The organism is Nocardia sp. NPDC023852, assembly GCF_040639505.1.
Lineage (GTDB): Bacteria > Actinomycetota > Actinomycetes > Mycobacteriales > Mycobacteriaceae > Nocardia.
This window is the reverse complement of the sequence record NZ_JBFAAB010000005.1, coordinates 1-56,961: the sequence shown is the minus strand read 5'-3', so window position 1 is coordinate 56,961 and position 56,961 is coordinate 1. Positions and strand designations below refer to the sequence as shown.

General features: G+C 65.1%; 55 protein-coding genes and 6 pseudogenes. 42 read left to right on the top strand and 19 right to left on the bottom strand.

Features of this window, described 5'->3' with window-relative positions:
• Positions 1-453 precede the first annotated feature (453 nt).
• The gene (rox, locus tag AB0H00_RS11425; RefSeq protein WP_357264549.1) at positions 454-1,887 is read right to left on the bottom strand and encodes a rifampin monooxygenase; all 1,434 of its coding nucleotides are present in this window, start codon (positions 1,885-1,887) and stop codon (positions 454-456) included.
• A 708-nt stretch (positions 1,888-2,595) separates the two neighbouring features.
• On the opposite strand from rox, the gene AB0H00_RS11420 reads away from it, so the two are divergent.
• Entirely contained in the window at positions 2,596-3,024 is a 429-nt protein-coding gene (locus tag AB0H00_RS11420; protein ID WP_357264546.1) for a hypothetical protein, read from the top strand.
• Between the two features lie 36 nt (positions 3,025-3,060).
• On the opposite strand, the gene AB0H00_RS11415 is transcribed toward AB0H00_RS11420, so the two are convergent.
• From AB0H00_RS11415 to AB0H00_RS11405, 3 genes and pseudogenes are all read right to left on the bottom strand, one after another.
• A complete protein-coding gene (locus AB0H00_RS11415; RefSeq protein ID WP_357265083.1) occupies positions 3,061-3,765 on the bottom strand; it encodes a squalene/phytoene synthase family protein in 705 nt (234 codons plus the stop codon).
• Positions 3,744-3,809: pseudogene (locus AB0H00_RS11410) on the bottom strand (hypothetical protein); the annotation flags it as partial. The gene AB0H00_RS11415 and the pseudogene AB0H00_RS11410, both read right to left, overlap by 22 nt.
• A gap of 19 nt (positions 3,810-3,828) precedes the next feature.
• A pseudogene (locus AB0H00_RS11405) lies at positions 3,829-4,008 on the bottom strand (restriction endonuclease); the annotation flags it as partial.
• Between the two features lie 474 nt (positions 4,009-4,482).
• On the opposite strand from AB0H00_RS11405, the pseudogene AB0H00_RS11400 reads away from it, so the two are divergent.
• The 3 genes and pseudogenes from AB0H00_RS11400 to AB0H00_RS11390 all read left to right on the top strand — a co-directional run.
• Positions 4,483-4,986: pseudogene (locus AB0H00_RS11400) on the top strand (carboxyl transferase domain-containing protein); the annotation flags it as partial.
• Positions 4,896-5,159 (top strand): thioesterase domain-containing protein, encoded by a 264-nt coding sequence (locus AB0H00_RS11395; protein ID WP_357265081.1) that lies wholly within the window; start codon positions 4,896-4,898, stop codon positions 5,157-5,159. The pseudogene AB0H00_RS11400 and the gene AB0H00_RS11395, both read left to right, overlap by 91 nt.
• A gap of 267 nt (positions 5,160-5,426) precedes the next feature.
• Positions 5,427-5,885, top strand: coding sequence for a pyridoxamine 5'-phosphate oxidase family protein (locus AB0H00_RS11390; RefSeq protein ID WP_357264543.1), 459 nt, complete (start codon positions 5,427-5,429; stop codon positions 5,883-5,885).
• 74 nt (positions 5,886-5,959) lie between these two features.
• Here the strand turns inward: AB0H00_RS11390 and AB0H00_RS11385 are convergent, their stop codons facing one another.
• A complete protein-coding gene (locus AB0H00_RS11385; RefSeq protein ID WP_357264540.1) occupies positions 5,960-6,232 on the bottom strand; it encodes a ubiquitin-like small modifier protein 1 in 273 nt (90 codons plus the stop codon).
• A gap of 5 nt (positions 6,233-6,237) precedes the next feature.
• Entirely contained in the window at positions 6,238-7,335 is a 1,098-nt protein-coding gene (locus AB0H00_RS11380; protein WP_357264537.1) for an exo-alpha-sialidase, read from the bottom strand.
• Between the two features lie 241 nt (positions 7,336-7,576).
• On the opposite strand from AB0H00_RS11380, the gene AB0H00_RS11375 reads away from it, so the two are divergent.
• The 6 genes from AB0H00_RS11375 to AB0H00_RS11350 all read left to right on the top strand — a co-directional run bounded on the left by AB0H00_RS11375 (position 7,577) and on the right by AB0H00_RS11350 (position 12,079).
• Positions 7,577-8,185 carry a hypothetical protein gene (locus AB0H00_RS11375; RefSeq protein WP_357264535.1) on the top strand — a complete coding sequence of 203 codons (609 nt, stop codon included), beginning with the start codon at positions 7,577-7,579 and terminating at the stop codon, positions 8,183-8,185.
• A 249-nt stretch (positions 8,186-8,434) separates the two neighbouring features.
• Positions 8,435-9,625 (top strand): FAD-dependent monooxygenase, encoded by a 1,191-nt coding sequence (locus AB0H00_RS11370; protein WP_357264532.1) that lies wholly within the window; start codon positions 8,435-8,437, stop codon positions 9,623-9,625.
• Between the two features lie 52 nt (positions 9,626-9,677).
• Positions 9,678-9,944: a hypothetical protein gene (locus AB0H00_RS11365; RefSeq protein ID WP_357264529.1), complete on the top strand. Its 267-nt coding sequence runs from the start codon at positions 9,678-9,680 to the stop codon at positions 9,942-9,944.
• Positions 9,941-10,606, top strand: a complete 666-nt coding sequence (locus tag AB0H00_RS11360) for a TetR/AcrR family transcriptional regulator (protein WP_357264526.1) — start codon at positions 9,941-9,943, stop codon at positions 10,604-10,606. The genes AB0H00_RS11365 and AB0H00_RS11360 overlap by 4 nt, the downstream gene beginning before the upstream one ends.
• Positions 10,607-11,132: 526 nt before the next feature.
• The gene (locus AB0H00_RS11355; RefSeq protein WP_357264523.1) at positions 11,133-11,498 is read left to right on the top strand and encodes a hypothetical protein; all 366 of its coding nucleotides are present in this window, start codon (positions 11,133-11,135) and stop codon (positions 11,496-11,498) included.
• Positions 11,498-12,079 carry a carboxymuconolactone decarboxylase family protein gene (locus AB0H00_RS11350; protein WP_357264520.1) on the top strand — a complete coding sequence of 194 codons (582 nt, stop codon included), beginning with the start codon at positions 11,498-11,500 and terminating at the stop codon, positions 12,077-12,079. The genes AB0H00_RS11355 and AB0H00_RS11350 overlap by 1 nt, the downstream gene beginning before the upstream one ends.
• 566 nt (positions 12,080-12,645) lie before the next feature.
• On the opposite strand, the gene AB0H00_RS11345 is transcribed toward AB0H00_RS11350, so the two are convergent.
• A complete protein-coding gene (locus AB0H00_RS11345; RefSeq protein WP_357264517.1) occupies positions 12,646-13,050 on the bottom strand; it encodes a spore-associated protein A in 405 nt (134 codons plus the stop codon).
• Between the two features lie 798 nt (positions 13,051-13,848).
• Between AB0H00_RS11345 and AB0H00_RS11340 the strand changes: the two genes are divergently transcribed.
• The 5 genes from AB0H00_RS11340 to AB0H00_RS11320 all read left to right on the top strand — a co-directional run bounded on the left by AB0H00_RS11340 (position 13,849) and on the right by AB0H00_RS11320 (position 18,020).
• Entirely contained in the window at positions 13,849-14,079 is a 231-nt protein-coding gene (locus AB0H00_RS11340; protein ID WP_357264514.1) for a hypothetical protein, read from the top strand.
• On the top strand, positions 14,072-15,124 hold the full coding sequence (locus AB0H00_RS11335; protein WP_357264512.1) for a polyprenyl synthetase family protein: 1,053 nt from the start codon (positions 14,072-14,074) through the stop codon (positions 15,122-15,124). The genes AB0H00_RS11340 and AB0H00_RS11335 overlap by 8 nt, the downstream gene beginning before the upstream one ends.
• Positions 15,125-15,175: 51 nt before the next feature.
• Positions 15,176-16,330, top strand: a complete 1,155-nt coding sequence (locus tag AB0H00_RS11330) for an oxygenase MpaB family protein (protein WP_357264509.1) — start codon at positions 15,176-15,178, stop codon at positions 16,328-16,330.
• A gap of 78 nt (positions 16,331-16,408) precedes the next feature.
• A complete protein-coding gene (locus tag AB0H00_RS11325; protein WP_357264506.1) occupies positions 16,409-17,161 on the top strand; it encodes a hypothetical protein in 753 nt (250 codons plus the stop codon).
• Positions 17,162-17,174: 13 nt separating this feature from the next.
• The gene (locus AB0H00_RS11320) at positions 17,175-18,020 is read left to right on the top strand and encodes a hypothetical protein (RefSeq protein ID WP_357264503.1); all 846 of its coding nucleotides are present in this window, start codon (positions 17,175-17,177) and stop codon (positions 18,018-18,020) included.
• Positions 18,021-18,431: 411 nt separating this feature from the next.
• On the opposite strand, the gene AB0H00_RS11315 is transcribed toward AB0H00_RS11320, so the two are convergent.
• The gene (locus AB0H00_RS11315; RefSeq protein WP_357264500.1) at positions 18,432-18,728 is read right to left on the bottom strand and encodes a hypothetical protein; all 297 of its coding nucleotides are present in this window, start codon (positions 18,726-18,728) and stop codon (positions 18,432-18,434) included.
• Positions 18,729-18,912: 184 nt separating this feature from the next.
• On the opposite strand from AB0H00_RS11315, the gene AB0H00_RS11310 reads away from it, so the two are divergent.
• Both AB0H00_RS11310 and AB0H00_RS11305 read left to right on the top strand, forming a co-directional pair.
• The gene (locus AB0H00_RS11310) at positions 18,913-20,208 is read left to right on the top strand and encodes a hypothetical protein (RefSeq protein ID WP_357264497.1); all 1,296 of its coding nucleotides are present in this window, start codon (positions 18,913-18,915) and stop codon (positions 20,206-20,208) included.
• Positions 20,209-20,335: 127 nt separating this feature from the next.
• Positions 20,336-21,682, top strand: a complete 1,347-nt coding sequence (locus tag AB0H00_RS11305; protein WP_357265079.1) for a lipase family protein — start codon at positions 20,336-20,338, stop codon at positions 21,680-21,682.
• Positions 21,683-22,035: 353 nt separating this feature from the next.
• Here AB0H00_RS11305 and AB0H00_RS11300 read toward each other — a convergent pair whose 3' ends face one another.
• From AB0H00_RS11300 to AB0H00_RS11285, 4 genes are all read right to left on the bottom strand, one after another.
• Positions 22,036-23,004 carry a sigma-70 family RNA polymerase sigma factor gene (locus AB0H00_RS11300; RefSeq protein ID WP_357264494.1) on the bottom strand — a complete coding sequence of 323 codons (969 nt, stop codon included), beginning with the start codon at positions 23,002-23,004 and terminating at the stop codon, positions 22,036-22,038.
• Between the two features lie 399 nt (positions 23,005-23,403).
• Positions 23,404-24,048: a hypothetical protein gene (locus AB0H00_RS11295; RefSeq protein ID WP_357264491.1), complete on the bottom strand. Its 645-nt coding sequence runs from the start codon at positions 24,046-24,048 to the stop codon at positions 23,404-23,406.
• 75 nt (positions 24,049-24,123) lie between these two features.
• The gene (locus AB0H00_RS11290; protein WP_357264488.1) at positions 24,124-24,312 is read right to left on the bottom strand and encodes a hypothetical protein; all 189 of its coding nucleotides are present in this window, start codon (positions 24,310-24,312) and stop codon (positions 24,124-24,126) included.
• A 124-nt stretch (positions 24,313-24,436) separates the two neighbouring features.
• Positions 24,437-25,087, bottom strand: a complete 651-nt coding sequence (locus tag AB0H00_RS11285) for a 2-oxoglutarate/malate transporter (RefSeq protein ID WP_357264485.1) — start codon at positions 25,085-25,087, stop codon at positions 24,437-24,439.
• Between the two features lie 45 nt (positions 25,088-25,132).
• Between AB0H00_RS11285 and AB0H00_RS11280 the strand changes: the two genes are divergently transcribed.
• From AB0H00_RS11280 to AB0H00_RS11270, 3 genes are all read left to right on the top strand, one after another.
• Complete coding sequence (locus AB0H00_RS11280) at positions 25,133-25,780, top strand: helix-turn-helix domain-containing protein (RefSeq protein WP_357264482.1); 648 nt, start codon at positions 25,133-25,135, stop codon at positions 25,778-25,780.
• Positions 25,781-26,105: 325 nt separating this feature from the next.
• Positions 26,106-27,047, top strand: coding sequence for a non-homologous end-joining DNA ligase (ligD, locus tag AB0H00_RS11275; RefSeq protein ID WP_357265077.1), 942 nt, complete (start codon positions 26,106-26,108; stop codon positions 27,045-27,047).
• Between the two features lie 256 nt (positions 27,048-27,303).
• Positions 27,304-27,501, top strand: coding sequence for a hypothetical protein (locus AB0H00_RS11270; RefSeq protein ID WP_357264479.1), 198 nt, complete (start codon positions 27,304-27,306; stop codon positions 27,499-27,501).
• A 179-nt stretch (positions 27,502-27,680) separates the two neighbouring features.
• Here AB0H00_RS11270 and AB0H00_RS11265 read toward each other — a convergent pair whose 3' ends face one another.
• Complete coding sequence (locus AB0H00_RS11265) at positions 27,681-28,577, bottom strand: formylglycine-generating enzyme family protein (RefSeq protein WP_357264476.1); 897 nt, start codon at positions 28,575-28,577, stop codon at positions 27,681-27,683.
• A 579-nt stretch (positions 28,578-29,156) separates the two neighbouring features.
• Between AB0H00_RS11265 and AB0H00_RS11260 the strand changes: the two genes are divergently transcribed.
• Positions 29,157-31,514 carry an arylsulfatase gene (locus AB0H00_RS11260; RefSeq protein WP_357264473.1) on the top strand — a complete coding sequence of 786 codons (2,358 nt, stop codon included), beginning with the start codon at positions 29,157-29,159 and terminating at the stop codon, positions 31,512-31,514.
• A gap of 399 nt (positions 31,515-31,913) precedes the next feature.
• Positions 31,914-32,153, top strand: a pseudogene (locus tag AB0H00_RS11255) (haloacid dehalogenase-like hydrolase); the annotation flags it as partial.
• 58 nt (positions 32,154-32,211) lie between these two features.
• Here the strand turns inward: AB0H00_RS11255 and AB0H00_RS11250 are convergent.
• Positions 32,212-32,868, bottom strand: a complete 657-nt coding sequence (locus AB0H00_RS11250) for a maleylpyruvate isomerase family mycothiol-dependent enzyme (protein WP_357264470.1) — start codon at positions 32,866-32,868, stop codon at positions 32,212-32,214.
• A 496-nt stretch (positions 32,869-33,364) separates the two neighbouring features.
• Between AB0H00_RS11250 and AB0H00_RS11245 the strand changes: the two genes are divergently transcribed.
• From AB0H00_RS11245 to AB0H00_RS11230, 4 genes are all read left to right on the top strand, one after another.
• On the top strand, positions 33,365-33,829 hold the full coding sequence (locus AB0H00_RS11245; RefSeq protein ID WP_357264467.1) for a hypothetical protein: 465 nt from the start codon (positions 33,365-33,367) through the stop codon (positions 33,827-33,829).
• Positions 33,830-33,973: 144 nt separating this feature from the next.
• Positions 33,974-34,813, top strand: coding sequence for a hypothetical protein (locus AB0H00_RS11240; RefSeq protein WP_357264465.1), 840 nt, complete (start codon positions 33,974-33,976; stop codon positions 34,811-34,813).
• Between the two features lie 4 nt (positions 34,814-34,817).
• Positions 34,818-35,483: a TniB family NTP-binding protein gene (locus AB0H00_RS11235; RefSeq protein ID WP_357264462.1), complete on the top strand. Its 666-nt coding sequence runs from the start codon at positions 34,818-34,820 to the stop codon at positions 35,481-35,483.
• A gap of 11 nt (positions 35,484-35,494) precedes the next feature.
• Positions 35,495-35,959, top strand: a complete 465-nt coding sequence (locus AB0H00_RS11230) for a hypothetical protein (protein ID WP_357264459.1) — start codon at positions 35,495-35,497, stop codon at positions 35,957-35,959.
• A 545-nt stretch (positions 35,960-36,504) separates the two neighbouring features.
• On the opposite strand, the gene AB0H00_RS11225 is transcribed toward AB0H00_RS11230, so the two are convergent.
• Positions 36,505-38,034 carry a serine hydrolase domain-containing protein gene (locus tag AB0H00_RS11225; protein ID WP_357264457.1) on the bottom strand — a complete coding sequence of 510 codons (1,530 nt, stop codon included), beginning with the start codon at positions 38,032-38,034 and terminating at the stop codon, positions 36,505-36,507.
• A gap of 307 nt (positions 38,035-38,341) precedes the next feature.
• Between AB0H00_RS11225 and AB0H00_RS11220 the strand changes: the two genes are divergently transcribed.
• Together AB0H00_RS11220 and AB0H00_RS11215 are read left to right on the top strand one after the other, a co-directional pair.
• On the top strand, positions 38,342-39,286 hold the full coding sequence (locus AB0H00_RS11220; RefSeq protein WP_357264454.1) for a TniQ family protein: 945 nt from the start codon (positions 38,342-38,344) through the stop codon (positions 39,284-39,286).
• 280 nt (positions 39,287-39,566) lie between these two features.
• Positions 39,567-40,379, top strand: a complete 813-nt coding sequence (locus tag AB0H00_RS11215; protein ID WP_357264451.1) for a terpene synthase family protein — start codon at positions 39,567-39,569, stop codon at positions 40,377-40,379.
• Between the two features lie 281 nt (positions 40,380-40,660).
• Here the strand turns inward: AB0H00_RS11215 and AB0H00_RS11210 are convergent, their stop codons facing one another.
• Positions 40,661-41,020 (bottom strand): Rv2640c family ArsR-like transcriptional regulator, encoded by a 360-nt coding sequence (locus AB0H00_RS11210; protein WP_357264448.1) that lies wholly within the window; start codon positions 41,018-41,020, stop codon positions 40,661-40,663.
• Between the two features lie 96 nt (positions 41,021-41,116).
• On the opposite strand from AB0H00_RS11210, the gene AB0H00_RS11205 reads away from it, so the two are divergent.
• The 10 genes from AB0H00_RS11205 (at position 41,117) to AB0H00_RS11160 (ending at position 50,660) form a co-directional block, all read left to right on the top strand.
• Positions 41,117-41,620, top strand: a complete 504-nt coding sequence (locus AB0H00_RS11205; protein ID WP_357265075.1) for an ArsI/CadI family heavy metal resistance metalloenzyme — start codon at positions 41,117-41,119, stop codon at positions 41,618-41,620.
• A 59-nt stretch (positions 41,621-41,679) separates the two neighbouring features.
• The gene (locus AB0H00_RS11200; RefSeq protein WP_357264445.1) at positions 41,680-42,045 is read left to right on the top strand and encodes an MFS transporter; all 366 of its coding nucleotides are present in this window, start codon (positions 41,680-41,682) and stop codon (positions 42,043-42,045) included.
• 772 nt (positions 42,046-42,817) lie between these two features.
• A complete protein-coding gene (locus tag AB0H00_RS11195) occupies positions 42,818-43,072 on the top strand; it encodes a MerR family transcriptional regulator (RefSeq protein WP_357264442.1) in 255 nt (84 codons plus the stop codon).
• Between the two features lie 129 nt (positions 43,073-43,201).
• Entirely contained in the window at positions 43,202-43,405 is a 204-nt protein-coding gene (locus AB0H00_RS11190) for a cold-shock protein (protein WP_357264439.1), read from the top strand.
• A gap of 370 nt (positions 43,406-43,775) precedes the next feature.
• Positions 43,776-43,985, top strand: coding sequence for a hypothetical protein (locus tag AB0H00_RS11185; protein WP_357264436.1), 210 nt, complete (start codon positions 43,776-43,778; stop codon positions 43,983-43,985).
• Between the two features lie 648 nt (positions 43,986-44,633).
• Complete coding sequence (locus AB0H00_RS11180) at positions 44,634-44,789, top strand: hypothetical protein (RefSeq protein ID WP_357264433.1); 156 nt, start codon at positions 44,634-44,636, stop codon at positions 44,787-44,789.
• Positions 44,790-44,986: 197 nt separating this feature from the next.
• Positions 44,987-45,892 (top strand): aromatic prenyltransferase, encoded by a 906-nt coding sequence (locus AB0H00_RS11175; protein ID WP_357264430.1) that lies wholly within the window; start codon positions 44,987-44,989, stop codon positions 45,890-45,892.
• A 587-nt stretch (positions 45,893-46,479) separates the two neighbouring features.
• A complete protein-coding gene (locus tag AB0H00_RS11170) occupies positions 46,480-48,312 on the top strand; it encodes an acyl-CoA dehydrogenase (RefSeq protein WP_357265073.1) in 1,833 nt (610 codons plus the stop codon).
• A gap of 546 nt (positions 48,313-48,858) precedes the next feature.
• Positions 48,859-49,668 (top strand): site-specific integrase, encoded by an 810-nt coding sequence (locus AB0H00_RS11165; protein ID WP_357264427.1) that lies wholly within the window; start codon positions 48,859-48,861, stop codon positions 49,666-49,668.
• Between the two features lie 260 nt (positions 49,669-49,928).
• Positions 49,929-50,660: an alpha/beta hydrolase gene (locus tag AB0H00_RS11160; RefSeq protein WP_357264425.1), complete on the top strand. Its 732-nt coding sequence runs from the start codon at positions 49,929-49,931 to the stop codon at positions 50,658-50,660.
• A gap of 219 nt (positions 50,661-50,879) precedes the next feature.
• Here AB0H00_RS11160 and AB0H00_RS11155 read toward each other — a convergent pair.
• Positions 50,880-53,266 (bottom strand): annotated as a pseudogene (locus tag AB0H00_RS11155) (Tn3 family transposase).
• A 74-nt stretch (positions 53,267-53,340) separates the two neighbouring features.
• Here AB0H00_RS11155 and AB0H00_RS11150 point away from each other — a divergent pair.
• A complete protein-coding gene (locus AB0H00_RS11150) occupies positions 53,341-53,550 on the top strand; it encodes a hypothetical protein (RefSeq protein ID WP_357265106.1) in 210 nt (69 codons plus the stop codon).
• Here AB0H00_RS11150 and AB0H00_RS11145 read toward each other — a convergent pair.
• Together AB0H00_RS11145 and AB0H00_RS11140 are read right to left on the bottom strand one after the other, a co-directional pair.
• Positions 53,493-53,921, bottom strand: a pseudogene (locus AB0H00_RS11145) (DUF4158 domain-containing protein); the annotation flags it as partial. The gene AB0H00_RS11150 and the pseudogene AB0H00_RS11145 sit on opposite strands and share 58 nt — an antisense overlap.
• A 240-nt stretch (positions 53,922-54,161) precedes the next feature.
• Positions 54,162-54,980 carry a helix-turn-helix transcriptional regulator gene (locus AB0H00_RS11140; RefSeq protein WP_357264422.1) on the bottom strand — a complete coding sequence of 273 codons (819 nt, stop codon included), beginning with the start codon at positions 54,978-54,980 and terminating at the stop codon, positions 54,162-54,164.
• 87 nt (positions 54,981-55,067) lie between these two features.
• On the opposite strand from AB0H00_RS11140, the gene AB0H00_RS11135 reads away from it, so the two are divergent.
• From AB0H00_RS11135 to AB0H00_RS11125, 3 genes are all read left to right on the top strand, one after another.
• Positions 55,068-55,478 (top strand): hypothetical protein, encoded by a 411-nt coding sequence (locus tag AB0H00_RS11135; protein ID WP_357264419.1) that lies wholly within the window; start codon positions 55,068-55,070, stop codon positions 55,476-55,478.
• The gene (locus AB0H00_RS11130; RefSeq protein WP_357264416.1) at positions 55,475-55,876 is read left to right on the top strand and encodes an SgcJ/EcaC family oxidoreductase; all 402 of its coding nucleotides are present in this window, start codon (positions 55,475-55,477) and stop codon (positions 55,874-55,876) included. The genes AB0H00_RS11135 and AB0H00_RS11130 overlap by 4 nt, the downstream gene beginning before the upstream one ends.
• Before the next feature lie 894 nt (positions 55,877-56,770).
• On the top strand, positions 56,771-56,961 hold a 191-nt coding region (locus AB0H00_RS11125), incomplete at its 3' end, for a hypothetical protein (protein WP_357264413.1).

Below are 56,961 nucleotides of genomic sequence, written 5' to 3'. Positions count from 1 at the left end.
TGCGCGTCAGGGGCGTTGTTACGCGCTCGGACTGCTCGAAGCGCGTGTTCGGGCTGACGTGAGGGTCGCCGGAGTCTACCGTGCGGTGGAATGGTGAAGCCCCTGAAACTGGCCGTCTACCTGCCGATTCGCTTCTCAGATTACAGCGAACCCCCGGAGGGGCTTTCAGCGCAACGCCTTCCTGATCCCCACCTGACGCCTCCAACGGACGCCTTTTCCCTCATTGCTCACCACGACAGTCTTCAGCTAACGCAGCAGAGGGTGGTTTAGTGCCTCTCCCGTGCAGGGCGACACTGAAGGGCCGAGAATCTCCATCTCTCACCCAGCACCGCTTCAAGGAGCCTCTCCTACATCTCCAACTCCTCTCGCGTTCGTGACGTACTATCCGTTGATTATCGGCGAAAACCACCGGAAGCCCAGCAGAGCGGACCTCGATGGCCTCACCTACGAGCGCTAGCCGATGGCAGCGCCGAACCACTTGGGCAGCTGGCTGAGCAGATCCTGCTGATCTTCACCGACCCACGCCACGTGTCCGTCCGGCCGCAGCAACACCGCCGACACGTCCAATTCCTCGCTGACGTCGACGACGTGGTCGACCCGATCCGCCCAGCCCGCCACCGAAAGCCGGCTGGTCTGGTCGAGCAGCAGCCCTCGGCCCCCGCGCATCAGCTCGTAGAGGCGACCCTGTTTCAGCACCACGTCGCGCATCCGCCGGCCGAGCAGTTCATGGCCCTCACCGAAGTCGTAGCGGACCCCGACCGCGGTGATGATCTCGGTGACGTACCGGTTCACCTCCTCGAAGTCCATCAGCTTCGAGAACAGCTCCCGCAGCGCGGTCGCACCTGGATCGTTTCCGATCAGCGTGATCTGCGCGCGGGTGTTCTCCAACACGCGGGCGCCCACCGGGTGCCGTTCGGCGTGGTAGCTGTCCAGCAGTCCCTCTGGTGCCCAGCCGTTGACCTCGGCGGCCAGTTTCCAACCGAGATTGAACGCGTCCTGGATGCCGAGGTTGAGCCCCTGACCGCCGGTCGGCGGGTGGATGTGGGCCGCGTCGCCGGCCAGCAGCACCCGGCCGACCCGGTAGCGCTCGGCCTGCCGGGTGGCGTCGCCGAACCGGGACAGCCAGCGCGGCGAGTGCGCGCCGAAGTCGGTGCCGGCGAACGCCTGAAGCTGCTGTTTGAACTCTTCGAGGGTCGGTGCGGTCGCACGGTCCTCGGCCACCCCGTCGGCGGGCACGACGATGCGATACACCCCGTCGTCGTCCCCGCTGCGAATGGCGCCGAACCGCTTGTGGGTTTTGTGGACTTCCTCGACAATGGCGGCAATCGTCGCAGGGTCCTCGGTCACCTCCATCTCACCCAGCAGCGTCTCTACCCTGGCGGGCTCGCCGGGGAAACCGACGCCGAGCCGCTTGCGCACCGTACTGCGGGCACCGTCGCACCCGACGAGGTAGCGCGAGCGCAGGTGCGTGCCGTCCGCCAACGCGACGGTTACCACGTCTTCGTCCTGACTCAACCCGACCACTTCGCAGCCGCGCCGGATCTCGGTACCGAGTTCGACGGCATGCTCGTTGAGCAGCCGTTCGGTGACCGGCTGTGGAGTGGCGAGGCCGTAGGGGTGCGCTGTGTCCAACCGATCCGGCCACGGCTTGACGATGCCGCCGAAGAGACCGCCGACTTGGAACTTCGCACTGACCGCGAGGAACCGGTCCAGCAGGCCGCGCTGGTCCATTATCTCGACGCTGCGCGCGTGCAGGCCTTGTCCGCGGGACTGCGCGGTCGGCTCGGTCAACTTCTCCAGCACGAGCGTTTGCACGCCGTGCAGCCGCAGCTCGCTGGCCAGCATCAAGCCGGTCGGTCCTCCGCCGGCAACGATCACGTCAATCATGAAAACCCCTCATTGGACAATGTTGCATTTCGGCCAGCTGATCCGCACAGTCCGGCGGCGCGCGCACTCGCATGTCCGGGCTCGAGTGCCTGCCACCGCACAGCGCGTCCCACCGGCGGTTTGCGTCCCGCGAGACCCGTACGGCGACAAGCACTCATACTTCGCGAATCCCTGATTCCGCAGGTTCTGGCTTCGGCTGGAGATTCTGCGGCACGACCCGGGTCTTGCGGCAAGGCCCCCGGTGGGCTATATGTTGAGAGTGGCAGGGAGTGGGTAGCTCCTTGCCTCTACCTTTTTCTCGTCCACTGTGAATGGACAAGCTCCCGCCGAAGCGGTCATCTTCGGCGGCGGCCGGGTCGCGCAGAGCCGCAGGCCGCCGCCAGCCGGGATGGACGCACGGAAGCCGTAGCGGCCCAGCACGTTGAGAGCAGCGCCACGATGGCTGCGTGTCCGTCGACGACATCGGTCTAGGGCAGAACCGATACCGGCCAAAAGGTCTCGGCAAGATGATTGCCGTGCTGCCGGAGGGGCGGCGAGAACGTCTGAACGTCCCCCGCGGCCGAGCTGGTTCGATACGCTAACTGACGGAACGACTCCCACTACACGCTGCTGCGATGTCGGGGATCTGTAGGGCGTACTGCTGGATGGGGTAGTACGGCTGCGAGTGACGTTACGCGGGAAGGACATTGATTGATAACAGTGCGGCGAATGGCGGCGGGTGTCGTGGTGTCGGCAGGGATCGGTGCGTCGGTGTGCGGAATTCAGGCGCCGCTCGCGCAGGCGGATCCACTACCGCAATGGGCGCCGTTGGGCACCACGCTCTACACCTTCGGCGATGCGAATTTCTGTGCTGGGGCGATCAGCGTGGTGCTGGAGGCCGCGCCGCATATGCCCGGCCACGTGCTGGCACACGTGACACCACTGGGTTATCAGCGCGGGCCTTGCGGCAATCACGTAATGCTGGGATGGGTAGGTTCAGCGGGTGGGCGAGCCCAAGACGTGTATGTGCACACCGATGCGGCGCCAGGCGACACCGTGACCGTGGATTTGTGGGTGGGGATGGGTCCGGCCAAGATCATGGCGGATACCTGGCCGATTCAAGGCACGTTCGCGGAATGGTATCTGCTGGTGCCCTAGCCGCCTGCCGCAGACTGCCGGCCACGCTGAGCTGGTTCAGGCTCGGGGCAGGGCGGTCGCGGTTGCCGACCACTCAGGAAGGCCGCACTGCCGGGGTGCCAGGTCCGCGTGATCAGGCAGGGCTTTGGTTGATGCACCCATATGACGGGAACGGATCATCAGATACAGGCACACAACCGGGTGGGCTGTCCTGATAGGGAGACGGATGATGGCAGCCCCACGAGTTCCGACGTCGCCCAGCCGCATGTGGAACACGCCGATCAGAAAACGAAGCACCGGGCGGTAGTCGGAGGCGATTTCACCCAGGATCCGTCCACTTTCCACGAGTGAGGCACGCGCGGAACTCGCTGTGGCCGAGATCAACGCCCGCACTCCAGGGGTTTCCAGTCCCTGCTCCAGATCCGCACCTGCCACGCCGTGTCGGTCGAGGTCGGCGACCGGCAGGCACAGCCGCCCGTCCCGCAGGTCCTCGAATGTCGCCACGACTACACGGGCACTCGTGCTGAAATCGACCGGCATGCAATGCATTTCGACTGTCCCGGCCATCGCATGTCGGGGCAATCGTGTCCTGGAGGTGCGGTCGACGCATAGCGTCGCGCGATGTTCGGTTCGGCCCCGGGATCGGGTCAGTTCCAGGGGGCGGGGCCGGTGCCGGAGTTCCACGCTGCGAGTGTCTTGTTGTCGACGAGTCTGATGCCGTTGCGGGCGGCGGTTTCGCGGGCGGCTTTGGTGAACGTGGATGTCGCGACGAGGACCGCGAGGTCGAACTGGTGCCAGGTGAGCAACCCTCGGTTGCATCTCCCGGTCGCCGACAGGGCGCCTGATGTTGTATCGCTTGGCCTGCACGATGAGTCTTCGCCCGTCCGGTGTCACCGCGGTGACGTCGGCACCGCGGTCACCGGCGCCTCCGCAGACCTGTACCTCGCGGCAGCCCCCGGCCCGGCACAGTGCGGCCAGCGCATGCTCGAACTGTTTGTCGTTCATGTCATGGAACGCCAGAACGGCACGCAGACGGTCTTGTTCGTGCTCGGCGCGCCGACGTCGATGTCGCGCGCGTAGTACCAGCGCCAGCAGCACCGCGATGATGACACTGATCACGATGGCGGCGACTGTCGTGGCGTTGTCGCGGACGAATCGCACCAGCGGCGCCAGGATGATGACACCGGCGAGAGCGGCCATCAGCGCCAGACCCGCGCGGTCCGAGCGGTGACGTCGCCGTCTGGCCACGTTTGCATCCCCCTAGCCGGTCCCGAAAGTTTACTACCGCAGGTACATTCATTACACGCGCCGACACATCGTGCCGTCAACGACACCACGTCACCATCAACTATGAGACTGAGCCGACGACCTGGACAGACCGGTCGTTCCCATGGACGGTGAACACGCTCGTAGACACAGGCTCGAGCGGATCGTTACCTTCGCGAGCATGAGTCCTGTCAGTGTGCGAGGTCATCTGCGATGAGCGACGATCCGGTCGCGGACAGGAGCGTCACGGGGCGGGCCGAGCGTAGTCGTGCAATGGCGGCGAAGCTCGCAGAGCTTGATGACCTCATGGTCAGGTCGCAATGTCCTGGGACTCCGCGGGCGATTGCCCGGCAACGCTCGCGCGGCAAGAAGACCGCCCGGGAACGCATCGCACTGCTTCTAGATCCGGGTTCTTTCGTCGAACTCGACGCGTTCGCGCGGAACCATTCGACTGATTTGAATGTGGGTGACGACGCGCACGGTGACGGTGTCGTCACCGGCCACGGCACGGTGAACGGCAGGTTGACGGCGGTGTTCGCCCAGGACTTCACCGTCTTGGGTGGCACGCTCGGGAAGGTGCACGGCGAGAAGATCTGCAAGATTCTGGATCTGGCCGCCAAGGCGGGCTGTCCGGTGGTGGGCATCAACGACGGAGCCGGCGGGCGCATCCAGGAAGGGGTCGTTGCGCAGGCGCTTTACGGCGGGATCTTCTTCCGGAACGTTCGTTCACCGGGGACGACGACCCGCTGTGCAAGCCCGAGCACCTGGAGGCATGGGGCAAACAGGCGACCGGTTCCGTGGCAACACATGTCTACCCCGGAGATCATTTCTACCTCCGAAACCACCTCGCGGAACTCATCGAGCAGCTCGCGAAAACGTTTGAGCAGTAAGAGATCGCGCCCGGTGTGACTGGTACGGCTGAGGCAATCGCACCGCTCGCCGCGGCTGAATCAGGCAGACGCACCGACCGCGGTTGATGACAGCGAGCCCAGCACGGTGACCACTCGTTGTGGGACCACATCTCAGTGGCTCGCGCAGTGCCCCCGGTCCAGGGACTTTCGCCTCTCGCGGCAAGGGTGGTTCGGTTCGCATAGTGAGGACATACACCGGACCGTGCTCGTGCGGCTGCACGGTCAGACGAGGAATGGGGTACGACGATGTCACAGCTGAGGACATTGACCGAATTGAACGAGGCCGATTGCCGAACGCGGTTGCGCTCAGTTCCGGTGGGTCGGCTCGGCTATGTCGAGAACGGGGTGCCAGTGATCCGGCCCGTCAATTTCTACATGCTGGACGAGAGCATATGGATCTGGACCGTACCCGGCAGCCGCGGCGCGGCCGTCGCGGGTCAGACCGTAGCGTTCCAGATCGACCAGATCGAGCTCGAGACCCGCAGCGGGTGGACAGTACTGGTCAGCGGACCAGCGACCGCGGTCACCGACGTGGACGAACTGGTCGCGGCAGCGGATTTTCCGCGCCGACCGTGGGCGCCGGAGCGCAACGACCAGGTGATCAAAATCCGCATCGACCACATCTCCGGGCTTCGGCTACCACCGAGCCCAGCTGAGCAATGTGCGACGTCCGTGATCGGCCGAGCACAGCAATATCGGCGATAAAGACTCGGTGAGGTGCACTCATACAGTCCGCGCGTGGGTTCAACGCCCATGGCCTGCGCCAGCGGTGAGCGTGGTCACCCGCCGGCGACCGACGGGATGATCATGACCTCAGTGCCGGTGCCGAGGGGTGTGTCCAGGCCGTCGAGTGTGCGGCACTCGTCGCCATCGACGTAGAAGTTCACGTAGCGACGCAGTTTGCCGCTCTCGTCGCGAAGCCGGCGTTCCAACGCGGGAGACCGCTCGCGAAGGGCGTCCAACACGTTCCGGAGGGTCGCCCCTTCGACGTCGAATTCCTTTTCACCGCTGACGTACGTACGCAGCATGGACGGCAAATGCACGCGTGCCATGGCCGTTATCCGATGACTGCTGCGCGCACGCACAACACGTCCGGCAGTTTGTCGACCACGAGCTGCCAGTGTTCGCCTTCGTCGGCGCTGCAATAGACCTCGCCGTTGCGGGTGCCGAAGTAGATGCCAGCCGGGTCGGCGTCATCCGCGCACATGGAATCGCGCATGACCGCCGCCCAGAACGGCACCTGTGGGAGGCCGTCGGTCTTCGCGGACCATGTCTCGCCGCCGTCCTCGCTGCGGTACACGGCGCACGTGGCATCCGGCGGAAATCGGAACCGCTCCATATCCGCGACCAGCGGGAACGTGTAGATCACGCCGGAACGCCGAGGGTGCGCGACGATCGGAAAGCCGAAGTTGGACGCCGGCAACCCGCCGTCGATCGACTGCCAGCTCGCGCCGTCATCGGTGGTGCGGAATACGCCACCATGGTTCTGCAGATACATGGTGCTCGGCGTCTCGGCGTCCAACGCGACCTTGTGTACGCACTGCCCCCACTCCGGCAACTCGCCCGGCATGAAATCGGCCGTGATGCCCTTGTTCGTCGGCTTCCACGACGCCCCACCATCGGACGTCTGATACACGCCGCCGGTGGACATGGCGACCGCGATCCGTTGTGTGTCTGTCGGATGCGGGAGGACCGTGTGCAACGCCAACCCGCCGCCTCCCGGCATCCACTCCGGCCGGTGCGGGTGTTCCCAGAGTCCTCTGACCAGCTCGAACGTCCTCCCGCCGTCGGTGGAGCGGAACAACGCCGATGGTTCGACGCCCGCGTACACCACCTCCGGCTCAGCGTCTGTCGCGGGCGCGATCTGCCACACGCCCTGCACCGCCGCCTCGGTGTCCTCCGGGAACGCCAAAGGTGCACCGTCCGGCTCACTCCACGTCTCGCCGACGTCGTCGCTGACCACCATTGTCGGCCCGAAATGGCTGTCCAGCACTCCTGCGAGCACGCGTGGCGTCTCCCGCCGAGCGTCGATCGCCAACGCCTTCACGTCGGCTACTGCGAACCGCGGCGCACTGACGTTCCAGCTCGACCGACCGTCCTTGCTACGTGCCAGGAACAACCCTTTGCGTGTCCCGATTCCGAGCAATACGTCCATCGCCGACCTCCATGTCGTCACCGCCACGCCGACGCGTGCGAGCGTACTCCGCAGGAACGACAGGACCCGCCAGAACATGCGAGGCGAGGGGAGATGTCAAAGGGTGCCCCCTGGCCGCACTGGCGTGACATTTTCGCGACCTTTTCGTAATGTAACGGTGACCCGCCCTCGACAGTAACCGGTATCCGACATCATGCCTGGTCAACATCGCAAACGGACCACAGCCTGGAAGCTCACTCCCATGGCCGTGTCTGGCATCGTCGCGACTGTCGCCGTCGTGCTGTGGGTGGTGATCCGACCGAGCCCGGCTGCTCAGCATGCCGCGGCGGCCGATTCGCCGTCGTCGTCTTCCGTCGAAGCCGACCTGGCCCCGACTACCGTGCCGTCGACGACTCAGCCGCCTCCGGCGCCGGCGCCGGCGGCGGCCGCAGCCGATCGACCACCACCGTCGGCCAAGAAGGCCGAACAACACCTGCCCCCACCTCCCTCCGTCCCATGTTCGACGGAACTCGCCGGCGCGCAGCCGCACGTGGCACAGGTGGGCAACCTGCTCAAGAAGACGTTCGGCGTCACCGATATCGGCGGCGCAGTCGGCCGTGGCGACGGCGATCATGGTGCGGGCCTAGCACTCGATTTCATGACATCCGATTCCGCGCGCGGCGACGCGATCGCCGAATTCGTGCTGGCCAATCAGCGGCGTTTCGGTGTGACCTACGTGATCTGGCAGCAGCGGTACAACGACGGCCGCGGTTGGTCGTACATGAAAGACCGCGGAAGTCCAACCGCCAATCACCGCGACCATGTGCATGTGTCCTTCGACCCGGCTGCCGATGTGAACGTAACCTGCTGACTGCGCCGAGCCCCGTCCCGACAATCCGGTCTGGTTGGTGAATCTGCGCGAAATGGATGCCGGTAATTGAGCAGCCTTCGTGCTGCCGCCAGACCCGAGGCCCCTGAACATCCGCTGAGGCCGAAGCCTGTTCGGCGAAAATTCGTCTGGGTCGATCACTCAACCTGCACTGAAGCCGATTGACCGGTCAGCGCGCATGTGACAGTATTGGCATACGCAAACGTAGGCGTATACTAATAAGGAATGGTGATGGACCGCGTAGACGTGTTAGTGGTGGGGGCGGGCCCGTCCGGCCTGGTGTCGGCGTGCGGGTTGGCCGCACATGGAGTCGCGGTTCGTGTCGTCGACCGGGCGAGCGGCCCGGCATCGACTTCCCGAGCGAACATCCTCCACGCGCGAGGCGTCGAGGTCCTGCAGCGCTTGGGGGCGATGGGTGATCTACGTGAACGGTCGCTCGCGCCGGTCGGCATGCGCATGTACGTGCGGTCACGTCCGATTGCGACGATGCGGTTCGCGCCGGACGACCGCGAGTCGGTGCAGGCGCTGTTCGTGTCGCAGGCCCGGATCGAGGAGCAGCTGCGGCGGCGACTCACCGAGCTGGGCACCGATATCGAGTGGGACACGATGGTCACGGCGGCGACGCAAGATGCCGCTGGTGTGACCGTGGAATTCGCGGACGGGACACGGCTGCGGGCGAAATGGCTGGTCGGTTGCGACGGGGCGCACAGCGTGGTGCGCGGCGCCGCTGGGATCGAGTTCCCCGGAGTTTCGGTGATGGAACAGTTTCTTCTGGCCGATGCGCATGTAGCCTGGGACCGTGACCGCTCCGCATCGGCGGGCTTCTATCATCGCGATGGTTTGCTGTTGGCGATTCCCATGCGCGACGCCGACGATGGTGGCGACCTGTGGCGGCTGATGGCCGACGTCCCGGCCGTCGATGGGCAGCTGTCGACTGCGGATATCGTCGCTCGCTTCGAGGAGCTGCTGCCGATACGGGCCGGTGCGACCGGGGTGCGAATCCGTGAAGCGATATGGACCTCGGCATTCCGCATTCACCGACGACTCGCATCCGACTACCGAGCCGGCCGCGTCTTGCTGGCGGGCGACGCCGCGCACATCCACAGCCCGATCGGTGGGCAGGGCATGAACACCGGAATCGGGGACGCCGAGAACCTGGCGTGGAAGCTGTCGCTGGTCGTCAGCGGTCGCGCGGACGAGAGGTTGCTGGACACCTACGCCGCCGAGCGGCGCCCACTAGCCACCGAAGTGCTTCGCACCACCAGCGCGAATACGAAGATCCTCGTCGGCAATGGTGCTGTGGCGCGTTTCGTCCGTGACCGGGTTTTCATTCCGCTGCTCAACTCCCCGAAAGTCCAGCAGAAAGCAACACGCACCGCGTCGCAGCTGTGGGTCGACTACCGGCAAGGCCCCCCTGGGTAGCCGACGCGGCCCTGAACCCCGGCCTGGGGATCGCATACCCGACCGGGAATGTGTGCGCCTCGACGGTAGCGCGACACGGTTGTACACCGAACTGCACCCGGCATGGGTCGTCCTGGCACGCCCAGGCGCCTCTTTCGAGGCCTTGACGAATGTGGCCTCGAAACATCTCGGCCCGAATGTCACCATGGTGACCGACACAGCAGCTCCGCACTCCGCCTTGCTGATTCGCCCCGACGGGCACCTCGCCTGGCGCGGCGATGATCCCGCCGCGCTGCGCAGGTGGTTCGCGGACACGTTCTACTCCAGGATTGGGGCATGAGCACCGAGACGCCGAGGCGCGAAGGGCCAGGACGCCCCCGCGACCCGCATGCCGACGCCGCCATCCTGCGCGCCGCCGTCGACCTTCTCATCGAGCGCGGCGTCGAGAACACGAGCATAGAAAGCATCGCGAAACGAGCGGGCGTCGCCAAAGTCACCGTCTACAAACGCTGGAAATCAAAAGAGGACCTGCTTGCCCAGGCGATCGAGCATGCTCGCGAAGACATCCCCGGCGTCCCGCCGACTGCATCCGCCACCACCTTGCCCGACACAATCGAGGCGCTGCTACCGGAATGGGGAGCGGCGCTTGCCGACCCCCGGTATCGGCTCCTCTCCGCCCGCCTACTCGGAGCCGGCCCTAGCCACCCCGCGCTGCTCAACGCCTACTGGCACCACCATGTGTTGCCGCGGCGCCAACGTTCCCGCGCTCTCCTTCACCAAGCCCAGGCCTCGGGCGTCCTCTCCGCAACGGCCGACTTGGACATTCTGCTCGACATGCTCAACGGCGCAATCATTCACCACCTCCTGCTGGAACCCGCCCGATCCCAAGCGGCCGAAGGCCTGCAACCATCCGATATATCCGCCTACCTACGCAGGCTCCTGCGACAAGCTGGCTTCATATTCCCCGACGCACCACCACACCCCACCGACTCGGCAGAATAGGCCCTTCCCCGACACCGTCAACGGCCCACATCAGACCATCTATACCCCGTAAACGCTGAGCAGGCCCAGGGCGCGGTGGCGGCTCCGTGATCTGCGATACGCGGCGTAGACCCGCAGGAGCTGGTCGGGCTGCGCACTGTTCGCGTCGAAAGCTTGACTGGCCCAGGCCGGTTCGATGAGCAGGATCCCGGACGTCGACAGACCCTCGCAAGTCCGCGGGACGGTCCGCAGCAGCCGGACGCTGCCACACACCGTCACCACCCCAACACCGAGCAGATTCCAGCTCGGCCAGCTGGTCCAGATAGCGCAGCGACCAGGCTTAGAGATCGGCGGCGGAGCGTGCCCGGCGTCCTGTCCCCAGCGGTTCAGCGTTGTCGGCGATCGTGGGCACGTCGGGCAAAGGGCTGGTAGTCGGCGTATGAGACAACTGCCGAGAAGATGTCCGCCCGGTTGCTGCTAGTTTGCTGAAGGTGCATTTGTGTTCCGATGGCGTGTCCTGTTCTGCCGTGCACTGATCGTTATGCACATGAGGCGTAGCCGAGCTGGAGAGGAGGCGGAGAGCGCGGTGCCGGATGAGGGCAAGAAGCTTGCAGCGCACCGAGCTCTGGTGGATCGTGTCCTGAACGGAGAGGGCCGGGCATCTCCAGAACTGCGAGCGCGGGCCTTCGACAACGTCGCCATCCCACCGTCCTTGCACGCGCTGATCGACAAGGTTGCTACAAGGCAGGGGCAGGTCACCGACGCGGACTTCGCTGTGGCGAAGGCGTCGGGCTTCAGCGAGGACCAGCTCTTCGAGTTGGTGATAGCGGCTGCGGTCGGCCAGTCCGCCCGGCTGTATGAAGCGGGACTGGCAGCCCTGGCCGAAGCAACCGTCAACGGCGAGGCCGAATAATGCGACTTGACATCCTCAACCGCGGTTACGGCCCCGGGACCAAGTTGCTGTTCGCGCTCATCCGGGTGTTCTCCAGACACCCAGTACCCGACGCCGCCAAGCTGGTCTTCTACCGGCCCGGCTTCTACGGTGCATGGGCGAAGAAGTTCACTCACGAGGTGATGCGGGGGCCTTCTGCATGGTCGGTAGCTGACCGAGAGCTGATGGCGGCCTTCGTGTCGAAGGTAAACGAGTGCGCGTTCTGCGTCGGCGCACACACCGCGACCGCGGGACAGGCGTACCAGGACCGCGCGAAGGTTCAAGCGGTGCTTGCCGACCTGGAATCGGCCCCTGTCGAGGACGGGCTCCGGGCAACGCTGTGGATGCTCGGCAAGCTGACCCGGGAGGGAAAGGTGGCCGCCGACGACATGCGGGAAGTTCTGTCCGCAGGTGTCTCACGCCAGCAAGTCGAGGACGCGCTGGCGGTCTGCGCCGCGTTCAACATGACCGACCGGCTCGCCGATGCCTTCGGCTTCGAACTGCTCAGTCCCGAGAGCTTCGAGGCAGGAGCCAAGTACCTGCTCGAGCGGGGCTACCGATAGCACTGCAGCCCCGCCGTCAGGCTCAGCGGCCAACTGCGGGCGATGCGGTTAGTCTTGCCGTGTCGTCCCGCTTGACACGCAGACACGCCAATGCTCGGTCGAGGTCGTCGCGACAACGGGTCGGCCCTGCCGCATGACGGTCCGCACCGACCCGGATCTACACGAACGCGCGAAACAGCTGTCGCCGATATCGAATCGAATCTCAACGCGCACGGTCGCGTTCCTGCGCTGGCTCGTGTGTGACACCGACGAATTACCAGTGCGGCCCATAAAACCAACCTAATGAGATGGCACACAAAAGTTTTGAAGCAGCACCCTTGTTCAGCCTGTGATCAATAGCGAGGACGCCTCCTGACCACCCTGATGCTTGGGCAGAGCTGCGACATACACATGGAATACTCACCGTTGCGCTTTTGCCGGGCGCAGGGGTGAGTATTCCACAGGGCGAATGAGTGAGCACCGGAATCCGCTCGCGCGGCGTTGGGCGTCAGGCCACGGTCTGGCGAAAAAGCGAGATCAGCTGTCCACGTCGAGACCAGTCCCACTCCAGCGGGTCGGTACGCCTTTCAGCCGCAGTGCACTCCGAATACCTGCCACTTGTCGTCGCCGATGAGACCGCCCCAGTCGATGCATTCGCCCTTTGCGTCGACCTTCACCGGGCCCGCGAACTCGGTGTATTTGGCGTCGTCGATGATTACGTCGCTATGATCCCGTGACGGCCGCAGCCCGGCACCCATCCGCACAGGCTTCCCTCGCTGGTCACGAACGGTGACAACGCAGTTCGTCTTCCCGTTGTAGGTGAGGAAGGCGGTGCCACCGTCGAGGTTGTGCGAGTCGATTACGTTATATCCCTTACCGCACTGCCCACCGTAGGTTGCCGCGGCCGCGGTAGCGGGGAGGAATACCGCCAGCCCAGCAGTGATGCCGATTACGCCCGCACATACGGCAACTGTCTTCTTGGCATTGATCACGTCGAAACCTCTTCCTCTTGACGTGCAGTCTCGCGCTACGCGGATAGCGCAAGATCCTCGAACGACGGTCGACGCTATTTGCGCAACGTCTACGCCATATCCCTCTGTTGAGGGCTTACTAGAAGTAACGCTCTGCACCACAGGATGGTTCACGCTGTTTTGCTTGAACATGTGGAGAGCCGGATGCGTGGCGACATGCACGTCCGGTTCGTGTCCGCATCAGTACCTCAGGGTAATCCGGTATCCCGACCGGCCGGCGTGGGCCGAACCCCGGCAGGAGGTGGAAACGGATGCAGCTTTCCTGGTGCTGCATCCGAAGCTGGAGCGCCCCATCGCGTTTCCGCCGCAGAGGACGCTAGACCGTGCACAGTAAGCCGGATCCCTTGCAGTACTCGATGTCTCACGCTCAGGCGGGACACCGACAAATCGCTCAGGCCTGATCTGCCATCTCGATGGAAGCGAGGCGATCCTGGTGGACGGTGAAAGCGGTGACGCGCAAAGGGCGCCGAAAACCCGAGGACTCAACTTCGCCACGAAACCCACCCTGGCCGCTACGATGATCACCACCGCCATGGCGGTGGGCAGCCCGGCGATGATCCGCCGCGACTACAAGACCAACGTCTTCAACTTATCTGTAGCAAGTTCTCGGTGTGTCCGCGCGGATCTGATGTCACACTGTGCGTGCCGGCCGATCTTGTTGGGACAGCACGGTATCGGATCGTTCGCACGAGTGGGGAGCGTGGTCGTATGTCGCAACGGTCTTTTCAGTCCGGATCTCGAGGCGAGGACGCCATTCTCTTGGCGGCTGGTCTAGCGGATCTAGCGCTGAGCCGTGTCGGCCCGGTGGTGGGCCGGGTGTGGGGGCTGCTGCGGCGGTCGGATGTGGTGGGGCTGGCGGGCGACGCGGAAACGGACTTGAAAGCGCGCGGTCGGCTGGCGCTGGACCGGTATACCACCGTGCCGCCTGCCCACTTGGAAATCCTCGCTCAGCGAGTAGTGACGCGACGTGCTGCCTCCGGCGATGTCTGATCGATACGATCCGGATGCGTTCAAAGCCCGCATCGACGCCACGCTCAGGGACTTCGTCGCACAGGAGAACGACCAGCTCCTGATGATCGACCCCCAACTGCGACCGGTGGCCGACCAGATTGTGGTCGCGACAACGCAGGGCAAACGTCTGCGGGCGGCTTTCTGCTATTGGGGTTGGCGGGCATCGGGACAACCGGACAGCGATGCGCTCGTGCGGGCCGCGGCGGCGATGGAATTGGTGCACGCGGCGGCGAGTGTGCACGACGACATCATCGACGACAGCCCGCTGCGGCACAGTCTGCCCACCGCGCATATCGCCCTGCGTACCCCGCTGCGCGGTCGTCCGAACGCCAAGAAGTCCGCCAGGGCGCTCGCCATGCTGGTCGGAGATCTGTTGATGGCCCTGGCCGGAGAGCTGTTCATCGCGAGTGGTCTGCCGGCGGCCTATCTGTCGCGTGCGCGTCCGCACTGGGCCGCTCTGGCCAGGGAATTGATCGCGGGGGAGTGCCTGGAGATCATCTGGACCGGTGCAGCACCGAATACGAGTGAATCGTTGAAGGTGATCCGGTACAAGACCGCCAAGTACACCGTCGAGCAGCCGCTGCTCATCGGCGGTGCGTTGGCCGGTGCGAGTGTTCGCCTGCTGAAAGTGTTCTCCGCGTATGGATTACCGCTGGGCGATGCGTTTCAGTTGCGCGACGACCTGTTGGGCCTGTTCGGCGATCCGGTGCGGACCGGCAAGGCGAGTCTCGACGATCTCCGCACCCGTCGCCCGACCGCCCTGCTCGCCGAAACCTGGCGGGCCGCCGACGACGGACAGCGAAAACAGCTGCGCAATTTGCTGGATCGGCCTGACCTGGGTCTCGAGGATCTACACGAAATGCGTGACCTGATGAATCACGTAGGATCCCCGATCCGCATCGAACAGATTATTACCGCACGGGTCGAGGAGGCCACTCGCGCGCTGGTCGGCGGGGATGTTCCAGCAACCGCCACGCGAGCACTGATCGAACTCGCGCATGCTGCGTCCGTACGCAGGCACTGACACCGGCATAGCCACGTCCGCCGTCTCGCCCGTCGCTGTGAGGAGCGCCTGATGACCTACACCCGCGCGTCGATGGACGCATTGCGGCAGTACGGTGACGAACTCGCCGACGCCACCGTGGCTACCTTGTTCGAACGCGGCGAGGCCGGCAAGTTCAATGCGCTCATGCGCTACGTCTCCGCCGCAGGCGCGCCCCTACCGGACGATCTGCCCGAGGTCGCTCGGGAGTACCTGCACGAAACCGCCACCCCGCCATCGTGGGTGGACTGGAGTGAGATGGAGAAGGCCCGGCTGTTCTTCTTCGACAACAACGTGCACATCTCCACGGCACTGTCCTTTGCGGCCATGCCCGCCTGCTACCTCATCCCGCACATCGCGAAACTCCTGTCGGCCACCCACTCGCTGGCATACCCCGCCAATCGCATGGCCGAGACCGGCCAGTTCACCGTGTACCTCATGCAGCCGGACGCCTTCGAGGCAGGCGGGCGCTTCATCCCCGCCGCCCAGAAGGTCCGGCTGCTGCACGCGTCGATTCGCCACCACCTTGCTCGGGAAAACCAATGGGATACAGTCGCATTGGGCGCACCCATCTGCCAGGAGGACATGATCGGCGGCCAGCTGCTCTTCTCGTTGCTCGTGCTGGACAGCCTGCATCGGCTCAACATTCACATGAGCGTCGACGGAGCCGAGGCCTACTTCTACGCCTGGCGCGTCGTCGGCGCCATGCTTGGGGTCGATCAGACGCACGCGCCCCAGAACCTGCAATCCGCCCGGCAATTTCTCGACACATACCTGACGCGCTACATCGGCCCCAGCGAAGAAGGGACCCACCTCACTCGCCAACTCATCGATCTCTACGAGGACGTCGTCCCGGGCACCCTCTTCGACCCCCTCGTCTCCGCGCTGATCCGTTATCTCATCGGCGACACCTGTGCCGACTGGCTCCAAGTGCCGCGCACCGCATGGGATGCCGCCGTCAAAGCCGTCCCCAGCGGCCTCGGTCTCCTCGAAAACCTGGAAGACAGTTCTCCTTTGGGAGCCTGGGCACTGGACCGCCTCGGCCAACTCACCACCGTCTTCGAACTCAGCTCCCTGACCCGCGGTCGAGTCATGCACTATGCCATCCCCGAACATCTCAAAAAAGACTTCGGTGTCTCCTCCGCCCGGGTACGTACCCATCGCTGGAAACCCCCACCCGCCACATGATCGTCGTCAACTTCTACCCCTCAACACAAGTCGTGATTCCACGTGGCCGAACGGCTGCCCCGGGATATGGAGCATCACATGGTTCTGCAATGGGCCCTGCCCGTTCTGTCCGCGCTCGTCGCGGTGTCCGTCCTCATTCTGGCGAACCGGCTACGCCCGAAGTCGTGGCGTAAAAATGAGGAAGGAGGCGGCGACGGATTTGTCCTCGACATCATCAGTACGTTCTTCACTGCGGTGGTCGCGTTGGTGGTGGTGATCGGCTGGCAGAACTACGACAACGCACACAGCCACACTGTGGCTGAGGCCAAAGCGCTGGTCGGAGTCCACTCTGCCGCGGCCGCACTGCCGCAGGCAGAACGCGATCGGATCCAGGGGCTCGTGCGCGACTACACCACGCAGGTGTTGGACCACGAATGGCCGGTCATGGCACAGAAACACCGGCTCAGCGAATCGACCCAGCAGACGTTCGACACGCTGCGCGCCGAGGTGGCCGCGCTGCGCGACGCGGACGACAATGTGCGCTCCAGCGTGTTGGCCGGTCTCGACGGAGTAGCGCAAGCCCGGTACGACCGCGCGATGGACGCGAGGTTGTCGATACCCGGGTTCCTGTACGCCGCCCTGTGGTTCGGGACCGCGCTGTTGCTGCTGCGCATGGTGCTGGCGGGCCAGGACGTCACCAGGCGGAGCTTGCTCATGACCGCCGTGCTCGGTGTCGTGGTCGGCTGGGTGATCCTTGCGATCTACAGCCTGGATCGGCCGCTCTCCGGCGGCAGCGTTGTACCGCGGGACGCCTTCGAACTGGCGTTGACCCGTTTCCGACACGGGAGTTGACCAACCTCCAGGTATGAGACAGACGAGGTATGTGCACATGGCATTGCCGATAGACATGATGCGAATCCGCAGGCTCACCGCGGAATTCGCCTTCCTTCCACTGACCGCCGCGGCTGCTGTTCTCACGGCGCCACCTGCCGCCGCTGATCCGCCGGCCTGGCCGTCTCTCGGCGATCTCACCTCCGGTAGTGCGACGGGCGGGACCTCGGTCACTACAGGTGCCGACGAGGTCGGCAACGAGTTGGCGCTCGCGCCACCTGCCCATGCTGTCTTGCCTGCCACCGGAAGCGCGGTGCCGCAAAGCATTTTGACTGATAGCACAGAAGGCGCAGGCACTCCACTGGCTCTCGGACCGGTGGCGCCCGAAGCGGTTGGTTCGAGCGACGCGCTCGGTCTCGATTCCGGTAGCGTGCAGGCGGCCTGTACGGGCAGCGCGGCCACCGGCAGTGCATTGATCATGCTCGGGTCGGTCACCGGCAGTTGGTGGTCCGAGTCCGCACTCGGGAGTGCGGTTGTAGGCAGCGCGGCCACCGGGAGCGCCCTACTGACCTGTTTGTTGCTGCTGCCGGGTGCTCCGCCACCTGATTCCTATCCCGACATCCCGCTACAACTTGGCCCGCCGCAGCCGGATTCTCCAATGCTCGCGCCACCTCCCCCCGCCCCGGCTCCACTGCCTCTACCGCCGACCGAGCCACGGATTCCAGCCGTCATCGCAGGGGCCCCCACCTACCAGCAGCCATTGGTAATGCCGGTTCGCCATCCAGTGGCCTGGAACGTGCTGCAACTGATCACCGTCATGGTGGTGGCAGTCCTTACGGCAACGCATGGCCGAATCGCCCACGCCCGCAGTCGTTCCTGATCTCCGACAAACGCGAGGTATTGCGGAGGGCGTCGCGTTCGCAGCTCGGCGCTTCGACTGCCGACAGGGTCGGTCTTGCCGGCAGTCGGACTTCGGACTGCACGCTCGCCGCAGCGGACACGGTGGTCGACATGGCGGCGCTGCCGGTCCGGCAATCGGCCACCCGTACCGCGTACGTGATCCGCTGCAGGATCTGCTCAGCCTGGTCGAACCCTCCCGGCCCCGCCGCCGCAACGGTGGTCGTGCGACACCGAGCCGGTGGTCGGCATGGACTGGCTCTGGACGTTCCGGGTTGTCGGCGAGAGACTGCGTCCGGCATTCGAACAAGGCGACAGTGCCGCGTGGCGCGACGGAACGTGTATTGCCAAGTGCTGCACGGGCGCAGCGCACCCACCGCCGGCTGACAAACGGTCAGGGGCAAACGGGGATGTCGGTCGAGGGCGGGTACGAGGAGGCGGGGGTGCCACCGATCTGTGGTGGGATGGTGACGAATAGGTTCTGTGTTGCTGGTCTGTACTTCGGTGCCTCGAAGCCGCCGGTCTTCAACAAGCAGTAGACCCCCGCGATGTGGGGTGGTACTGCACCCTGATGTCCCGCAACCACCTTGGTTCCGTCGCGCCACACATTCTCCGGGTAGTAGTGCTCGTGTTTGTCGGCGTCGTGGTAGAGCGAGCCCAGATGCAGCAACTCGACGGCGGCGGCGCGCACCACCCGGTCGTCGGCCGGGTTCGCGGGATCGATGAGCAGCTAGTACGACAACAGGGTCGAGGTGGGACGGACTGAACAGGCAGCGGGAGGTGCCATGGCCCTTAGTCTGTGAGTGCTGACACTGCGTATTCCGTGAGCGAAGTTCGTGTGTATCGACCTTGGGGAGAGGAAGGCTGAACAGCTGATGCGTATCGGTTTCTTGTTATGCGGCGCCGCACTCGCGGCCACGATCGGGCTCGGACTTGCCTGCGCCGGTCCTGCCGGAGCGTCGGAGTTGGATGGCTACCTGGATCTGCCGCTGACCAATCGGAACGCTGCCGCCGGTCCCGGCGGTGTCGATCCGGCATTGCCCTACGACGTCGTGCAGCTGCGGTCCCTGCTGGACGAGGCGCGCGGCCGTGGCATCACGCCGACCCGATATGCGGCCCTGCTGTACCAGTACTGGCTGGTCGACGCCACGAACAGGGCGGGCATCGACCTGCGGTCATGGGACCCACGCGCGGGTGTGGCGGCGAACCGGGACAATCTGATCAAGTCCTACCGCTACTACGAAGACCTGCAACTGGCCCATCGGGAATTGCAATGGGCAGGTATGGGCGGCCAGGTCGGTGCCGATTTCGGTGGCGGGCTGGTCGATTTCGAATTGCTCGGCGGCATCTACGGGTTGCCCGGTCTCTCCGAAACAGCGGGCGGTGTCCTCGCCGCGGTCGAACAGGTCGCCGGTCCGCAGGTCGTCTCGATGCTACCGCGCGGCCTCACCGCGCTCGCCGCGGCGGGCCCACAGATCACGCCGCAGGATCTGCAGCATGTCATCGGGTTGATCCTCGTCATGCAGAAGAACATCTTCTCCGATCTGATGCCCATGCACGACGCCTATGTCACCGAAGGTCTGCCCGCACTCGCCGAATTCCAGGCCGCCGGATTGTTCGGCGACGACATCATGAACGCGTGGCGCGATATCGCTTCCGGTGACTCCGGGCGTATCGCGGCCGGCAACGCGACCCTGCTGCGGCGTGAACAGGATTGGGCGATCGGCGCCCAGTGGGACGAGGCGCGCGGCTACAAGGGCCCGGTCGGCGAGGCCATCACCTATCTCACTGGTGCGGTGGGTTCACCATCGGTCGCGGGTGTCGTGCCGCCGCGCCAATTCCGGCCGGTGCGTATCCCCTTCACGATGACCGACGGCCGCCCGGCGCTGCTGACACTGCCGCTGCCGGACTGGAACTGGTCCGGACTCGATCCGAGATGGGACTACATCACCACCGAATTGCTGCCGAAGTACAAATATCAGATCGAGAACAATTGGCCCGCATTGGAAGCTCAGCTACGCACGCCGTACGAGGTGCAGATGGAATCGCACCGGCCGCTGCTGAACATCCCGCAGTTGCTGGATTCGGCGATCAAGCAGATCCAGGTGACACCGGTCGACGCGGGCGCAGCGACCGGTATGCCGGTCGTTGCCGGAACGGCGGTGCGCTGAGATGCGCGGACATGGAGTCGATATGTGTGGACATGGTGTCGGGATCAGTGGACTCGGTGCGCGGAGAACCCGTGGACGTGGCCCGGGCCGGAAACGGTGGACGCCGCTCGTGGCGCTCGGCGTGGCGATGATCGTGTTCACCGCTGCCGGTGCGGCGGTGGCCCAACCGGCGCCGCCCCCTCGGCCGGAAGCACCGGCCCAGCCCGCTCCGCCGGAACCGCTCGCCCCGCCGCGTACACCGGGGCTCGGTGAGGTGTTCAACGGCTACGTGGTCGGCACCGTGCGGGGCGCGACCGTCGCCTCCCCTGAGGAGGCGTTCCAGGCGCTGCAAGCCAACGACCCCTTCTACCAGGAGCCGCCGCTCACCGGGAACGAGCGCCCCGGCACCGTGCTGAACTCGAAGAAGGTCGACGTGCTGTTCACCGGCTTGAAACCGGCGAACCTGGACGCATACAAGCTGATGTACGTCACCACCGGAAACGACGGTGTCACACCCGTGATCAGCACCGGAATCCTGATGATCCCGGTAGATGGCACACCGAATTCCGAACGCCGCCTCATCTCCTACCAGGAGGCCAACGACAGCGTCGGCTGGAGCTGTCACCCGAGCACCCAGTGGACCGGCGGTGCCCCGATCGACGGTGCCTCGTGGTCGGCTCTCGGCCCACTGGCACTGCTGTTCGGCAAGGGGTACGCGGTGATGATCTCCGATGTCGGCAATGACGCCGACCGTAGGCCGCACGGCGTTTTCGCCGGCAAATTCGCCGCGCACGCCCAGCTCGACGGCGCCCGCGCGGCACTGAACTTTCATGAGGCCGGTCTGGACTCGAAAGCGCAGACAGCACTGTTCGGTATCGCCGGTGGCGGGGTGGGTGCCGGGTTCTCGGCCGAACAGCAGCCCGAGTACGCACCGGAACTGAACGTGAAATCGACTGTGTTGGAAGGCATGGTGGTGAATCCGCGCAACTTCATGCGGATCGCCGGCGGTTCGGTCGGTTCCGGTTTCGCCTTCGCCACCCTGCTCGGACTCGAACCGTGGTATCCGGACATGCGCGTCGACGAGAAGTTGAATCCGGCCGGTAAGGCGCTCGCCGATTTCTTCCGCACGCAGTGCCAGACGCCCGCGTACTTCGGATTGCCGTTCGTCCCGTTGAACACATTGTTCAACACGGGGCGAAACCCGGCTGACGAACCCGCGTTCCAGCATGTGTTCGACGACAATGTGCTCGGTCGTGGAGGTCCGCCGAAATCCAAGGTGCTCATCGCATCCTGCGCAGCCGACGATTCATTCATGTCTCTGGTGCCCGCCCGCGATGCGCGTGAATTGGCCGACCAGTACCGTGCCCAGAGCACCGATGTGACCTACGCGCCGACCAATTGCAGCATGGTGCGGATGATCACCGATCTCTACGGCTGGGGCACCGATCTGTTCGGCATGCAGACGATCGATTGGCTCGACAGCACCTTCGACTGAGCGCACGCCTACGCCCGGCGGGACCTTCTCACCTTCTCGCCAGGTGAGAAGGTCCCGCAGTCGGCGTGGGGGCCGGGTCCGGGCCCTGTGGCGGCAGTGAGCCCATCCCCGTAGCTCGCGTGATCTCTCCCGGCGGCTGACCAGTCCCGGGGTGGAAGGCCAAGCGCATGGCATGATCTGTGGAGGGGCTTGTCCGGGCGAGGTCTGTGCCTGGGCTGGCTTGCGATCAGCTTCGTCGGGGCGGCGTTGGGCTGGTCGCTGCCCGCGGCGGTTGTCTGCGGCGTGAAGGTTCGGCAGTCACCGAGCTGGCCTTCCGATGTTTCACCGGTATGTACCGGCGACACCGGGCCGACTCATCGCGGCCGGCGCAGATCGCCCACGGACATCGTCTCGGGCAACCCGAACAGCGGGAACACTTCTCGATCGGCGAACACGACGTTGCGTGCTATCAGGCCGCCGGTGACTGTGAAAACCTGCAGCGTGTGCAGGACATGTCCGCCGCCCGGTTCGGGGGCGTAGGCAGCGAGCGCGGGTTGCCCGTTGGCCGACAGCTGCCGCATCCGCCAGTCGGTGCCGCGCATGTCGAAGACGCGGCGCATGAATCGCCCGTAATCCCGGCTGCCCCGATACCACAATGGCACCGGGGGCATCTCGAGGACTGCGTCGCGGGTCAACAGCCCGACCAACGCCGCGACGTTGCCCGCCTCGAAGGCGCGCATGTACCGGTGAATCGCCACCTGCACTGCGGGGTCGTCCGGTTCGGTGACCTCGTCGATATCGGCCACATCCGCCAACGCCGCGCGGGCCCGCTGCAGGGCGCTGTTGACCGCGGCGACGGTCGTGCCCAGTTGTTGGGCGACCTCGGCGGCGGTGAATTCCAGCACCTCCCGCAACAGCAGCACGGCTCGTTGCCGCGGCGGCAGCACCTGCATCGCCGCCACCAGCGCCAACCGCAGATCCGACCGCAACCCCACGTCGAACCGAGCATCGGGAAACGGCTGTAACCAGGGAATGTCCGCTTCCGGTGTGAGCGGCACGGCGGGGTTGTCGGACGGCGCACCCAACCCAGAAGGCAACGGACGGCGAGCCCGGCCCTCGAGGGTATTCAAGCATGCGTTCGTCGCGATCCGGTACAGCCAGGTTCGCACCGACGCCCGCGCACTGTCGTACCGGTCACGAGCCCTCCATGCGCGCAGCATCGTCTCCTGCACCAAGTCTTCGGCCTCATGGACCGAACCCAACATCCGATAGCAATACGCCACCAGCTCACCACGGTAAGGCTCCAACTCCACGCCCATATCCTTCACCGTGCAACTGCTCATGCGACAGCCACGTCCGTCTGATTCGGTTGCTTGGGTGGAGTGATGTCAGTGGGCCGTAGCAGGAGCTTGCCCTTGGGGACCACGGTCCGGCATGGACGAGCACGATCAGGTGCGGCACATTCACGGCCCTCCAACGTGTTGAGCGGCCTCGATCAGCAAGCCATACCCAAGAACTCGACTGATGTGCGTCACACCAGGACCGACTGGGAAAGTTCTCGTTCGATTGCACGGGCTGCGGCAATCATTCCAGCAGAGCGAAGTTCGGCGACTCTTTCGAGCACGACTGCTGATGTCCCTCGCTCGGAGACAACATCGGCCAGGCTGATCAGGCGTTTGGTGATTATGGCCTTCGGAACCCGGTCGCGGGCCACCGGACACGCCGCCCAGAACGGGTTTGTTTCAGCCGCGGTGGAGCCCAGGCTTGTTCAGCCGCGGCTTCGCTCCGGTATCGGCGCGGGAGGCGGGTTCGTCAGGTCCTGGCGCGTCGGCCACGCGGCGCTGACTGTCTGCTCCGGCGGCGGCTCTGGCGTCGACCTCGCGTCTCGCAAAGGAAATATCGCGTGCGCTACGCACTGACAGTCGGCCGAGCGATGTCGCGGCGAAAAACAGAATCAGCGCACCGAGACCATAGAAGTAGGTTAGTTGTAGTACGGCACGTTTCAGGTCAGACGTGGCGACAGGGTCGCCGGCATCTCCGATTCGCAGCGGGTCCGCCAGTAGCGGCCCGATCACGAACCACAAGCCCGCCGCCACGGCCATCCACCCGCCGAAGCTTGCCACGAGACGGTTGCGGCTTGCCAACATGAGCAATCCGCCGATGATCGCGGCGACGCCAGGCAGTAATTGGAGCCAGCCCCGCGCCGCCGTCCACACCCATGGCTCATCAGGAGTGAACGCAAAGTTGAAGTACGGTCCGAGGAACGGGATCAGCGCGCCCCAGACGCCCAGAAGTAGCACCGCAAGTCCGCCGAGGGCTCCCCGGCTACGCGGAATTCGAAGTAGACGGCCTCGGCCGGTAGAAACGTTGTCGTCGACGTCCCTCATGACGCCTCCATTTGTCGAAGTAGGTGCTTGTACCGCCTACCCTTAGTCCACGGAGATACGCACGAACACCACAAGTCAAGTGAGGTCCGCAGCATCCGGCAACCGTGCTGTCGAGGGAAACGTCTGGGCCGAGTTCGTGCTGTCCAGGACTACGATGTACTCGCTACGCTGCGGATGCTCCGCGGCGTACACCACCGCGTCCACGGCCACCTGCAGCTGGTAGATCGGAAGCACCGGCTCGGCTTTACGCCGCATTCTGGTCAACGACCGCGACCGTAGCTTCTAGGTTCTCTCCGCAGGTTCGACCTGCAGAAGGACACCCAGGCGCGCCGGCCGGGACAACGGGAAGCCCGCACCATCGCTAGTATCCACCCCACTTCGGCGTCTGTCAGTAGTCCAGCAGGGTGATGCTGGACGCGACGATCCATACGATCCATCCCAGCCAGCCCACCAACCCGATCAGCGCGGTGCGGCTGGTACCGGCGGCATTGTAGGCGCTGGCCGACGAGGCGACGAAAAGCAAGGCGGCGCTGCCGTATCCGAGCCATTGCTGCCAGAGGGGCAGAAACCCGGTCTCGGCACCGGCGATGCTGAATCCCACGAGTGCGGTGGCGAGAAAGACTTGGTTGAAGCCGAACAACACGTTGCTGAGCGCCCACAGTCCCGCCGTCGATCCACGATCGTGCGCGGCGGCCGAAGCCAGCCCGAACCGCAACGCCTCCACGCAGCTGAACGCGACATTTTGCATGAGGACGCCACCGAATCCCATCAACGCCCACGCGCTGGGGGACTGCCCGGATTCCCACAGCACCGTCGCCAATCCGGCGGCGAAAATCGTTGTGCACAGCCACGTCAGTGGGGCGAGTACCGAGGGGCGTCGAACTGCGACTCCGACTGCCGCCAACGAGTCCATGACCTCGTCCAAACCCTTGCCCGACATCGGCAGCGGAAGCCGCGCACGGACGTAGAGCAGGTTGACCACCAGGGCTGTGAGCACAAACCCGAGCCCACCCAGCCCCGCCCCATCCGAAACAGTCACGACAGGCATCCTCTCAATTGACTTTACGTATGATATTTTCAATATATGCAGCAAAAGATCGGCGGTGCAAGTGAGTCGCCCCCGCGGCGCGGCTATGACAACCTCCGGCGCCAAGCCCAGGCGCACCGCACCCGCGCCGACATAGCGGAAGCGGCTCGTCGCCTGTTCATCTCCCAAGGATGGGCGTCGACGACCGTGCGGGAGGTGGCGCGCGAGGCGGGTGTATCGGTACCGACGGTCTACGCCGCGTACGGAAACAAGACCGGCCTGGTATGGGCTTTGGTGGACGCGGCCGATCTGCCGGCCGACCCGAAACGGCTGCTCGCCGACCTCGGCGCAGCCACGACCCCCGAGAAGCAACTCGCCGCGATGGCAGGTTACGACCGCAGACTCTTCGAACGCTCCGGCGACCTGATCACGTTGATCCGCGAAGCCGGCCGCACCGAAGCCGACCTAGCCACCATCTACGAGCGAGTACGCCGCGCCGCCGACCAGACCCGTGTCGATGTGTTCTCTTCCTGGCCCGCGAGCACCCTTCGCCCCGGGGTGGACTTGGCCACCGCCGTCGACGTCTACGCCGCACTGTGCAACATCGACGTCTACACAATCCTCATCCACGAGCGCGGCTGGCCACCAGATCAGATCGAACACTGGTGGGGGCAAACACTGTCACGCCAACTCCTCGATCGATGACCGTGATCGACGAACCCTCGGCCGCCAACCAGTTGAATCCGTGCACCGATCCATGTCTATCCGCCTCGACGGCCGTATCGCCCTGGTCACAGGATCTACCAGCGGCAATGGTCGGGCCGCGGCCGCCACGCCGGCTGCCCGTGGCGCACAGGTCGCGTCACCGTCACGCTAACGCGTGGATGCATTGCGCCCGGCCCGGATCTCGATGCCTGGCTGTCACGCACGCTCTACAGCCCGCCGCGCGGATCGATCCAGGGGATTCGAAAGATGCCGCAAAAGCGATAGCTGGAGATACGCTGACCTTGTGGTTTCGGTCCCGGCACCGATGCTGGCCGTCGCGGGACGGCCGCCGGACACTGCCGCATGGGCGATCGAGATGAAATGGGACGGTGTACGCGCCATCGTCGTCTGTGACGGCGACACCTGTCGCTTGTACAGCAGAAACAAGCGGGACATCACCGGCTCGTACCCGGATTTGGTCGAGGCGATCGCCGCCGCGGCGCGCGGGCGGGAGCTGATCCTCGACGGCGAGATCATCGCCCAAACCCCGAACGGGGCACCGTCATTCGGTTTGCTGCAGCGCCGCATGCACGTCGTCCGCCCCAGTAATGAGCTGATCCGCGCCGTTGCGGTGCAGTTCTACGCCTTCGACGTCCTGGCAGTCGACGGCGACGCCACCACCGACCTGCCCTACCTCGTGCGCCGTGAACAGCTCTACGACCTCACCCTGTCCGGCGGGCTGGTGAGCAGCCCGCCCCACTGGCTGGGCCAGGCCGCCGACCGCATGCTCGAACTGGCCCGCGAACACCACCTGGAAGGCATCGTCTCCAAAGAGACCGAATCGACCTACCACCCCGGCCGCCGCTGTCCGGTATGGATCAAAACCCCGCTGCGCCACACCACCGAGGCGATCGTGGCTGGATGGACACCCGGCAACGGGATGCTGGCCCCGACCTTCGGCTCACTCGTCCTGGCCGCCCATAACTCGGACAAGCGGCTGGTCTACATCGGCAATGTCGGTACTGGATTCACCGTGCTCGCCCGCCGTGCGCTGCGTAAGCAGCTCGACGATCTGGCTGTCGACACCAGTCCCTTCGATCCGATCCCGGACCGGCGGGAACTGCGTGCCGCGCGGTGGGTGCGCCCGGAACTCGTCGGTGACATCGAGTACCGCGAATACACCGGCGATGGGCTACGACACCCCAGCTGGCGCGGGCTGCGCACCGACAAAACCCCTGATGAGATCAAATGGGAATTATTCGATTAGATGGGGTCGCCGACTGGCCGAATTCTGGGCGGATAGGGGCCTACGCCCGGGAGTCTGTCGCGAGACACGTTCCGGCGCAGGGTATCCGCAGATCGCAGCGCAAACGGGGCCAATACACCGCCATGCGCCGGCCAGCGAGTAATTCGGGCTCCCAATGATCCCTGGCTGCCTGCGTAGAGTCTCGGATAGAGTCCGCCCCCTCTGGTGAGAAAATCGTCGATGGCGGCGTCTAGGTTTCGATCGGAATGAGGCGGATGTGGCAAGCCCTGACGGGCCCCTGCTGGATTGGCATGACCGGCTGTTCTTCGTTCTGATGCTGCTGCAAGACCTCGAACTGAAGGGCACAGGTTTCGCATTCGACTACTCGCGCGATTCGCTGGCGCATCTGGAGCAACAGGTGATGCGGAAATTCTCGGACCCTGGCCAGGTCGCGTGGCCGACGCGTCGCACCTGACGCGACCGGACCTTGGTGGGGTGCCGACACTCCAGTTACCCGTCGGCCGGCAGGCGCGGCGAGGCCCGAGGGCGGCGGTCCGTCATTGGTCGATCCGGTAGAGGTAGCTCGCCCGCGTGTAGTTCGCATCGTGCGACGCGGCCGGGCGGACGGGAATCCGCTGCCGGAATCGGGTGGTTTCAGGGTCGAGTGATCAGCCGGAAACCCAGATGCGAGGTGGAGGTTTCGATCGGTTGGGCCATTCGGGCCGCAGGCCGGTACCGCTGGCAGTAGTTCGGTGCGCACAGGTGTGATCCACCTTTGATGACGCGGCGGCCGATGAGCGGCTGTGTCCGGTCGCGGCTGTCTTCTTCGGTGCCGCCGCGCGGATCGACGGCCACGCAGCAGGCGTGTGCCTGGCCCTGGTGGGCGGTGTACCAGTCCTGGGTCCATTCCCACACGTTGCCGATCATGTCGACCAGGCCGTATCCGTTCGGGGGGAAGGAACCGACCGGCGAGGTGCCTTCGAATCTGTCGACTCGGGTGTTGTGGTGCGGGAATTCGCCGTGCCAGGTATTGGCCATCAGCGTGTTGTCCGGTGCGAATTCATCGCCCCACGCGAACTTCGCGCCATCCAGACCTCCTCGGCAGGCGTACTCCCATTCCGCTTCTGTCGGGATGTCCTTGCCCGCCCAGTCGGCGTAGGCCGCGACGTCGTCCCAGGCGATGTGCACTACAGGGTGGTCGGGGCGTTTGCGGATCGAGGTACCCGGTCCCTGCGGGTGCTGCCAGTTGGCGCCGGGAACCCAGTGCCACCACTGGTACGGCAGCTCCATGCGCACCGGACGATCCGGTTTGATGAACACCGAGGAGCCCGCGACCAGTTGGTCGGGATCGGCATCGGGGTAGTCGGCGGCGGTGGGTGTCCGCTCGGCGACGGTGCAGTAGCGGGTGCGGGAGACGAACCGGGCGAATTCGGTGTTCGTGACCGGGTGCGGGTCGATCCAGAATCCGCCGACCGCGACCCGGTGCGTCGGTGCTTCCTCGGGATAGTGATCGTCGGATCCCATGGTGAACGTACCGCCCTCAATCCACACTCCCCGAGCCGGGTCGTGAGGGGCCGCGGGCCTAGCGACGACGGTTGGCGAATTCCTGGCATCGACTTCCGTCGGGTTGTTCGTTGCCCGGTTTTGGTCGTTGTGTCGTAGTTCGTGCGAGGCTCGACTGCTCATCGGGTCCACTTTCCCGTCGGATGAAAACCCCGGTACATGTGTGTCGATCTTTCTCACCCCAGGACGCTGTTCCTCATTTTGCGGGGAGGAAATTCCAGTATTCATCGTGGTACGCGCCGATGCTGCGGCATATCGTCGAACGTGTCGCGGGTCTGCCGTCGCCGGTGGGAGTGAATGCTCCTCGATGACCCCCTGGGGCCACGTTTCTACGTAGTGACATCAAACCGGCACAAGTCTGGGCTGACTGTAGTCAGCGGGAGTCGTCGGGCGAATTGCGTTTTCGCTATGCAGGCAACTCTCCGTTATTTCCTTCGAGACCATGCTGTGGGCTGACGCTGCTGGACCAGTTTCATCCGTGATGGGTGAGGTCGGTGTAGCCGTGGCTGCATAGGTTGCGGGTAGGGGGTCCACCCATCGGGGGTCTATCTGTGGAGGAGAACGCCCATGGCAACGCCATTCCGCGGTGTGGTCAACCTCGATATCCGTGATTCGGTCCCGGACTGGGGCCCGTACGAGCAGCCCAAGGCGGCACCGGGATCGCCCAATATCGTCTACATCGTGCTCGACGACGTCGGCTTCGGCGCGATGAGCTGCTACGGCGGCCCGATCGAGACGCCGAATATCGATCGGATCGCCGCCAACGGATTGCGTTACAGCCAGTGGCACACCACCGCGCTGTGCTCACCGACCCGCTCCTGCCTGCTCACCGGCCGCAACCACACCACCAACGGCATGGCCTGCATCAGCGAATGCGCGGTCGGATTCCCCGGAGCCAACGGCCACATCCCCCCGGAATGCGCCACCCTCGCCGAGGTCCTGGTCGAACAGGGCTTCAGTACCGCGATGGTCGGCAAATGGCATCTGTGCGCCGAGGACGAGATGAACCTGGCGTCCACCAAACGCAACTGGCCGGTCGGTCGCGGTTTCGAGCGCTTCTACGGCTTCCTCGGCGCGGAAACCAACCAGTGGTATCCGGATCTGGTGCACGACAACCATCCCGTCGAACAGCCCTCGACACCGGAGCAGGGCTATCACCTCAGCGTCGATATCACCGACCGAGCACTCGAGTACATCGACGACGTCAAGTCCATAGCCCCCGATCGCCCGGTCTTCCTCTACTACGCCCCCGGTTGCGCACACGCTCCGCACCACGCGCCGCGCGAATGGATCGAACGCTATCGGGGGCGGTTCGACGCGGGCTACGAGGTGATGCGCGCGCAGATCCTCGAGCGGCAGAAACAAATGGGCCTGGTCCCGCAGAACACCGAATTGCCGCCGCTAAACCCGATCGGCACCCCCGACACCCGAAGCGGCCCTGAGGGCGAGCCGTTCCCGCCGTTGGACTACACCCGCCCCTGGGACACGCTCTCTGATGAGGAGAAGCGGCTGTTCGCCCGCATGGCCGAGGTGTACGCGGGGTTCCTCTCGCACTGCGACGACCAGATCGGCCGCCTGCTCGCCTACCTGGAGGAGATCGAGCAGTTGGACAACACCATCATCGTGGTCGTCTCGGACAACGGAGCCAGCGGCGAGGGCGGCTCGGACGGCTCGGTCAACGAGAACAAGATCGCCAACAGCGTCCCCGACGACTTGGCCGAGAATATGGCAAAACTAGACGAGCTGGGCAGCACCACAACGTACAACCACTACCCGAACGGGTGGGCGATGGCCTTCAACACCCCGTTCAAGATGTGGAAGCGGTACTCGTTCAACGGCGGCACCTGCGACCCGTGCCTCATCTCCTGGCCCGCCGGGATCACCGCCCGCGGCGAGACTCGCGACCAGTACCACCACGCCGTCGACCTGGCGCCGACCCTGCTGGACTGCCTCGGCATCGAACTCCCCGACATGGTGAGAGGCCACGCTCAAGTGCCGCTGCAAGGCGTCAGCATGCGCTACAGCTTCGACGCGGCCAACATCCCGACCGCCAAGCACACGCAGTTCTACTCCATGCTCGGCGGACGCGGGATCTGGCACGACGGCTGGAAAGCCGTCACCACCCACCCCACCCTCAGCGGCTGGAGCCACTTCCCCGACGACACCTGGGAGCTGTACCACACCGAGGTGGATCGCTCGGAGATGCACGACCTCGCCGCCGAGGAACCGGGCAGACTCACCGAACTGATCGGCCTGTGGTTCTACGAGGCCGGTGTCAACCAGGCGTTCCCGCTCGACGACCGCTCGGCCGTCGAAATCCTGACCAGCTCCCGCCCCCAGCTCGCCCCACCACGCAACCGCTACGTGTACCGCCCCGGCGGGGCTGAGGTACCGGAGTCGGTCGCGGTCAACATTCGTAACCGCTCCTACTCGATCGGAGCGCTCGTCGACCTACCCGGTCCCGACGCATCCGGTGTGCTGTTCTCCCACGGCGGCCGATTCGGCGGGCACGCCCTCTATATCAAGAACAACCGGCTGCACTACGTCTACAACTTCCTCGGCAGCGAGCAACAGCGGATCAGCGCGACCGAGGACCTGCCGACCGGCCAGAACCTGATCCTGGCCGCATCGTTCGACAAGGAAGGCGAGGACCCGCCCGGCACCGCACGCGGCACACTCAGCCTCTACTACGGCGACCACAAGGTCGGCGGAGGCCGAATCCGCACCCAGCCCGGCAAATTCAGTATCGCTGGTGAAGGCCTCAACGCGGGCCGTGACAGCGCCGAAGCCGTCACCGACGACTATCCCGGAACACGGCCCTGGGCGTTCACCGGCGGAACCCTGCACCGTGTCGCTGTCGACGTCAGCGGCGAACCCTTCGTCGATCTCGAACGCGAAGCTGTCGCCATGCTCTCGCGCGAGTAACAGCACAAGGCAGGGGCCCTCAGCTACACAGTCAGGGATCCCGCTGATCCCGCTACAAGCGAGGAACGGTGCCTGCCCGCCACGGTGAGCGGCAGGCACCGCCATCGCACGAACGGCCCGTTCATGTGAATCAGCGAGAACCTGCTCAACACCTGCCGAACTCGCAACACACGAGGGTGGTGCGTTGTGATCGCGGTACACCGGTCGCTCTCGGTCTCGCGGGTTCCCGTGCAGCGATGTGCTCGGCACGGCCCCAGGCGTTGCGGCGACACGGATACACCTCATACGAGGAGTGGTGGCATGACCGCACAGAGTCAGTGCGAGCCCGACAACGGTCGCACCGATGAACGCAGCCCACAGTCCGGCGATCCACTTCCGAGCTGGCACGACGGAGCCCGCATGCAAGCGGTGGTGAACTTCGTCGATCGAGTGAGCACCCGAGGCGGTCCCGACGAAGTCCCACCGCAGGACCGGATCGCGGTCTTCGACAACGACGGCACCCTCTGGTGTGAGAAGCCCATGCCGATCCAACTCGACTTCGTCCTACGCCGCCTAGCCGCGATGGCCGAACAGGATCAGACCCTGCGCACCCGCCAATCCTGGCAAGCCGCCCACACCAAGGACTACCGGTGGCTCAACACAGTGCCAGGGCGTTCCTGACCCGGCCCGCGCCGATTCGGGGTTCCGGTGTGTCGGGTCAGCCGCCGTCGTGTGGTGTACAGCGAGCGCGCAGGGTGGGCACACCGGGCCCGGTGAGGTCATCGCAATAGGCATATCTTCCCGCCATTGCCATCGTGAGCGCGATGGTCGTTCCGCGGATCAAGGGGCCGGTGCCGACAGCGAAGGGGCCGTCGGTCGCCTCGAGGCGTAAGTCCTCGACAATGCTGCGGCTGGCTACGGTGAAATCGCGGCTGGCGAAAAAGCGGGCCACTTCGGTGGTGGCCGCGACCGACGGTGTGCGCAACAGCCCGAGGGGGCGTCGGATGTCCTGGGCATGCACGACCACCTCGCCGAGCCAAGCCGCCGTGTGCCCCGATGCCGCTACGGTGCTCGCGACGACCGCCCGGAACCGCTCGAGGGTTTCGGCCGGGGTCCCACCACGGTGCTCGGCCAGTCGCCGGGCGTTGTGCCGGTCGAAGTCGAACCGGGCACCCAGGACACTGGTCAGCCACCGCATCCGGCCGATACTCGCCGCCGCGGTGAGGTGGGCGACGACCTCCTCGATCACCCAGCGTCCGCACAGCGATCGTTGGGTCCACTGCCTGTCATCCAGGTCGGTGAGATCGTCGGCCAAGGCGGCGCGTTCGGCGTGAGCCATGGCCCAGAGGCCCTCGCGAGACACGACATCGGACACCGGGGTTTCTCCAATTCGATCGAAGCCAGCCCGCAAGGGCGGCAGTGTGGCTGATCTGCGTCCTCGGCCAGTGCCGTCGGTGGTGCAGTTCATCGTTCCCGGGTGCAGACGATCGCGCTCGCTTGGATTCATCGGTCGTGCGGTGATTCCAGACCCCCGCCCGGGCGAAGACCACGCATTCGGTGACAGATATCCCGCAAAAGCGACACATATGGCGCTGTGACGAAGCACGACATCTGTCACTGAGGCGGATGCCGCACCTGGCTTTTCTCGACGGGCGAGGCACGGTATCTTTCACTCGTTTTGCGGGTTAGTTGTCACTGGTCTTGCTTGCGGACGCCTTGATAGTCCGGGTGGGTGGACACGGGGCTTCTGGTTGCTCACCGAGGGCGATTCCCGCCGGCTGGCGGAGGCCCTTCTCACTGGCAAGGGGTTGATCGGGCTGACCTGCTTCTCGGTGAGGAGAAACTGGACGGAGTAACCGGAGAATGGGCTCATGTTCGAACTGAACATCCCAATAGAAGACCTGGCTGTCGACTCCCGCCAGCCTCAGCTCTATGTCTCCGGCGAAGTCTGGATCACCATCGACGGCCACGACTTTCCCGGACACGGCTGGACCGACGAGGTGCTGCCGTTTCTGGGGTCGCTACGTGCCGCGATCGGGGAGGCTCGCAGCGGTGACGAAACCGACTTCTACTTCTGGGAAGGGAACTTCTTCGTCAAGCTCGTCCCTATACCGGCTGCTCCTGATGCGCGGTATGTCGAAGTATTCGCGGTGCACGACAGCGCCGACCCTGAGGAGGGCGGCACCGTGGAAGCGAGTTGCGTTTGCACGTTGACCGAATTGGGCGACTTGCTGCAGGGCACGATCGGGGAACTGTCCCTGTGGGCACACGACCATCATGAGGCAGAACTGCTGGAATTCTTGTCCCGGATGACATCGTTACCCGAACTCACCTAACGGAGAAGCCCTGGCCACCGAGCCGGAGACCCATTGTCCACCAGCCCGGACATGCACTGTCTGCCCATCCCGAGGTGGCGATGACTGTTGACAGGGCTCGGTGTTCGGCGGGCGCATGTGGGCTGGATGCGTTTGGATGTCGCGGTGAGGTTGAGCCTTGAACCGGTGTGGTCACACACCTGCCGGTGGACCGAATTAGCTATTGCGGCATCGGTTTCCGATGAAGCGTGGGAGCGGTTGCGGTGGGACACGCCGTGGTCGGTGTCCTGCCGGGTGGGCGGGCGTGAGGTGTCGGCGCCGGTGCGGGATCTGGGTTCGTTGCCGATGGCGGGCCGGGAGCCGGTCCGCGGGTTCTCCTGGCGGCACGGGCAGCGGCATCGGTCGGGGTTGCAGTATCTGGTGAGCACGGGCCGTCATCATGGGTATGAGTCGCTAGCAGAGGCCCGGCTGCTGCTGATGCTGGACTTCGCCGGTGCGGTGACGGATGTGTTGTCGCGGCCGCTGCGGCTGCGCTACGTCTGCGATGAGGGTCGGGCGGAGCATGTTTCGGATTTCCTGGTCACCACGGTGTCTGGGTGGTGGTTGATCGACGTGCGCCCGGTTGCGCGGATTCGTTCACGGGACGAAGTGGCGTTTGCCGCGACCGCGGAGGTCGCGGCACTGAACGGCTGGGGTTATGTCGTGGTCGGAGGATGGCAGCCGCATGCGGCGGTGACGGTGGACACTTTGTCGGCGCAGCGCCGCCTGGGCATGGACTGGCGCAGTCGCTGCCGACCGGACGCTGATCGTTGCGGCGGCGGCCGAGGGCCGGAAGGCCGGGTAGTGGATCGGCTGGACTTGTCGCCTGGAACGGTCCTCGTGCTCGATCCCTCGAACAGATACCGATCACCCGCCCGGCCCGGCTGGGTAAGGCATTCCAGCGGGGGAATCTGTTCCTGCTCACCGAATACGACAAGCATCCGAACACCGACGATCCGGAAGTGATTTCGTGACCAGGAACCCGGATTTCGCAGTGACGCAGTTCATTCTCCCCGGACAGGTCCCCGACCGCGAAACCGCCGAGGGCTGGCGGCAATGGCGGCTGGCCCGCTACAGTTTCGTCCCCGCGCCCCAGATCAGCCTGGACGAATACCGGCTGATGAGCCCGTGGCGGCGGCAACTGCACGATCTGCACCGCGCAGCCACCCACGCGAATCTGCCACTGCAGGAGACACCGATGAGCGCTGAACTCGCGCGGCTGATGCGAGGGCGATTGCAGACCAACGCGCTCAAACACAAATCCACCACCCGGGCCGGGCTGATGATCACCGGCGGTGGCTACCAAGGCAAGACCGAAACCGCCTGCGAAATCGCAGCCGCGTTCGAAGACGCGTGGCTGGACCTGCACGCCCAGCTCAACCCCGATGCACTGCCCGGCACCCGCGATCCGCACATTCCGGTCACCTACGTCCAAACACCGGTCACAGCGAAACCGAAGTCGACCTGCCACGCGATCCTGGACTTCTTCGGCGCTGACCACAAAGGCATGAATATGCCACAGCTGACCCGCCAAGTCCGGGCGTCGCTGCACGACCACGGCACCCGGGTATTGATTCTGGATGACATCACCCGGCTGAAGCTGCACCGCGCCGACGACCAGGACACCTCGACCTGATCCGCGCGTACATGAGCATGAAAGTCACGCTGGTTCTCATCGGCGTCGACATCCCGCGCTCCGGGCTGCTGCGCAGGGGCCACCAGGATCCACGCACCGGTGAATGGGTGTTCACACCACCGACCCGCGACCTCAGCGACGAAGCATCCACCCAGACCGAACGCCGCTTCAAACTGGTCCACCTCGAACCATTCCGCTACGACAGTCCCGAGGCCATCGCCGCCTGGACCGCACACCTGGCCGGGCTGGAGGAGAACCTACGCTTGTTCCACGCTGCACCGGGCATGCTCACAGACGGCTCCATGCCCGAATACCTGTTCCGCCGCACCAACGGCGTCGTCGGACTGCTCGAACGCCTCATTGGGGAAGCCTGCGCCGAAGCCATCTTCCGACGGGACCGAAAATCTCACCGAACACCTGCTCGACACCATCATCACCACCACCACCCTCGACCTGGGCAACGACCACAGGCGTGACGCCGCCGCCGGCGAACTCCCACCCGTCCCGCCGGCCAAACCTCGGAAACCGCAGCGCGGCAGACACCGCAACACCGTTTTCGACGACCCCGGTGTCCCCACTTCACGGCAAGGGGCATAACCCCATGCCCTCATTACCGCCGCCCCTGCGCCCGCTCCCACGCAGCCTCGACCCACTGGCTGATGAGTCCCTGCCCGGCTATTTGCTTCGGCTTGCCCACCGGCTCGAAACATCACCCTCACGCCTCATCGAGAAGGTCGGATCTCAGCGGCCTGTTGGAATTCCCCACTGGCGGCCACTTATCGGGGAGCTATCTGGCCGTCAATGCAAACGGGCGGCAACAAAGGGTCGTCGCTGTGCGGCTTACCGCCTTTCGAAACGCTCGAACCTGCTTGGGTCGGTGTGCGCACGCTGATCGCCCGGCCGGGCTCCACGAGCTCGGCCGGGCGATGATCTTCCTGGTGTGAGTACCGGCTAGGAGTCGGCCCGCGAGACGTACGGGGCTTACGGTGCTCGGACCTGTTACCGAGCTGGGTCCGTCGCGTCAGCCCTGCGCGTGGCCGAACAGCTCGTTGACGAGCCGCTGCGTCGCTTGCTGGAACGGCACGGCCAGCGACAGTGCGGCGTCGTCGACGTAGTTCAGCGCGGCGGTCAGGGTCTTGCTGCCGTCGGGCGTGCTGAACATCATTGCCGCATGGCCTGCGGCGCCGCCGTTGTGGGTGATGATGGTGCCACTGTTCGTTTCCTGCACAAAAACACCCAGGCCGTAGCCCATGTCCGGAATGGGCGTCGGGTGCGGCGTGCACATCTCGGCGAGCAGTTCGGCCGGCAGCAGCTTGCCGCCCATCAGCGCGGAAATGAAGGTGTGCAGGTCTGCAGTGGTCGAGACGATGTCACCACCGCTGGAGATCCAGGAGGGGTTGTGGCTGGTGACGTCGACCGTGACTTCCTGGCTGTCGTCCTCATACCGGAAGTAGGCATGGGCGTGCGGCTCGGGGACCTCGGTCTGGGTGGTCGGTGCCATGGTGCCTGTCAGTCCGAGCGGGCCCAGAATCAGCCGCTGCATCTCCTGGGCGGCCAGGCGGCCGGTGACCTTCTCGATCAGCAGCCTGGCCAAAACGTAGTTGGTGTTGGAGTAGCTCCAGTCCGTGCCCGGCTCGAACCGTGCGGGCTTGGACAGCGCCAGGCGTACCAGATCCTCCGGCTGGTAGGTCTTGAACCGGTTGTCCACCCATTCCTTGCCCGCGGTAGTCGCGGGGATCCCCGGCACCATCGTCCCGTCGGGGTAGTACTCGCCGGTGAAGTTGAAGATTCCGCTGGTGTGCTGCAGCAGCATCCGCACCGTGATCCGCTCGTCGAGCCCGAACTCGGGCAGGTAGTCAGACACCGGGGTGTCCAGCCCGATCCTGCCCTCGGCCACCAGTTGCAGCACCAGGGTCGCGACGAAGGTCTTGGTGTTGCTACCGATCCGGACGTGGCCGTCGATCGGCGGCCTCGCGCCCTCGTCCAGCTCGGCTACCCCGGCGCCGCCGACCCACTCGCCCCGCTCATCGTGCACGCGCAGCGTAATCCCGGTGATACCGGAATCCACGATGTCTTCGAGGGCCCGCTGCAGCTCCGGGCGACCCTCCCCGGCAGTGGCCTCCGGCACCGCCCCGCTGCTCGCGGTGGTCGCCCCGGCGTCGAGGGCTGCGGTGATCTTGCGGGCCATCGCGGTCGTGGCGGGGCTGGGCTCACCCGTGTATGGCCGGGCGGCTGCGTCGATAGCAATGCGGACGGTGCTGCGGAAGTTGTCGGCCTCGGCCGGATCCTGCTTCTCGAGCAGGTTCACGGCGGCGGTCAGGGCCGGTAATACCTGGTCGGCGAGTGCGGCAACGGTCGTGCCGCTCAGTTTGATGTCGGCGGACTTCGCGGCGAGTACATGCCCGACCAGACCGGTCGCCGACGTCAGGACGATAGAGGCGTTCGTAGCGGCCTTGTGGGGCGTGCCGGTGGCGGCCATCAGCGATACCGCACCGTATGCGGCGGTCCGCAGGGTGCTCTTGTCCCGGCCGGTCAGGGTGTTGGTTGGCATGGTGGTGTCTCCTTCAGATCCGTTGTGCTGCAATCCAGTTGAGCGGACCGCTGCGCCGTTGACACCACTACTGTCGCCGGCTCGGCTGACACCAACCTGACACAGACCTGACACACCCGCTGACCACGCTCGACCTGGCCCCAGCAGGCAGCCCGCATCAGCTCGCCGCTCCCGACAATCCCCACCCGCCGCAGTAAATCGACGCGCCCTACGCCACTAGATCGCCGCCACAAAGTCGGATGACCGGCATTCCCGAATGTTCGGGCGGGATGCTGGCGGTGTGCCAGAAGCTCCCAACTGGCCGCCTATGGGGAATCGCAACTGGCCGTACACGGGGAATTCCCGGTGGCCCCTGACAGTTGGACTTCGCCCCAACCGGCGCTACACCCTCCGAAAGGAACTGCTCAGCCCCTCCGACCCCGTCGCATTAGCCCGAACAACCAAGCTGTCTCTTCCTGAGGTCGCGGATCTGTCGCTGATCACCATGCCCGACCGCTATCCACCATTGCGACCAGAATTTCTCGGCAAGCAGCGCGAGCTGCACGCGATCCTGGCCGAGCTCTGGGTGTTTGTCCAATGGACCCGATACTGCCCGCAGTGCCTCGCCGGTGACGGCAGCACCATCCAGCAACACCACGGCGGCCCCTGGAAACGGGCCTGGCGCCTACCGGTCACCTTCTGCTGCCTCACCCACAACCGGCTCCTCGAACACCTCTGCCCGCACTGCCGGGAACCAGCAAGCAGCCGAACGAAACACAAGACACCCCATGACCTGCTCATCGTCAACGCCACCGCTACTGACCTGCACCCGTGGCAATGCCGGACACTCACAGGCAACTCCGGCTACACCACCAGGAAACTGATCTCCTGCGGCGGGTCTCTCCGAGACTCCGGCCCCAGCAATCCCGATCTCGACCCCGAATCCTTCGCCGAACTACTGACCACCCAGGCACAACTGACCGACCTGCTGACACCAACCGGTCCGGCAACCACAAACAGTTTTGGGCAGCCCACCGCCGCACCACTGTTCTTCACCGACCTGCGTCTGCTCACCGAACTCATCACCATCACCTGGCCCGCCGCCCGGACCTTCACACCCACCAACACCCTCGCAGAAACAATCGACCAATACGCCGAGCACCGACGCCAGGAGACGCAGCCACACCTGCGGAAACGCGGCCGCTCGCCTGGGACGGGTAGGGCTGCGTCGTCGTACTCACCGACGTCGGTCAACTCGCCGCTGTTTCCGTGAACCCGAACGCGCGCCACGCGATGACCGCCTACGTCCGGTCCGTCCTCGACCGGCGAACTCCGTCGCCGCCGCCGGTCCCGCCGCCCTCGACGCAGGCCCCCAAGGTTCACGGTGGTGGGCTGCCGCCACGGATCGCGCAATGGTTGCGGAGCTGGATGGTAGACACCGGCCTTGCCCTCACCCCGGCCGAGGCCGACTACCACCGGTGGACAGGGGGGTCCCGCTCCTAGCAAAGCTCTTGGCCCCGGCGAACGAGGCCCGTGAACAGACCGTCTACTGCATGGCCGTGCTGGTCTTGGTGTGGGACGACCTTTTCGAGGACCCGCAGCTGACCGACCCGGAAGCCGTCACCGCGCTGAGGCGTGGCATGGTGGCAATGCTGCGCCAGGACCCGGAGAGGCCGTGGCGGTCCGGCGCGATCCCGACGGCGTGGGCGAGTTTGTGGCCGCGCCTGCGCGAGGGCCGCAGCACCCGCTGGCAGGAGCGATTCCTCGACAACATCGAGGAGTGGTTCAAAGCCTGTGAACGCGAAGCCCACCATCGCATCAACGGCTATATCCCCTCCACCGCCGACTACCTGCCGCTGCGGATGTCGACCAGTGGGATCGAAACCATCATCGCCAGCGTAGAGGTGTACCGAGACCGGGAACTTCCGGCGAAGCTGCGCGACCACCCCGTGGTCCGCCGGCTCGAAGAACTCATCTGCTGGGTGGGCTTCGTGGAGAACGACCTGGTGGGGTTGGATCGCGACGAGGCCGACCAAGTCCCCTACAACCTGGTGCGGGCGGTCCGTCACGAAACCGGCTGCACCCGCAGCGCAGCCATCGAGCAGGTGCGGCGCCAAGGGGCCGAGCAACGCGCCCAGATCGGCGAGGTGATCCGCTACCTGCCCGCGCTCTTCCGCGTGCTTCCCGGCCTGTCGGGCAAGTGGAAGCAAGACATGTCGATCTACGAGATGATGACAAGCATGGCGCTCGGACTGCATCAGGCCGAGCGGTACACCCCACCCTCGCATTCCGCAGTGCCAGACTTGGAACGCTTGCGCAACGAGATCTACTACCCCGCCGACGAACCGGCTCCTACCGCGCCGTAGCCCCCGTCACCTTGACCGTGGCCCTGACACGGGCCACGGTCAACGATCTGCGAGTACGTTGGGATCCGGTTTCACGCTGCAATGTCGGACAGTAGGTGAGCGCGCCCTAGCTCTCCGCCGAGCCCGACTCGCCGTCGCTAAACGATCTGCATCTGCCGAACAGCTGGCCCGCGGCCGACGACCTCGACCTAAGCAAGGGGCCGCCACTGCCGCCACACCTCATCCTGACGAACAGGCGATAACCTGACGGCCGGTTCGGGTGTCGAGATATGGATGCAGGTTCAGCGGCAGCAGTTGGGGTCGAGAACGACACAGAGTGCCGCGAGTGCGTCACGGTGGGCACGGTGGATGACGTTCATGCCGTGGCGTTCGGAGCTGACCAGCCCTGCTTTGCGGAGTTGGGCGAGGTGGTGGCTGACCGTGGATTCGGATAGTCCGACGACGGCGGCGAGATCACCTCCGTTTTCGCCGCTGTCCGGACTTGCCAGCAGCAGTGACATCAGCTTCACCCGAACCGGGTCGGCGAGCGCTTTCAGGCGCAGCGCAACATGCAGTGCCGCGTCGTCGTCGACCGGTCCGGCGGCCACTGGTGCGCAGCAGACAGGGGTGGACATATCGATGACGGGCAGTGCTTTTGGCATGAACCCGATCCTACCTGGAGAATTGACATATGTCGAAAAGGTGGCACACTCGTATCTGTCAGCTATTCGATATATGTCACACAAGTGGAGGTCATGATGTCTCGTGTTCAGCTCGCTCTCAATGTCGATGATCTGGAGCAGGCGATCGGGTTCTACTCGACCCTGTTCGGCGTGGAGCCGGCAAAGCGCAAGCCGGGATATGCGAATTTCGCGGTAGTCGAGCCGCCGTTGAAGCTGGTGCTCATCGAGAACCCGGGCCACGGCGGCAGCGTGAACCACCTCGGGGTAGAGGTGGATTCGTCGGAAAAGGTGCATGCCGAGATCGCCCGGTTGTCGCAGGCCGGTTTGTTCACCGAGGAGCAGATCGCAACGACGTGTTGCTTCGCGACCCAGGACAAGGTATGGGTCACCGGCCCCAACGCGGAGCGGTGGGAGGTCTACACCGTGCTGGCAGATACCGACCACTTCGGCACCGCCCCAGATCTGACTGGGATGAGTGACAGGCAGGCGGTACAGGCCTGCTGTGGCACCGACGGCCGCGGCGAAACCGAGCCCGAGCCGGGGACCGGGGGCGCGTGCTGCGCGCCGGCCGCCCGGTAGGGCTCAGGCCCTGGAGTGAGCGATGTCGATACCGCGCCCGCGCGATCGGATTGCCCCGGGTGCGGCGCCGCCGGGTGCTGGCGGCGCTGTGCCTGACCCAGACCTCTAGTTGGGGGATCTCATATTACGCGTTTCCGGTGTCGTCGGTGTCGATCATCCGCGACACCGGATGGTCGGCGCCGGTGATCACCGCGGCGCTCTCGGTCGACCAGCTCGCGACCGCGCTCATCGGTATCCCGGTCGGGCGGATACTGGACCGGATCGCGCCGCGGCTGGTGATGACCGCGGGTTCAGTCGTCGCGGTGGTGGCACTGCCAGTAGTCGCGGTCGCACCGAATCTGAGGTGTTTTACGGCGGCCCGGGTGGCGGGCCCCCTGACGGGGGCGGTGTTGTATCCGCCGGCGTTCGCGGCGTCGACCCATTGATGGGTGCCGATCGGGTGACCGCGCTGATGATCCTCACCCTCGCCGGTGGGCTGGCCAGCACCATGTTCCCCCGATCACTGCTGCACTCGATGAACACACCCGTTGGCGCGGAACATATCCAGATCCGATGAGACCACCCACCACACGACAGACGCGCCGTCACGGCATCCTGCGGCAACGCTTCTGGGAATCGGCGCGCGCGAAGATCTGCGATTGGGCACCGACCTCGACGGCACTCTCATCGCCCATCACCGCACAGGGGACCACCACTACATCGTCGCTGAACCGGCGGAAGGACTGTTTCCTTACCTGGACACCCCACGCGTACTGCTAGGCGGGTTCCCGCGTTCTACCGACACGAAAATCTGTCGTAGCCACAGTAGACATTGAGCGAAGACTGAGGTAGCTTCTATCGAGTCAGAAGAGTAAGAAGTCTGGATGGCACGGGAGATGACGAACTGCCCGTGAAGCTGAAACGGCGGTCGTGAACGCGGAACCGCGAGGTCTGCCGGTTCTAGGTCGCCGAATGCATGAAAGATGAAGTAGCGCAGTTGGAGAGAAGGGAGGAGTTGCCTGCCGTCACGTCGCCCACAAGTACGCATGGTGGAGCGACGACCGAATTGTCGGTGACATGTCGGAAGATTGGTAGTAATTCCCCTCAGTGCCCCGGTGCCGTACGGCACCGGGGCACTCGTCACATGGAGGCACAACGATTCCTGAACACACGACCGCGAATGAGAAGTTCGATGATGACGATTACCCCGCGTACACGATGGGGCGGGCCGCGGACATGCTGGGCACGACCCAAGCGTTCCTGCGCAGCCTCGATGAGGCAAAACTGATCACCCCACAACGATCACCGGGCGGGCATCGCCGCTACTCCCGTCACCAGTTGCGTCTGGCCGCGCGTGCCCGTGAACTCGTTGATCAAGGCACCCCTCTGGACGCGGCGTGCCGGATCATCGTCCTCGAAGACCAGCTGTCCGAAGCCCGCGAACTCAACGCCGAACACGGGCTGCGGGACTGAGCGCGGCGGCCTCGGCGGCACGATTGACCGTGTCGTTTCCGCCTGACACGGGGAAGTGTGGCATGCTGTGTGGCGAGCACGGGTTGTTGAAGTGATCACTCGGCTCGCAACAGGAAGTAAAACAAAAGTATGTCGCAAGGCAGTGTGAAGTGGTTCAACGGCGAAAAGGGCTTCGGGTTCATCGCGCAAGATGAGGGCGGTCCCGACGTTTTCGTCCATTACTCCGAGATTTCCGGCTCCGGCTTCAAGTCCCTCGACGAGGGACAGCGTGTCGAGTTCGAGATCGGCCAGGGCCAGAAGGGCCCACAGGCCCAGAGCGTCCGCGCCATCTAGGAGCCGACAAGCCAGAAACCCGCGCCACGGCGCGGGTTTCGTGCTTTCCTAAGCCAGCCTGGGTGGTGTCGAGTGCCTCGTGCAGGGAGCAGAATCCGATGCCGCGCTTGCGGAGTCCGGCGCCGATCGCGATAAGGTTCTGGAGGGCTCGGCCGAGCCGGGGGACCGCACCGCCAGGGTGTCGCCGGGGCGCATGTACTCGGCACCTGTTCGAGCAGGCCAGGGCGCGGCGACATGACAACCTGCACGCCGAGTACTCGACGTTCGGAGAGCCTGCAGCTGTTGGCGAGGGGGCTCTTGGAGGTTCACGCCGTTCGATGAGCTGTGGCGGCGGCTCGGGCTCCACCCATCACCGAGGAGGATCAACACCATGAGTGAAAACACGGACTTCGACGGCCGGGCCATTGCGGCCCTCTCGACCGAGGCAGGTATCGAATGGGACGAGGCTGAGCGTCTCGTCGCCATCCTCCGCAAGGCGGGCGTACTCCGCTCCGCGAACGTGCGCAACGACATCGCGGACATTCCTGCGTACTCGAACCTGTTCTTGTCGGCGTCCGGCGACTCGAGTTCGTCGGTGTAACGGAGTACCGTGCCGTATTCGGCGGCGAGCCGGAAATCGGCGATCGCGACGTCGGGGTCGCAGTAGCGGGGTCCGAGGACGGCAATACCGAGGGTCAGCAACCCGCCCCGTTCCGCGAACGGGCCGTCGAGAAGCCGTCCGACCTCGGATCGCGAGTGCGGCACATGCGCCGGACGTTTGGCGGTGCCGTGTAAGAACATCGCGCGAATACCGGACCGCCGCAACCCGTCGACCGCCACGTGGTGTGCTCGAGAGCGGAATTGTTGTTGCACCAGTCGCCGATTGTCGTCTCCCACAATCGATCTGGCTCAACATCCCGGTCTCGATGCCGATCCCCACGTCCTCGGCCGTGAAGTGGCCGGTCACGCTGCCGTGCACGTTCATGATGTAGCCGAGCAGCGTCCAATCCGCCCCGACGGACCGCAGACCGGTCTGCCACATGTGCAGATGGGCATCGACCAAACCCGGAATGATGATCCGGCCCCGCAGATCGATGATTTCGGTTCCGGAGGTCGGTAGATCGGCGCCCATGGCAATGACGTTTGCCGCGTCGACGACCAGATCGAGCGGTTCATGAACAGGTCGGCCAGGCGCCCTCGTAACGACCCGGGGGCCGCGAATCATGCTGCGAGTCACGACCTCTTCTCGATGTTGCGAGCCACCGGTGACAGCGATGCGACGGTCGGCGACTCCGAAGGCGCTAGCTCCGTTGCTGCGGGGGTGTTCGCGCTGGTCTACGCCCAGACCGCCGCCCGCGCCGTCACGGGCATCCGCCGGGGTGCCGTGGCCATCGACGCCGCATGACCGGCGCGATCTATCGGCACAACATCGAGATACGACTCCCACGCTCCAAGCCAGTCGACTGAAAGCCAACAGCTACGTCGCAGCGTAGAGTGCTGTCCGCGTTGCGCATTCGACTCTGCCGGACCTGACGTGCTGTCTGGCCGACCGGGTTGGCGAGACCGCGATGTTGTTCGTAGCACTCATCTCTGGAAGGACGCATGGTCACCACCACCGAATCCGAGCTGGACGATCTCTATGCTGCCATTGAGAATTCCGCGCGGCTATTGAACGTCCCCTGCGTGCGAGACACTGTCTGGCCCACCCTGACCGCGTACGGCACGATGCTCACGCATTCCGTGATCTCTTTCAGAGTGGTCACCGACGCCCGTCGCTCGGGAGACCTGGACTACCGTTTTTTGACGCTGCCGAGAGACGCCGATCCTTACCACATCGCCCTTTCGAACAAACTGATTCCCGAGACCGATCACCCGGTTGGCACTCTGCTGGACCAGGTCCGGAAACAGTGCCCCATCGACAGCTACGGGATCGACATCGGTGTAGTCGGCGGCTTCAAAAAGATCTGGCTGTTCTTTCCTGCCGATGGCGTGCAAAAGGTATCGGAGCTTGCCACACTCCCGTCCATGCCGCCCGGTCTCGCCGACCACGCCCGCATGTTCGCTCGTCACGGCTTGGAGGACAAAGTCGGCTTGCTCGGCATCGACTACCACGACAAGACGATGAACGTGTACTTCCCCGGACTGCCAGCCGAGTCCTTCGAGCCCCGTGCCATCGTGTCGCTGCACCGAGAAGCCGGGCTTCCGGACCCGAGCGATCAATTCCTCTCGCTCACCGAGAAAGCATTCGATATTTACGCCACCATCAGCTGGGAATCTCCTCGGATCGAGCGCCTCTGTTTCCCCGTGATAACACCGGACCCCACAACGCTCCCGGTCCGGATCGACCCGCGCTTCGAGCAACTCGTCGACAAAGTTCCGTTCAGTACGACCGACCGTCGATTCACCTATTCCGCCACCTCGTCGCCCCATGGAGAGTCCTACAAATTTAGTTGGTTTTACCAATGGCAACCCAGAATACTGGACATGATGAAGACGTCCGATTCATAGAACTGCCAGTCGGGCGTTGTCCGTGCCACCTGGAGCAATCCCTCCGCTACTCCTGCAGGCCGTCAATGACGGTGTGATCGGAGGAAGCTGGACGGCCTGCTTCAAACGACGCCAATGCTGATGACGACGTCGGGCCACTCGTCGGTGCGCGGCTTGGCCCGTACGCCCGGCCGTCGACGGCGGCCCTGTCGCGGCGGCGCGTCGAGACCGACCCGGCGGCACGCCGGAATCCGCACGAAAACGGGACTCATTGGTGTCGTGCTCCGCTGGAGATCAGGCGCGCAGCTCGTCATCCGACTAGGCACGGTGTGCGTGCGTTTGCCTGCCCCTTGTCGAAGCCCCAGGTGCGGTAGGCGTACTCCAAAACGCTCGGGCGCCAGCCACAGGACGGCCGCCACAAACCCATACAGCGAGTCAACATGCTGTGGGACACTGTGTTTCGTGTTCTCGCCGACTATGACGAGTTTGCTGACCTGGTGGTGTTGTGGGCTGAGTGATCGCGTGCGTAGCCGAGCGGAACGCACGGATCACGGAGTGGAAGGTTGACGCAAGTGGCTATGAATTCAAGCGAGAGTGCAACTGTGGGGATGACACTTGCGGAGGATGCGCGGAATGGGCTGCGGGGCAAGCTGGATGCTGTACTTTTCGGCCTGCTCCGAAAGAGGCAGACAAAAGAGGGCATATCGCTGACCGATCTGCTTCGGCACGGTAGCCCGGAGATTCATCAGCATTTGCAGAAGGCTCTGACCAACCCGGACTTCGTCATCACGGAGAAGCAGAGCCAAGAGCAGCGGCGCCTCAACGCGTACAAGCAGTTGCGCTACCTGGTTGGCGAGCTCGGCACCTCGAGCGCTGTCGCGACCGATCTACCCAGCCTGTTCGCCGTGTTCGACTGGTCGGCAGTGCTCGCGACGGACCTGGTTCCGCTGATCTCCGGACACTACAATTTGGCCTCGGGCAGTCTGGCCACCCTGACCGACCCCGACTCTGCGGCGCCGTATCTGCAGGACCTGGATGACGGTTCCAGCATCGGGAACATGCTGCTGACCGAGTACGGGTGCGGTTCCAATATCGGATTCATGCAGACCACCGCGACCTGGGACGGTGACGGGTTTGTGCTCAACACCCCGCATTCGCGGGCGCGGAAATTCATGCCCAGCGTCGGCATCCCGGTTTCACGGGTCTGCGTCATCGCCGCGCGGCTCATCGACGGGGCGGGCACCGATCATGGCGTGCACCTGTTCACGGCGCGGCTGCGCGATGCCAACGGCGATCCATGCCCCGGCGTGACAATCATCCAGCTCGGCCGTCAGCCGCTGGTCATCATGGACAACGCGGTCATCAGCTTCCACAACCTCCGGCTCGAGCGCAACGCCTGGCTGAGCAATGGCCTGGCCACCATCGATGACAACGGTGTGCTGACCTGGAGCGACGAGAACAGTCGGCAGCGGGCATTCCCATCGGTCACCAGCCAGCTGACCGTCGGGCGGATGGCGCTGTCGTCATGCCTGAACTCTGCGGCCCGCGCCGCGCTCTACATCGCCTTGCGCTACGCCGCCGGCCGGGAAGTGCCGATGACAAGCATCGACCGACCGCTCATGCTCGACATTCCACATGTGCGAGACACCCTGCTCACCGACCTCGCAGGCACTGTGGCCCGCACCGTCTACGGCAACGCGATCAAGACATTCCTTGCCGGCAGCGACCTGACCGACCCCGACACCGTCGTCACAGTGATGTTGGCCAAGCACTTCATTCAGCTGCATGCACTGGACACGATCACTCACTGCCGGATAAAAATGGGTGCACAAGGCATGTTCAGCGCCAACCGGGTCGCCGACTACCTCGGCGTCTGCCATGCCGCCATCACCGGTGAGGGCGACTGCGACGTCCTCGGTTCGGTCGCCGGCCGAATACTGGCTAAACAACTCGCCGGCACCCCGCCACCAGAACCCGTACTACACGACCCCACCGACCCCCACGACCGCGCACGCTTGCTCAGCGCCCGGGTTCTGATGATCGCGCAAGAGGCACAGCCGCATCTGTCCACTCCCGCGCTCGCGGATCGGTTGGCAGTCATTCCGGACGCGCTCAGCCTCGCCGAGGCTCATTGCGCCAAGTATGCCTTGGACCTGCTCGACAAACATTCCCAACACACCGAGATTGCCGCGGTACGTGACGTTTTCGCCCTGCACTATCTCGACCAGCACGCCGCATGGTATCTCACCCATGGTCTGGTCGACGCTACCGCTGCCAACGCTACGAAGCAGCAGCTCCACCACGCGATCAACAGCCTCGCCGACAACCTGCCCGCACTGCTGGACGCTTTTGACCTTGACGACACGATCCTCGGCGCACCGGTATTATCCGATGATCTACCCGCCGCGTGGGACTCCCACTGCCCTGAGGCACGCCGGTAGACCGCCGATCACCGCCTGCCCAGATCGGCCGACAAGCGCCGTCCGATCTGGGCAGCGAGGCGAATGCCCAGTTCACTGTACCGATCGGGGATGCCAAGGACCCAGTTCCAGATCCCAGTCGATGAAGGCGACGGGCCGCAGCCCACTGGTGCCGTCGCTATTTGGGCTCTCGGCCCGGTGCGCGTGCTGACCGTGACAGAGGTGAAGCGCCCGGGTTTCGACGCGTAATCCCGGTCGAATCACAGGGCATCCTGGACGAATCCCTGTAATCTCAACGATCTTTACGTCGCCCTCACCCGCGCCACCTAGCGCCTGGCTATAGTGCACACCTGGGTGCTACGGGCGCTGAGCTGAAACGCGGTTCCGATGCGCTGGCCCACGTCGGAATCCGGCGTGGCCGAAATCACGCGCAGCCGTAGGTACGCGGACATCGTGCGCTGTGTCATTGGGGGGTAGGGGCGCATCGGGCAGAAATCCGGCGGTAGCGAGTTACCGCAGATAATTGGGATCGGTCCGGCGAACACCCGCCGCGGCTACGCGGTCGCGTTGAACCGGCTGTGCAAGGACTTCGGCGCGGACTCCAGCACCGCGCGGCTGGACCCGGACCGGGTCGCGGGATGGTTCACCTTCGTGTGGGGCAAGGCGTCGCCGCAGACGTTCAACGTCCGCCTGGCGGCGTGGCGCGCGGCGTGCGCGTACTGGCGGGAACAGCAGTGGCTGGGCGGTGATCCGTTGGTGCGGCTGGTGGCCCGCTCGGTGCCGCGCGACGAGTCCCGCGCCCTGACCCGCGCCCAGGTCGACGCGGTGCTCGGTCTGGACGCGGCCCTGCGGGAACGGGTGTTGTGGCAGATGCTGTACGAGACCGCCGCGCGCGCCGAGGAAGTGCTGATGCTGAATGTGCCGGATCTGGACACCGCCAACCGACGCGCGGTGGTGATCCGCAAGGGCGGGGCGCGCGACGTGGTCGTGTGGCAGACGGGCACCGCGCGGCTGCTGCCCCGGATGCTGGCCGGCCACCACGCCGGTCCACTGTTCCTCAGCGACCGCAAGGCGAAACCGTCGGTCGCCCTGGCCGATGTCGATCTCGGAACCGGACGGGCCCGGTTGTCGTATCGGCGCGCGGCCGAGTTGTTCGACGAGGCCACCGCCGCGGTGGCCGGCGGGCCGTTCACGCTGCACCAACTCCGGCATTCGGCGTTGACGCACGCCGCCGAGGACGGCGCGTCCACCCCGATGCTGATGAAGATGTCCGGGCACGTCTCGGTGCGCAGCCTCGGGAAGTACGTCCGTCCGTCGGCCGAGGCGCTGGCACGGTGGTGTGCCGAGACCGACCCCGCCGCGCGGCTGCGCCGATGAGTGTCGGAGTTCGAAAGTAGGTTGTCGACGTGACAGGCGCGGCAGGCACACCTGCTGCTGCGGTGCCGACCACGGAGCCTGGCGCAAAAACCCGTTGCCGGACCACGGCGACCACTGCTACTTTTCCGGAGGCCGTGCAAGAGAACGAGGAGGTGGTACCCGTGAACGCAGTATCGACATGGGTGCTCCCCTCTGGGGTCATGGTCGGGCGATAGGTCGTCCGGGAGCGCCGTTCAACAGCATTCCCGAAAGGCACGACCATGCAATTCACTTCCGAACAACGCCTCGACGACGTCCTCGAACGCGAATTCACCCTCGCCGAGATCCCCGGCATCCTCTGGACGCCCGCATCCGCATCCACACCGGTGCCGCTGATCCTGCTCGGCCATCCTCCGCTTGGCCTGCAGAAGATGTACCCGCGACTGCTGGCCCGGGCCCGGCACACCGCGGCGGAGGGATACGCCGCAGCCACCATCGAGCTCCCCTGGAGCGGCGAGCGGCCCCGTTCGGCCGCCGCCGAGCAGGCCCGCGCCGACCTGCACCGGGCGCTGGAGGCCGGCGAGCCGGTCGACGACGAGATCGTCGACCGGCTCATCCTCCCGCTGGTCGACAAGGCGGTCCCGGAATGGCGGGCCGCCCTGGACGCCCTGCTTGCGCTGCCGGAGATCGGCGGCCCGGTCGGGTATTCGGGAGGGGTGATCGCCATCGGCACCCGGCTGGCGGTGGTCGAGCCGCGCATTTCGGCCGCCGTTCTGTTCGCCGGGAGTTTCGTGCCCCGCACCATCGTCGAGGAGGCCCGCCAAGTCACCATTCCGCTGCATGTCCTGCTGCAATGGGACGACGAAGGAAACGACCGGCAAATGGCGCTGGACCTGTTCGACGCCTTCGGCTCCAAGGAGAAGACGCTGCACGCCAATATGGGCGGGCACACCGGCGTCCCGCAGCACGCGGGAGACGACGGGAACCGGTTCTTCGCCCGGCACCTGAAGTGAGGCCGGGCCGTCAGGCCGGCGGCACACGATAGGAACTGTCGGCCAGGACGCCGCTCATCGAGGACAGGTCCCGGCCCTCCTCGATGAGCGGTAGTCGGCAGATGCACGACCGCCCCTATCGCGGCGATACCGGCAATCGGCGGTACCGCCGCGATCAGGGCGGCCACCAGCGCCCCATCAGCTGGTCCTACGCCGTGATCTGCTCAGCGACAATGGCTGTTACCACAGTTCCCCGGCGCCAGCATCGGGGTCGCGCAGCCGGCGGTGGCTGCCGCCGAGGTCGGGAAGGTGAAAGCTGTAGTGCCCGTCGATGCCGATGTGGGCGCGGATGAACGCCGAGAGCCGCGCCACGTCGGCGTCGAGTACCGAATAGCCCTGCTCGCGTAGCACCTTGACGGCATGGTCGAGGTACACCGTGTTCCACAACACGACGCAATTGAGCACCAGGCCCAGCGTCGAGAGCTGGTCTTCCATGCCCTCGTAGTACGCCTGGTGCATCTCGCCCTTCTTGCCGTGGTAGACGTCGCGGGCCAGGTCGTGGCGCCCTTCGGTGAGGTTGGCCTGACGTTTCCCTCGCGCCGGTACGGTTCGTCGTCAGCCAGGCGCAGAATATGCAGCGTCTTGTAGATCCGCCCGTAGTGCGCGACGGCCTCGCCCAGCGCCGTCGGCCGCCCGTCGCGGGAGATCATCCTGGTGACGTCGTGCGCGGACACCTCGCCTGTGTTGATCGACACCGCGATCCGGCACATGTCGTCCCAGTGCGCAGCTATCTTCGTCGTGTCGATGACCCCTCGTGCCGCTTTGTCCAACGGGCCGTAGTCCGCGCGAACATCGAAGCGCCACAACCGCTGATCGGGCAGGTTCGCCAGCTTCGGCCGGTACTGGAAACCGAGCATGTGCAGCAGTCCGAAGACAATGTCACTGTATGAACCGGCGTCGGTGATGACGACCTCCGGGACGCGACCGCCGCTCTGCGACATGACCACGTCGACCATGTTGATCGAATCGCGAGGCGTGCCGGAATAGACCTTGGCCGCCAGCCCGGCTGATTGGTCGTTGAGCATGTTCAACCAGGTCGCCCCAGCCTTGCGAGCGAAATATTTGCGGTTGGGGCGGGCGTGGTGGGTACGCACCGGCACCACGAACCGTATCCCGTCGATGGAGGCGACCAACCCGCCGCCCCATACCTGCGCCAACTCGACCGCCGCCTGCGCCTCCACGAGCACCGTGTTCGCGGCGGTCAACGTTTCGGCGCGGATGTAGCACTGATCGACATGCACCAGCCGATCCCTGGTCAACGCCGGGACACCAGGAGTGCTGACCGGTTTGAACCCGACGTTCATGGCTTGCCCGCACAGCACGGCCGCCACCGACAGGCCGAGGTCGGCGACGCGGGCCGACTTGCCGGAAACGTGGGTGAACGACTCGACCAACTGCGGCTGCCAGCTCATCACCTCCATCACCAACTCCGGCAGGTCCACCTCCGGGATCATCGCCTCCACCCGACGCCGCAGATCAACCAGCGACGCTGGCTCGGACTTGGCTTCCAGCGCCGCGACATGCAGCTTGCCCTCGTCGTCGATGCGGGCCGGGCCGTCCTCACCAAGCCGTGTCACCAGCTCCCGGTAGGCGGCGTCGACCTCGACGGCCCGCTCAGCCAGGAACCCGCTCGGGTCCGCCGGCAAACTCAACGCGTTCATACCCGGTTCCCGCGCGGACTCCCACCTTTCGTCCGCCAATAGGTGCGCCCGCGGGTCGCGCCACCGCTGCGAGTCGGCGGCGAAGATGCTGCGGTGCTTGAGATGCCGGTGGAACTGCTCCAGCACACACATCGTGTACGCGGCCTTGTCGACCGTGCCCTCCGGACGGCCGGGTGTGTAGACCAACCGCGACCACGCCCCGCCGACCAGGTCGAGATCAACCTTGCGGGCGTCGAGCAGTTTCGCGGGCAGCTTCGCGGTCGGCCGCGCGACCAGCAACTTGGCCAGGGTCTTCATCGCCGCCAGCACGGCCGCCCCGTCGGGCGTGGCGCCGAAGGCCACCTTCTCCATCTTCAACGGCAGGAACGGCTTGACCGTGTTCAGCTTCCCCGCCAGCTCGTCGAGGCGTTGACCTTCCAGTTCAGCGTCGCCGGCCGGGACCAGTTCGTCGATCGCGGCGACCGCATGGCGCAGCTCGGATCGCGTGACGGTCTTCTCGATCATGTCCCACACCACGCCGAGACCAATGTCCTGGTTGACCTCGACCATTTCCAACAACACCTTGACCGCAGAAGCGAGCTTGCCGGCGTTGCGTGACACCCGCGGATAGCGGGCCAGCTTTTCCTCCTTGGACTGCCGCTCGGCCTTGCCCAACAACTCGCTGGTCATGAGCAGGTCGAAGACCTGCAACACGTCGTCGACCGCCCGCGCCAACATCACCTTCGTAGTGGCGGCCAGCACCGCGATCTGCTTCTCGCGCGGCTTCAGCCGCCGCAACGCCCATGCATTGCCCGCCAGCCCATAGGTCGCCAACCCGGTCAACCGCCTCGGCGGAACAACACCGAAGTCCACAGCGCCGATCCCGACAGCCTGGATGTCCTCCAACCGGCGCAGGGCCTTGACCATTCCCTTCCACGACGCCCAACATGCCCTTGCGTAACCGCTCCAACTCGCTGACCTGATGTTTGGCGTCCTGCGGGATGTCCAGCAACCGCACCAGCGCCGCCGCGACGCCCGGGCCGATCAGAGAGGCGATCAGCTCCCACAGCCGCCTCTCGGCCGCCGTGCGGCCCTCAGCGATCAGCGCATCCAACGTGGTGATGCCCGGCAATAGTGCGTTGCGTTCACGCAACCACTCGACCGCGCCGACCAAGATCGCCTTCGGCCCGTCGCCGGTCATCCACGCCTGATCCGCGATCCACCCCACCAGATCAGCCTGCACCTCGGCGAACGACGAGATCCCGTGCTTTTGCTGGATCTCCCAGGCGTGCTCGAGCTTGGTCTTGTCACGCTCTGTGTAGCGCTTCACGCACGACGGATCTTCGATGTCGAGCTGCTCGGCCAGGTACTCGATCAACTCCACCGGAACGTCGAGCGGATCGGCCAGAAACATGCCCAAATTCCGCACGGTGACCAGCTGTACCGCGAAACCCAGCCGAGTGTCGGAGCGCCGTCGGGCGGCGGTCAGCTTGCGATCTTCGTCGTCCAGATAGCAGAACCGCTCCAAGTCCTCCCGTGACAACGTTCCGAACCGGCCGTAGCCACCGCCTTCACCGATCACTGCGACATGAAATCACCAACTGCTCAGCGCCGCTTGATGAACGAGCGCCTACCGCCGGATTTCTGTCGGATGAGCCCCTACCCCCGAACAAACGCCCGTGATGGCTACATCGGAGGCACGCGCTCAAAGCGGCATGAGCGTGCGTTAGCCACGTGTTTGATCCATGCGCGCCGAGGCGTCCAGCGCGGGCTCATGATTCGAGCCTCCCGCACCTGGCGGACTCCACCCCGGTGCGAGCGGTCAGGGGCGGGTTCCGGCACCTGCGGTGAAGAGCTTGCGCAGCGTGTCCGCAGTGAATTCGTCCATCGGATAGAACAATTCGATGGCCAATTCCGCGAGCGTGACATCCGAGGGTGCCCCGAAGGTGACCATGGTGCTGAACATGCGTAGCTCGCCCACCGGGGTGGCGATGCGCAGCGGCACCGCGAATGGCGTCGGCGCACCGGGATCGGGTTCGGTGTGCGCCGGGACCGGGTACTGCGAGACCTCGTCGTACAGCGCGCGCAGAATCGGGTCGCCTGTCGCCCGCACCTGCTGGAGCAGCCGTTCGAGCAGGAGTTCCCGGACCTGACCGTGGTTGATCATGTGTGTGGCGGCATCGGGCGGGCCGGGGTGCAGGGCCAGGCGGTAGACGTTGGGCCGTTCCATCAGCTGCTCGTCGACCTCGTTTGAGAACAGGCCCATCGCGCGATTGGTGGCAACGACATTCCAGTACCGGTCCACCGCGACCGCCGGATAGGGTTCGTGCGCGGTCAGCATGGTTTCCAGCGCGCCCCGGGCAGCGGCGAGATGGGCGTCGTCCAGGCTGCTCTCTCGATACTCCGGAGCGAATCCACCCGCGAGCAACACCGTATTGCGTTCGCGCAGCGGAACTTCCAGGACATCACAGAGTTTGAGCACCATGGCCCGGCTGGGCTGGGCCTTCCCGGTCTCGACGCAGGACAGATGCCGTGCCGAACTGTCGGCGGCCAGCGCCAGCTCCAGCTGACTCAGCCGCCGCCGCTGCCGCCAATCTCTCAGCAGTGTGCCGACGGGGGATTCCTGCATCGAACGCGTCACTCGGCCACGCTATCGGTCCGGCGCGACCGGGTGCCATGACCTCGGAGGTCATTGAGACGATGACCGGCCGCTGGCAACGTCGACGTCATGACCACGATGACCACCTTTGAATCCGGCCTCGGCCTGCGCACCGCGTTGCGGGTAGACGGCTGGAGCACCAGCGTCTTCGGCACCTTTCTGCTGGCCACTGCCCCGTTATTGCGCGAGCCGCTCGGATTGCCGACCTCCTGGTCGGTCCCTTTCGGCGTCGGCATGCTGGGCGGCGGCGCGGCACTGCTGCTCATCGCGCGCCACCCGCGGCTACCGTCTCGCCTGGCTGCCGTCGTCGTCGCGGTCAACGCGCTGTCGGCGGTGCTCATGGTCGAGCTCGCTGTCATCAACCTGATTCCGCTGACGAATTGGGGCCGGGTCTTCCTGCTCGCGGGCGCAACGTTCGTCGCGAGTTTCGCCGCCCTCGAGTTTGCGGGCCTGCGTCGCCGGGGACCGGTGACGCCGTGACTGACGAAACCGCCATCCTCGCCCTGCTGCGCGCGCAGATGGACGCCTGGGCCGCAGGTGACGGCACCGCCTTCGCCGCCACGTTCACCCCCGACGCTGATTTCGTATCGGTAATCGGGGAACGCATCCAGGGCCGGACCGAACTCGCCACCGTCATGCAGGAGGGCTTCGACGGGTTCATGAGGGGCACCCGCATGGCCGAACCCGAAACCACCACGCTGCGCTTCCCGGCACCGAATGTCGCGGTGCTGATCACCGTGGGCGATCGCCCCATGCCCCCGGGCGCGACCGCGCCACCCGATGCCCGGTCCGTCCAAACCCGAGTCGCGGTGCGCCACATAGGAACCTGGCTGTTCACCACCTTCCAGAACACCCGGATCAGCCAGTTCCCGCAGTGAGTCAGGTACGCGGCATGACCGTGCGTTCGACGGACACATCGCCGCACTACCGAACCGAGTCAGGCGGGAGTCCACGTACGACCGTGGACTCCCGCCTGACTCGGCCCGACTTGTCCGCACCTGGTTCGGCGACGACCGCGCGTGGTGGTCGCTGGTCCGAGCGACCCTGACGCCCAGGAAAGATGGTTTTCATGGCCTACGTGACCCTGGTGAACGAACCGGAGTTCGAGGACCTGAGTCCCGAGGCACTGACGGCGAAGCAACCAGGCGGAGCAGTTGTCCTTCCTCGCCGACGAGACCACCCTCACCCACCCCGACCACCCCGTCCCGGCAGTCTGGGTCCTGCCATCCCAGGACGACAGCGAAGACCTCCACGAGCCATTCCGAGTCGCAGTCACCCAGCTGTGGAGCGTTGGAGAACAACATCAACCACGGGAACGTCGCGGTGTCCTGGAACATGAGTATGTTCACCCTGTCTTGGAAGTTGTTGCGCCGCCATCCCTTTGACATCGACACCTCAAGGCAGTATGCGGTTCTGCTCTGACACAAACACCGGAACCACCTGAAGCGCTCTGACCTGTCGGACCGGCCGGACATACTCGGATCCGCAGGGCCACTACGAGCACAGGGGGTTGATGTGGGTTTCCGAGACTGGTTGGAAGGCAAGGACAACGACATCCAGCTGGATGAGGACGTGGCGCGGTTCGTTGACCCGTACGACGACGTCGACAGGATCGAAGACGCAGACACCGTCGCGGTGAATCTGGGTGCGGTGCTGGACAACACCAGAGTGGTCATGGAACGCATCGAGATGGCGCCTGAGGAGGCGATCCGGCTCGACAGCATCACCAGCCGGAGACCTGGCACGCGGTCGTGCAGGCCGGGCTCGCGCCGATGGTGGTCTCCCACATCGCCACCACCGCCCGCGAGATCGTCGGAGCCCGCCACCCATGGCTGCTCGACGACCGCGAATTCCACATCGAGCAAGCCGACCCGCTCGCCGGCGCGGAGGTCGTCGGGACCGTCGACTACAGCGAGCTGCCCGCGGCCAAGAAGGTTCTCGATGACGAGTTCAACGGTCGCCC

Bases quoted from the DNA above. Each gene is read 5' to 3' on its own strand.
- AB0H00_RS11350 (WP_357264520.1), top strand. From the start codon at position 11,498: ATGCGACTTGACATCCTCAACCGCGGTTACGGCCCCGGGACCAAGTTG.
- AB0H00_RS11185 (WP_357264436.1), top strand. From the start codon at position 43,776: ATGAGTGAAAACACGGACTTCGACGGCCGGGCCATTGCGGCCCTCTCG.
- AB0H00_RS11225 (WP_357264457.1), bottom strand. From the start codon at position 38,034: ATGCCAACCAACACCCTGACCGGCCGGGACAAGAGCACCCTGCGGACC.
- AB0H00_RS11190 (WP_357264439.1), top strand. From the start codon at position 43,202: ATGTCGCAAGGCAGTGTGAAGTGGTTCAACGGCGAAAAGGGCTTCGGG.
- AB0H00_RS11205 (WP_357265075.1), top strand. From the start codon at position 41,117: ATGTCTCGTGTTCAGCTCGCTCTCAATGTCGATGATCTGGAGCAGGCG.
- AB0H00_RS11360 (WP_357264526.1), top strand. From the start codon at position 9,941: ATGAGCACCGAGACGCCGAGGCGCGAAGGGCCAGGACGCCCCCGCGAC.
- AB0H00_RS11135 (WP_357264419.1), top strand. From the start codon at position 55,068: ATGACCACGATGACCACCTTTGAATCCGGCCTCGGCCTGCGCACCGCG.
- AB0H00_RS11195 (WP_357264442.1), top strand. From the start codon at position 42,818: ATGGGGCGGGCCGCGGACATGCTGGGCACGACCCAAGCGTTCCTGCGC.
- AB0H00_RS11355 (WP_357264523.1), top strand. From the start codon at position 11,133: ATGAGGCGTAGCCGAGCTGGAGAGGAGGCGGAGAGCGCGGTGCCGGAT.
- AB0H00_RS11300 (WP_357264494.1), bottom strand. From the start codon at position 23,004: ATGAGCAGTTGCACGGTGAAGGATATGGGCGTGGAGTTGGAGCCTTAC.
- AB0H00_RS11385 (WP_357264540.1), bottom strand. From the start codon at position 6,232: ATGGCACGCGTGCATTTGCCGTCCATGCTGCGTACGTACGTCAGCGGT.
- AB0H00_RS11150 (WP_357265106.1), top strand. From the start codon at position 53,341: ATGTCCAGCAACCGCACCAGCGCCGCCGCGACGCCCGGGCCGATCAGA.
- AB0H00_RS11280 (WP_357264482.1), top strand. From the start codon at position 25,133: ATGCAGCAAAAGATCGGCGGTGCAAGTGAGTCGCCCCCGCGGCGCGGC.
- ligD (WP_357265077.1), top strand. From the start codon at position 26,106: ATGCTGGCCGTCGCGGGACGGCCGCCGGACACTGCCGCATGGGCGATC.
- AB0H00_RS11215 (WP_357264451.1), top strand. From the start codon at position 39,567: ATGGCCGTGCTGGTCTTGGTGTGGGACGACCTTTTCGAGGACCCGCAG.
- AB0H00_RS11330 (WP_357264509.1), top strand. From the start codon at position 15,176: ATGACCTACACCCGCGCGTCGATGGACGCATTGCGGCAGTACGGTGAC.
- AB0H00_RS11420 (WP_357264546.1), top strand. From the start codon at position 2,596: ATGGCGGCGGGTGTCGTGGTGTCGGCAGGGATCGGTGCGTCGGTGTGC.
- rox (WP_357264549.1), bottom strand. From the start codon at position 1,887: ATGATTGACGTGATCGTTGCCGGCGGAGGACCGACCGGCTTGATGCTG.
- AB0H00_RS11370 (WP_357264532.1), top strand. From the start codon at position 8,435: ATGGACCGCGTAGACGTGTTAGTGGTGGGGGCGGGCCCGTCCGGCCTG.
- AB0H00_RS11175 (WP_357264430.1), top strand. From the start codon at position 44,987: ATGGTCACCACCACCGAATCCGAGCTGGACGATCTCTATGCTGCCATT.
- AB0H00_RS11230 (WP_357264459.1), top strand. From the start codon at position 35,495: ATGAGCATGAAAGTCACGCTGGTTCTCATCGGCGTCGACATCCCGCGC.
- AB0H00_RS11220 (WP_357264454.1), top strand. From the start codon at position 38,342: ATGGGGAATCGCAACTGGCCGTACACGGGGAATTCCCGGTGGCCCCTG.
- AB0H00_RS11320 (WP_357264503.1), top strand. From the start codon at position 17,175: ATGAGACAGACGAGGTATGTGCACATGGCATTGCCGATAGACATGATG.
- AB0H00_RS11180 (WP_357264433.1), top strand. From the start codon at position 44,634: ATGTTGCGAGCCACCGGTGACAGCGATGCGACGGTCGGCGACTCCGAA.
- AB0H00_RS11295 (WP_357264491.1), bottom strand. From the start codon at position 24,048: ATGAGGGACGTCGACGACAACGTTTCTACCGGCCGAGGCCGTCTACTT.
- AB0H00_RS11260 (WP_357264473.1), top strand. From the start codon at position 29,157: ATGGCAACGCCATTCCGCGGTGTGGTCAACCTCGATATCCGTGATTCG.
- AB0H00_RS11170 (WP_357265073.1), top strand. From the start codon at position 46,480: ATGACACTTGCGGAGGATGCGCGGAATGGGCTGCGGGGCAAGCTGGAT.
- AB0H00_RS11245 (WP_357264467.1), top strand. From the start codon at position 33,365: ATGTTCGAACTGAACATCCCAATAGAAGACCTGGCTGTCGACTCCCGC.
- AB0H00_RS11375 (WP_357264535.1), top strand. From the start codon at position 7,577: ATGGCCGTGTCTGGCATCGTCGCGACTGTCGCCGTCGTGCTGTGGGTG.
- AB0H00_RS11160 (WP_357264425.1), top strand. From the start codon at position 49,929: ATGCAATTCACTTCCGAACAACGCCTCGACGACGTCCTCGAACGCGAA.
- AB0H00_RS11380 (WP_357264537.1), bottom strand. From the start codon at position 7,335: ATGGACGTATTGCTCGGAATCGGGACACGCAAAGGGTTGTTCCTGGCA.
- AB0H00_RS11325 (WP_357264506.1), top strand. From the start codon at position 16,409: ATGGTTCTGCAATGGGCCCTGCCCGTTCTGTCCGCGCTCGTCGCGGTG.
- AB0H00_RS11310 (WP_357264497.1), top strand. From the start codon at position 18,913: ATGCGTATCGGTTTCTTGTTATGCGGCGCCGCACTCGCGGCCACGATC.
- AB0H00_RS11335 (WP_357264512.1), top strand. From the start codon at position 14,072: ATGTCTGATCGATACGATCCGGATGCGTTCAAAGCCCGCATCGACGCC.
- AB0H00_RS11305 (WP_357265079.1), top strand. From the start codon at position 20,336: ATGATCGTGTTCACCGCTGCCGGTGCGGCGGTGGCCCAACCGGCGCCG.
- AB0H00_RS11390 (WP_357264543.1), top strand. From the start codon at position 5,427: ATGTCACAGCTGAGGACATTGACCGAATTGAACGAGGCCGATTGCCGA.
- AB0H00_RS11210 (WP_357264448.1), bottom strand. From the start codon at position 41,020: ATGCCAAAAGCACTGCCCGTCATCGATATGTCCACCCCTGTCTGCTGC.